Source organism: Mesorhizobium sp. M1423 (assembly GCF_040317575.1).
In the GTDB taxonomy this organism is placed as follows: domain Bacteria; phylum Pseudomonadota; class Alphaproteobacteria; order Rhizobiales; family Rhizobiaceae; genus Mesorhizobium.
Map to the genome: position 1 here is coordinate 164075 of NZ_JAMYKU010000003.1, position 56679 is coordinate 220753.

General features: G+C 63.2%; 54 protein-coding genes (2 of these 54 only partly in view). 18 read left to right on the top strand and 36 right to left on the bottom strand.

The genetic code is table 11. The features are described from left to right. On the bottom strand, positions 1-286 hold the 5' end (the start) of the coding sequence (locus NKG95_RS05625) for a heavy metal translocating P-type ATPase (protein ID WP_502913922.1). It extends 1871 nt beyond the left edge of the window; 286 of the gene's 2157 nt are visible here — the first part of the coding sequence; its start codon is at positions 284-286; its stop codon lies beyond the left edge, outside the window. A 108-nt stretch (positions 287-394) separates the two neighbouring features. On the opposite strand from NKG95_RS05625, the gene NKG95_RS05630 reads away from it, so the two are divergent. The 8 genes from NKG95_RS05630 (at position 395) to NKG95_RS05665 (ending at position 6032) form a co-directional block, all read left to right on the top strand. Beyond that, the gene (locus NKG95_RS05630; protein ID WP_353040238.1) at positions 395-820 is read left to right on the top strand and encodes a MerR family transcriptional regulator; all 426 of its coding nucleotides are present in this window, start codon (positions 395-397) and stop codon (positions 818-820) included. Between the two features lie 87 nt (positions 821-907). Next, the gene (locus tag NKG95_RS05635) at positions 908-1315 is read left to right on the top strand and encodes a hypothetical protein (protein ID WP_353021401.1); all 408 of its coding nucleotides are present in this window, start codon (positions 908-910) and stop codon (positions 1313-1315) included. A 131-nt stretch (positions 1316-1446) separates the two neighbouring features. Further along, the gene (locus NKG95_RS05640) at positions 1447-2883 is read left to right on the top strand and encodes a multicopper oxidase family protein (protein WP_353040156.1); all 1437 of its coding nucleotides are present in this window, start codon (positions 1447-1449) and stop codon (positions 2881-2883) included. A gap of 28 nt (positions 2884-2911) precedes the next feature. After that, positions 2912-3352 (top strand): DUF411 domain-containing protein, encoded by a 441-nt coding sequence (locus NKG95_RS05645; protein ID WP_353000834.1) that lies wholly within the window; start codon positions 2912-2914, stop codon positions 3350-3352. Positions 3353-3359: 7 nt separating this feature from the next. Next, positions 3360-3887: a TlpA family protein disulfide reductase gene (locus NKG95_RS05650; RefSeq protein ID WP_352856420.1), complete on the top strand. Its 528-nt coding sequence runs from the start codon at positions 3360-3362 to the stop codon at positions 3885-3887. 13 nt (positions 3888-3900) lie between these two features. Next, entirely contained in the window at positions 3901-4638 is a 738-nt protein-coding gene (locus tag NKG95_RS05655) for an SCO family protein (RefSeq protein WP_031194475.1), read from the top strand. A 51-nt stretch (positions 4639-4689) separates the two neighbouring features. After that, complete coding sequence (locus NKG95_RS05660; RefSeq protein ID WP_352484015.1) at positions 4690-5469, top strand: DsbA family protein; 780 nt, start codon at positions 4690-4692, stop codon at positions 5467-5469. After that, positions 5466-6032: a hypothetical protein gene (locus tag NKG95_RS05665; protein ID WP_353040157.1), complete on the top strand. Its 567-nt coding sequence runs from the start codon at positions 5466-5468 to the stop codon at positions 6030-6032. Before NKG95_RS05660 ends, NKG95_RS05665 begins: the two co-directional genes overlap by 4 nt. A 401-nt stretch (positions 6033-6433) precedes the next feature. Here the strand turns inward: NKG95_RS05665 and NKG95_RS05670 are convergent, their stop codons facing one another. The 3 genes from NKG95_RS05670 to NKG95_RS05680 are packed head-to-tail and all read right to left on the bottom strand — an operon-like array spanning position 6434 to position 9428. Next, a complete protein-coding gene (locus tag NKG95_RS05670; RefSeq protein WP_353040158.1) occupies positions 6434-7654 on the bottom strand; it encodes an NAD(P)/FAD-dependent oxidoreductase in 1221 nt (406 codons plus the stop codon). Further along, positions 7651-8364 (bottom strand): methyltransferase domain-containing protein, encoded by a 714-nt coding sequence (locus NKG95_RS05675; protein WP_023720635.1) that lies wholly within the window; start codon positions 8362-8364, stop codon positions 7651-7653. Before NKG95_RS05675 ends, NKG95_RS05670 begins: the two co-directional genes overlap by 4 nt. Next, positions 8361-9428 (bottom strand): type III polyketide synthase, encoded by a 1068-nt coding sequence (locus NKG95_RS05680; protein ID WP_353040159.1) that lies wholly within the window; start codon positions 9426-9428, stop codon positions 8361-8363. The genes NKG95_RS05675 and NKG95_RS05680 overlap by 4 nt, the downstream gene beginning before the upstream one ends. 263 nt (positions 9429-9691) lie before the next feature. Between NKG95_RS05680 and cueR the strand changes: the two genes are divergently transcribed. Together cueR and NKG95_RS05690 are read left to right on the top strand one after the other, a co-directional pair. After that, a complete protein-coding gene (gene cueR / locus NKG95_RS05685) occupies positions 9692-10090 on the top strand; it encodes a Cu(I)-responsive transcriptional regulator (protein WP_031194477.1) in 399 nt (132 codons plus the stop codon). After that, a complete protein-coding gene (locus NKG95_RS05690; protein ID WP_352855734.1) occupies positions 10087-10644 on the top strand; it encodes a cytochrome c in 558 nt (185 codons plus the stop codon). Before cueR ends, NKG95_RS05690 begins: the two co-directional genes overlap by 4 nt. A 5-nt stretch (positions 10645-10649) precedes the next feature. Here the strand turns inward: NKG95_RS05690 and atzF are convergent, their stop codons facing one another. Genes atzF through NKG95_RS05730 form a run of 8 tightly spaced genes read right to left on the bottom strand, consistent with a single transcriptional unit; the run spans position 10650 to position 18922 of the window. Continuing rightward, a complete protein-coding gene (gene atzF / locus NKG95_RS05695) occupies positions 10650-12458 on the bottom strand; it encodes an allophanate hydrolase (protein WP_023720639.1) in 1809 nt (602 codons plus the stop codon). Then, positions 12455-12805, bottom strand: coding sequence for a cupin domain-containing protein (locus NKG95_RS05700; RefSeq protein WP_023720640.1), 351 nt, complete (start codon positions 12803-12805; stop codon positions 12455-12457). The genes atzF and NKG95_RS05700 overlap by 4 nt, the downstream gene beginning before the upstream one ends. Then, complete coding sequence (locus NKG95_RS05705) at positions 12798-13466, bottom strand: cysteine hydrolase family protein (protein ID WP_023720641.1); 669 nt, start codon at positions 13464-13466, stop codon at positions 12798-12800. Before NKG95_RS05705 ends, NKG95_RS05700 begins: the two co-directional genes overlap by 8 nt. Continuing rightward, complete coding sequence (locus tag NKG95_RS05710; protein ID WP_023720642.1) at positions 13466-14998, bottom strand: ABC transporter ATP-binding protein; 1533 nt, start codon at positions 14996-14998, stop codon at positions 13466-13468. The genes NKG95_RS05705 and NKG95_RS05710 overlap by 1 nt, the downstream gene beginning before the upstream one ends. Positions 14999-15008: 10 nt before the next feature. After that, positions 15009-15710 carry a biuret amidohydrolase gene (biuH, locus tag NKG95_RS05715; protein WP_023720643.1) on the bottom strand — a complete coding sequence of 234 codons (702 nt, stop codon included), beginning with the start codon at positions 15708-15710 and terminating at the stop codon, positions 15009-15011. Between the two features lie 14 nt (positions 15711-15724). Next, a complete protein-coding gene (locus NKG95_RS05720; RefSeq protein WP_023720644.1) occupies positions 15725-16651 on the bottom strand; it encodes an ABC transporter permease in 927 nt (308 codons plus the stop codon). Then, positions 16651-17775, bottom strand: coding sequence for an ABC transporter permease (locus NKG95_RS05725; RefSeq protein ID WP_352639440.1), 1125 nt, complete (start codon positions 17773-17775; stop codon positions 16651-16653). Before NKG95_RS05725 ends, NKG95_RS05720 begins: the two co-directional genes overlap by 1 nt. 19 nt (positions 17776-17794) lie before the next feature. Further along, positions 17795-18922, bottom strand: coding sequence for a BMP family ABC transporter substrate-binding protein (locus NKG95_RS05730; RefSeq protein ID WP_353040160.1), 1128 nt, complete (start codon positions 18920-18922; stop codon positions 17795-17797). A gap of 322 nt (positions 18923-19244) precedes the next feature. Between NKG95_RS05730 and NKG95_RS05735 the strand changes: the two genes are divergently transcribed. Further along, complete coding sequence (locus tag NKG95_RS05735; protein ID WP_352494540.1) at positions 19245-19904, top strand: GntR family transcriptional regulator; 660 nt, start codon at positions 19245-19247, stop codon at positions 19902-19904. Between the two features lie 2 nt (positions 19905-19906). Here the strand turns inward: NKG95_RS05735 and doeB are convergent, their stop codons facing one another. The 10 genes from doeB to ehuR all read right to left on the bottom strand — a co-directional run bounded on the left by doeB (position 19907) and on the right by ehuR (position 29627). Further along, positions 19907-20908 carry a N(2)-acetyl-L-2,4-diaminobutanoate deacetylase DoeB gene (gene doeB, locus NKG95_RS05740; RefSeq protein WP_352494460.1) on the bottom strand — a complete coding sequence of 334 codons (1002 nt, stop codon included), beginning with the start codon at positions 20906-20908 and terminating at the stop codon, positions 19907-19909. A gap of 5 nt (positions 20909-20913) precedes the next feature. Continuing rightward, positions 20914-22092 (bottom strand): ectoine hydrolase DoeA, encoded by a 1179-nt coding sequence (gene doeA, locus NKG95_RS05745; protein WP_353040161.1) that lies wholly within the window; start codon positions 22090-22092, stop codon positions 20914-20916. Between the two features lie 38 nt (positions 22093-22130). Further along, positions 22131-23123, bottom strand: coding sequence for a cyclodeaminase (locus NKG95_RS05750; protein ID WP_353040162.1), 993 nt, complete (start codon positions 23121-23123; stop codon positions 22131-22133). Continuing rightward, positions 23120-24112 (bottom strand): hydroxyectoine utilization dehydratase EutB, encoded by a 993-nt coding sequence (gene eutB / locus NKG95_RS05755; protein WP_353040163.1) that lies wholly within the window; start codon positions 24110-24112, stop codon positions 23120-23122. Before eutB ends, NKG95_RS05750 begins: the two co-directional genes overlap by 4 nt. Before the next feature lie 10 nt (positions 24113-24122). After that, a complete protein-coding gene (gene eutA / locus NKG95_RS05760) occupies positions 24123-24896 on the bottom strand; it encodes an ectoine utilization protein EutA (protein ID WP_352484025.1) in 774 nt (257 codons plus the stop codon). Next, positions 24893-25552 (bottom strand): ectoine/hydroxyectoine ABC transporter permease subunit EhuD, encoded by a 660-nt coding sequence (gene ehuD, locus NKG95_RS05765; RefSeq protein WP_023720653.1) that lies wholly within the window; start codon positions 25550-25552, stop codon positions 24893-24895. Before ehuD ends, eutA begins: the two co-directional genes overlap by 4 nt. Before the next feature lie 16 nt (positions 25553-25568). Further along, positions 25569-26228: an ectoine/hydroxyectoine ABC transporter permease subunit EhuC gene (ehuC, locus tag NKG95_RS05770; protein ID WP_023720654.1), complete on the bottom strand. Its 660-nt coding sequence runs from the start codon at positions 26226-26228 to the stop codon at positions 25569-25571. Between the two features lie 188 nt (positions 26229-26416). Next, positions 26417-27268, bottom strand: coding sequence for an ectoine/hydroxyectoine ABC transporter substrate-binding protein EhuB (gene ehuB, locus NKG95_RS05775; RefSeq protein WP_353040164.1), 852 nt, complete (start codon positions 27266-27268; stop codon positions 26417-26419). 65 nt (positions 27269-27333) lie between these two features. Beyond that, the gene (ehuA, locus tag NKG95_RS05780) at positions 27334-28119 is read right to left on the bottom strand and encodes an ectoine/hydroxyectoine ABC transporter ATP-binding protein EhuA (RefSeq protein ID WP_023720656.1); all 786 of its coding nucleotides are present in this window, start codon (positions 28117-28119) and stop codon (positions 27334-27336) included. 122 nt (positions 28120-28241) lie between these two features. Continuing rightward, positions 28242-29627: a MocR-like ectoine utilization transcription factor EhuR gene (gene ehuR / locus NKG95_RS05785; protein WP_352856443.1), complete on the bottom strand. Its 1386-nt coding sequence runs from the start codon at positions 29625-29627 to the stop codon at positions 28242-28244. An 82-nt stretch (positions 29628-29709) separates the two neighbouring features. On the opposite strand from ehuR, the gene NKG95_RS05790 reads away from it, so the two are divergent. The 4 genes from NKG95_RS05790 (at position 29710) to NKG95_RS05805 (ending at position 34370) form a co-directional block, all read left to right on the top strand. Beyond that, entirely contained in the window at positions 29710-30201 is a 492-nt protein-coding gene (locus NKG95_RS05790) for an Lrp/AsnC family transcriptional regulator (RefSeq protein WP_352548887.1), read from the top strand. A 128-nt stretch (positions 30202-30329) separates the two neighbouring features. After that, positions 30330-31823, top strand: a complete 1494-nt coding sequence (locus NKG95_RS05795; RefSeq protein ID WP_353040165.1) for an NAD-dependent succinate-semialdehyde dehydrogenase — start codon at positions 30330-30332, stop codon at positions 31821-31823. A gap of 34 nt (positions 31824-31857) precedes the next feature. Beyond that, positions 31858-33237: an aspartate aminotransferase family protein gene (locus tag NKG95_RS05800; protein ID WP_353040166.1), complete on the top strand. Its 1380-nt coding sequence runs from the start codon at positions 31858-31860 to the stop codon at positions 33235-33237. Between the two features lie 32 nt (positions 33238-33269). Next, positions 33270-34370: an alcohol dehydrogenase family protein gene (locus NKG95_RS05805; RefSeq protein WP_353040167.1), complete on the top strand. Its 1101-nt coding sequence runs from the start codon at positions 33270-33272 to the stop codon at positions 34368-34370. Positions 34371-34375: 5 nt separating this feature from the next. Here NKG95_RS05805 and NKG95_RS05810 read toward each other — a convergent pair whose 3' ends face one another. Further along, positions 34376-35752 carry an aspartate aminotransferase family protein gene (locus tag NKG95_RS05810; protein WP_353021371.1) on the bottom strand — a complete coding sequence of 459 codons (1377 nt, stop codon included), beginning with the start codon at positions 35750-35752 and terminating at the stop codon, positions 34376-34378. A gap of 142 nt (positions 35753-35894) precedes the next feature. Here NKG95_RS05810 and NKG95_RS05815 point away from each other — a divergent pair, with 142 nt between their 5' ends. Both NKG95_RS05815 and ftsZ read left to right on the top strand, forming a co-directional pair. Next, positions 35895-37013: an NAD(P)/FAD-dependent oxidoreductase gene (locus NKG95_RS05815; protein ID WP_353040168.1), complete on the top strand. Its 1119-nt coding sequence runs from the start codon at positions 35895-35897 to the stop codon at positions 37011-37013. A 210-nt stretch (positions 37014-37223) separates the two neighbouring features. Further along, on the top strand, positions 37224-38231 hold the full coding sequence (gene ftsZ, locus NKG95_RS05820) for a cell division protein FtsZ (RefSeq protein WP_023720665.1): 1008 nt from the start codon (positions 37224-37226) through the stop codon (positions 38229-38231). A gap of 40 nt (positions 38232-38271) precedes the next feature. On the opposite strand, the gene NKG95_RS05825 is transcribed toward ftsZ, so the two are convergent. From NKG95_RS05825 to NKG95_RS05875, 11 genes are all read right to left on the bottom strand, one after another. Further along, positions 38272-39324: a phosphotransferase family protein gene (locus NKG95_RS05825; protein ID WP_502899448.1), complete on the bottom strand. Its 1053-nt coding sequence runs from the start codon at positions 39322-39324 to the stop codon at positions 38272-38274. After that, the gene (locus NKG95_RS05830; RefSeq protein ID WP_352494541.1) at positions 39296-40537 is read right to left on the bottom strand and encodes an acyl-CoA dehydrogenase family protein; all 1242 of its coding nucleotides are present in this window, start codon (positions 40535-40537) and stop codon (positions 39296-39298) included. Before NKG95_RS05830 ends, NKG95_RS05825 begins: the two co-directional genes overlap by 29 nt. 147 nt (positions 40538-40684) lie before the next feature. After that, positions 40685-41902: a cytochrome c gene (locus tag NKG95_RS05835; RefSeq protein ID WP_353040169.1), complete on the bottom strand. Its 1218-nt coding sequence runs from the start codon at positions 41900-41902 to the stop codon at positions 40685-40687. 67 nt (positions 41903-41969) lie between these two features. Then, a complete protein-coding gene (locus NKG95_RS05840) occupies positions 41970-42488 on the bottom strand; it encodes a (2Fe-2S)-binding protein (protein WP_352494542.1) in 519 nt (172 codons plus the stop codon). A gap of 23 nt (positions 42489-42511) precedes the next feature. Beyond that, positions 42512-45349 (bottom strand): xanthine dehydrogenase family protein molybdopterin-binding subunit, encoded by a 2838-nt coding sequence (locus tag NKG95_RS05845; protein ID WP_353040170.1) that lies wholly within the window; start codon positions 45347-45349, stop codon positions 42512-42514. 358 nt (positions 45350-45707) lie between these two features. Next, entirely contained in the window at positions 45708-46271 is a 564-nt protein-coding gene (locus NKG95_RS05850) for a hypothetical protein (protein ID WP_353040171.1), read from the bottom strand. A gap of 152 nt (positions 46272-46423) precedes the next feature. Further along, a complete protein-coding gene (locus NKG95_RS05855; RefSeq protein WP_353040172.1) occupies positions 46424-48565 on the bottom strand; it encodes a beta-galactosidase in 2142 nt (713 codons plus the stop codon). A gap of 18 nt (positions 48566-48583) precedes the next feature. Then, on the bottom strand, positions 48584-49723 hold the full coding sequence (locus NKG95_RS05860) for an ABC transporter ATP-binding protein (RefSeq protein WP_353040173.1): 1140 nt from the start codon (positions 49721-49723) through the stop codon (positions 48584-48586). Between the two features lie 61 nt (positions 49724-49784). Continuing rightward, on the bottom strand, positions 49785-50636 hold the full coding sequence (locus NKG95_RS05865) for a carbohydrate ABC transporter permease (RefSeq protein WP_352484037.1): 852 nt from the start codon (positions 50634-50636) through the stop codon (positions 49785-49787). Beyond that, a complete protein-coding gene (locus tag NKG95_RS05870) occupies positions 50636-51520 on the bottom strand; it encodes a carbohydrate ABC transporter permease (protein WP_023720671.1) in 885 nt (294 codons plus the stop codon). Before NKG95_RS05870 ends, NKG95_RS05865 begins: the two co-directional genes overlap by 1 nt. Before the next feature lie 70 nt (positions 51521-51590). Beyond that, positions 51591-52862 (bottom strand): ABC transporter substrate-binding protein, encoded by a 1272-nt coding sequence (locus NKG95_RS05875; protein ID WP_353040174.1) that lies wholly within the window; start codon positions 52860-52862, stop codon positions 51591-51593. A gap of 257 nt (positions 52863-53119) precedes the next feature. Here NKG95_RS05875 and NKG95_RS05880 point away from each other — a divergent pair, with 257 nt between their 5' ends. After that, on the top strand, positions 53120-54322 hold the full coding sequence (locus NKG95_RS05880; RefSeq protein ID WP_023720673.1) for an ROK family transcriptional regulator: 1203 nt from the start codon (positions 53120-53122) through the stop codon (positions 54320-54322). Between the two features lie 26 nt (positions 54323-54348). On the opposite strand, the gene NKG95_RS05885 is transcribed toward NKG95_RS05880, so the two are convergent. Further along, on the bottom strand, positions 54349-55719 hold the full coding sequence (locus NKG95_RS05885) for an alpha-glucosidase/alpha-galactosidase (RefSeq protein WP_352639423.1): 1371 nt from the start codon (positions 55717-55719) through the stop codon (positions 54349-54351). A gap of 20 nt (positions 55720-55739) precedes the next feature. Beyond that, on the bottom strand, positions 55740-56679 hold the 3' portion of the coding sequence (locus NKG95_RS05890) for an ABC transporter ATP-binding protein (protein WP_352639489.1). Its footprint extends 728 nt past the window's final position; only the last 940 of its 1668 coding nucleotides appear in the window; the start codon falls outside the window, past its right edge — the gene reads right to left on this strand; the stop codon is at positions 55740-55742.

Sequence of the window (56679 nt, forward strand, 5' to 3'; positions counted from 1 at the left end):
TCGGCGCATCATCGTTGCCGTGCAACCCCGCTAATTTCTTGTCGTGACTGTGCGTTCTGTGGTCATGGTCGGCCAATTGATCGGAGGCCGGCGCTCCAGACTTGGCGGTCAGCGGAGCAACAGCGTAACCGAGGCCGGTGACTTTCCTCTCGATCGCGTCAAGATTGCTTTCGGAAGTATGAAGGACCGTCAGAGTGCCCGCCGAAATGGACACGTTAACATCCTGCACACCAGGCATCCGCCGCACAGCCGTATCGATTTTGCTGGCACAGCTCGCGCAATCCATGCCTTCAACGCGGTAGCGGGTCTGTTGTTTGGTCGCAGCCAAGGTGAACCTCTTGCATCTTCGATCGCGACGCTACATCCTCTAGTGACTAGAGGAACAAGCGAAAAGATGCCAGCAGGTGTGACGATCGGTGAAGCAGCCCGACGCAGCGGCGTGAAGGTTCCAACCATCCGCTACTATGAGCAGATCGATTTGCTTCCAGCCCCTGCCCGCAGCGAAGCCAATCGCCGGCATTATGAAGCGGCAGATTTGCGCCGGCTCGCCTTCATCAGGCACGCGCGCGAGCTTGGGTTCGAGATCGAGGCCATCAGGACGCTGCTGGCGTTGCAGGATAATCCCCACCAGCCCTGTGGAACCGCCGACGCCATCGCCCAAGCCCGTCTGGCCGAGGTCGTCCAGCGAATACGCAGCCTTGCCGCGTTGAAGATCGAGCTGGAGCTGATGGTTGAGGGCTGCCGGCAAGGGAAAGTCTGCGAATGCCGTGTGATCGAGGTGCTGTCAGATCACGATCAATGTGAGCATCCTCATCATTGATTCGCCAGACCAGAGCTCGCACCAGCGCCGATGTCGCAGCATGCCGAGCTTGCAAAAGCCGCGCTTTGCGGTCAACCTGAGCGGATGATGGCACGTCTGTCACCAAAACACCTCCTGACTATGCTGCTCGCGGTCCTCGTGATCGCCGGGTTCAGCCTGTCCGCCGCTCAGGCTGCCGTCATGTCGGCCAGGATGGCGATCGACAGCCGCATGACCATGGCCGCAGATGCCGGCACCACCGACGCCGACATGGCCAAGATGGCCGATGCCAAGGGCGGCGACTGCAGCGCTTGCCTCAAGAGCTCGGCCGACAACGACAAACCGATGCAATGTGCGCCGACCTGCGTCGCACCGGTTCTGGCGGTGCTGCCGGAAGCTCTCCCCGTGACGGGACTGCTGCGGGTAGAGCTGCCGCCGGCGCTTCCCGCCGCGTTCCTGCACGGGCGAAGTCTGTTGCCCGAGCCATTCCCTCCAAGACCCAGCGCTCTCGTCTGACGCCGTTTCTGCCGTTTCCGCGGCTGATTGGCGGCGTTTGATCGTCCGGCTGCGCACAATGCGCAGCGGGCGCGGCAGCAATCCAATCGACGTCGCGACGTTCGCCGTCGGTTACCGCAGGGGTCACAAGGGTGAATTCCGTTTCAAGTCCGTTCATAACGCGCCGCAAATTCCTGTTTGCGGCAGCGAGCATTGCCGCCTCCGTGCCGATCCGCCCTGCACTGGCGCTGGCTACCGGCGAACACCGGATCAGGGTGGCGCCAGGCCAGGCACGGCTCACCGGCCCCGATGGTCCGCACACTCCGGTATGGGCCTATGATGGCACGGTCCCCGGCCCGACACTGCGCTTACGCCAGGGGCGGCCCGCTCGCATCATCGTCGAGAACGGACTGGGCGAGGACACCACGGTTCACTGGCACGGCATCCGGCTGCCGAACGCGATGGACGGCGTGCCGGGATTGACCCAACCGCCGATCAGGCCGGGCGAAAATTTCGTGTACGAGTTCACCCCGCCCGATGCCGGCACCTTCTGGTACCATCCGCATGCCGACAGCCTGGTTCAGCTTGGCCGTGGCCTTGCAGGCGCACTGATCGTCGAGGAAGCCGAACCGGTCGCGGTCGACCGCGAGCTTCTATGGCTGCTGCAGGACTGGCGGCTCACCAAGGATGGGCAAATCGCTGCCGGCTTCGGCAACATGATGGATGCAGCGATGTCGGGCCGCGTCGGCAATGTCGTCACCGTCAACGGTGCACCGCCGGCCGACCTGACCGTGAAGGCCGGCGAGCGCGTCAGGTTACGGCTGGCCAATGCGTCACTCGCTCGCATCATGGCTTTGCGTTTCGAAGGCCACCGTCCGGTCATCGTCGCCATCGACGGCCAGCCCTGCGACCCGCATGAGCCGGAGGGCGGACGCTTGGTGCTTGCGCCCGCCATGCGCATCGATGTCGTGCTCGACATGCAGGGCGACCCGGGCAAGCGCTACGCGGTGATCGATGAGTTCTACGACGGCCTTGCCTACTCCCTGACCGCGCTCGCCTATGACGCCGGAGCACCGCTGCGCGATCATCCTCTCGATGCGCCGCTTCGCTTGCCGGCCAATCCGCTGCCGGCCCCCGACCTGGCCAAGGCCGAACGGCATGAAATCGTCCTGCAGGGCGGCATGATGGGCGGAGGCAAGCTGGCCGGCGTCGGCGGCATGATGGGCATGGCGATGCCCGGCATGAACGGCGCCGCCGCCTGGGCAATCAACGGCATGTCGATGACCGGCGATGGCCATGCGGGCATGGCGCCGCAGTTCACGCTGGAACGCGGCGCCACCTGCCGTCTCACCATGCGCAACGAAACCGCCTGGTGGCACCCCATGCACGTTCACGGCTTCAGCCTGTCGGTGCTTTCGCGCAACGGCTCGCCGGTACCGCACCGGCAATGGCAGGACACGGTGCTGCTCGCCCCCAAGGACACGATCGAATGCGCCTTCGTTGCCGACAATCCCGGTGACTGGATGCTGCACTGCCATGTCGCCGATCACCAGATGGCCGGCCTGATGACAGTGTTCCGCGTGACCTGAAAGTTTTATCCAACCAAGGAGAACTGCAATGAAACTGACCTACCGCCTAGCCGCACTGTCCCTGTTGATCGCAACGCCGCTGCCTGCCTTCGCCGCAACGATCACCGCGGTCATGTACAAGAACCCGCAATGCAGCTGCTGCGAATCCTACGCCAACTATCTCGAGCACAACGGCTTCAAGGTCGACATCAAGCCGGTCAACAATCTCTCTCAGATCAGCAGCGATGCCGGCGTGCCGGCCGACCTCGAAGGCTGCCACACGCTGATGGTCGACGGCTATGTCGTCGATGGCCTGGTGCCGGTCGAGATCGTCAAGAAGCTTTTGACCGAACGCCCGGCCATCACCGGCATAACGCTGGCCGGCATGCCGACGGGCGCTCCAGGCATGGGTGGTGAGAAGCAAGGCCCCTTCGTCGTCTACGCCTTCACCAAGGACGGCAAGGCACCCACCGTCTACGCGACCGAGTGAGGCTATTGTGAGCAAACTGGCCATGGTCCTGATTGGCATGCTGCTGGCATTTTCGCTGCCGGTAGCAGCCGCCGAGCCGCCGCAGAACTTTGTCGTTCACGAGGCGCCCGCCCCCGTACCGGAAATCAGCTTCGAGGATGGCAATGGCAAGCCGAAAACGCTTGCGGATTTCCACGGCAAGGTCGTGCTGCTCAACATCTGGGCGACATGGTGCGCGCCCTGCCGCAAGGAGATGCCGACGCTCGATCGTCTGCAAGCCAAACTGGGCGGTCCGGATTTCGAGGTCGTCGCGCTGTCCATGGACCGTGCCGGTCCTGAGATTGTGAAGAAGTTCTTTGCCGAGATCGGCATCAAGCACCTCGCCCTCAACATCGATGCCTCGGGCAAGGCCATGTTCGCCATCGGCTCCGTCGGCCTTCCGGCAACCCTGCTGATCAATCGCGACGGCAAGGAGATCGGCCGGCTGATTGGGCCGGCCGAATGGGATGCGCCCGACATGGTCGACTTCATCGGCAGCCGCATCGCTGCCGAGTGAGAAAGGAACAGATATGTCCGGGTTGAAGGCTCACTGCCTTGCATCGGCTTTGAACGAGTGGAGGTGTTTGCTGCTGGGCGCCATTGCCATTGCGGCGCTGACCGTGGGGTTTTCGTATCGGGCGCAAGCCCACTCGCTCGACGAAATCGACACCATGCTTGAGGGCGACGAGAAATATTTCCAAACGATCGACAAGCCGGCGCCTGAATTCACGCTGCGCACCGCCGATGGGCGTGTCGTGCGAACGGCAGATCTGCGCGGCAAGGTGGTCGTCCTCCACTTCATCTACACATCGTGCCCGGATGTATGCCCCCTGCATGCCGAGAAGATCGCCGAGGTCCAGAAAATGGTGAACGGCACGCCGATGAGAGGCCAGGTCAGCTTTGTGACCATCACCACCGACCCCGCCAGGGACACGCCGGACGTGCTGCGCAGCTACGGGCAGACGCACGGGCTCGATCCCGTCAATTGGCTGTTCCTGACCACGACGGCGGATCAGCCGGAGGATGCGACCCGCAGACTGGCGGAGGCCTTCGGCCACAAGTTCACACTGACGGACGATGGTTATCAGATGCACGGCACCGTCACCCATGTGATCGACAAGGAGGGCCGCTGGCGGGCGAATTTCCATGGCCTGAATTTCGCTGCGGTCAATCTCGTCACCTTCGTCAATGCGCTCACCAACAATGTCGAGCGCCCGCACCATGAGCCGGAAACGGGATGGTGGGCGACGATCAAGGGCATGTTCTGAGGCACCATTCACATGCCGGCGGTCCGGCGAAACAGAGGGAAGGAGAACCCTGTGATCCACAAATCCAATTCATGGCGCGGAGCCATCGGCAAAATGGCCCGTGCCTTCGTCCTGGCCGGTGCGACGGCCTGGCTCGCGCTCGGTATCCACGGTCAGGCGATCGCCGCGGGCGAGATGTCCCAGGACCAGTTCGACCAGCGCATCCACGATTATATCCTCGCGCATCCCGAGGTCGTCATGGAGGCGCTGCAGAGCCTCGATGCCCGCCAGCGCGAGGCCGCGGCAAAAGAGGCGAAGGCTGCCCTGGCGGCCAAGGCCGACGATATCTTCCGGGACCCGGCGAGCCCGGTCGGCGGCAACGCCGAAGGCGACGTCATCATGGTCGAGTTCTTTGACTACAACTGCCCCTATTGCCGCCAGGTTGCGCCGATCCTGGCGCAAGCCGTGGCCGACGATCCGCAGCTCAAAATCGTCTACAAGGAATTCCCGATCCTCAGCACGGATTCCGTATTTGCTTCCAAGGCGGCTCTCGCCGCAATGCGCCAGGGCAAGTACATGGCATTCCACAAGGCCTTGTATGCGGTGAAGACGCGGGTGACCGAAGCGGTCGTGCTGAAGGTTGCTGCCGACGTCGGTCTCGATGTGGCTAAGCTGAAGACCGACATGCAGCGGCCCGATATCCAGGCGTCGATCGACCGGAATACGCAACTGGCACAGGCGCTGAAGATCAGTGGCACGCCAAGCTTCGTCGTTGGCGAGCAGATTTTCCCCGGCGCGACCGACCTCGCAACGATGAAGAAACTGATCGAGCAGGCGAGGAACAGCAAATGAGCCGGATATGCCATCCAACCCGACGGACGGTTGTTCTGGGCAGCGCCTTTGGCGTCGCTGCGGTCGTCGGCTTGCTCAAGGGGCCGGATTTGACGATCGCCGCGGAGGATTCCGATCTGGTGCGCCGTTTCAAATATCTCAGCCAGAACGGCAACAGCACGTGTTCGGCCAAGTTCACGGAGTCGATTGCGACCATGCCGGCGATGTCGCGGATCACGGGCTCGTGCTGCAGCCCTATGGAGACGAAGCGCTATGCCGAGCAGGTGAACGGTTTGGCCAGGTACCGCGAGATCGCGATGATCCCGAGCGATCCGTACGATATTCCGGCCGGCGTCGCACAGAAGATGATGCCCTACTACGATGTGAAACTCTCCGGCGACGAGCAGCGGGCCTATGACTATGCGATGGCTAATTCCAACGAGAAAGGCCCTTGCTGCTGCCAATGCTGGCGCTGGAAAGTGTATGGCGGATTGGCGAAGTTCCTGATCCGCGAGCACGGTTTCACCAGCAAGCAGGTCGTCGACGTCTGGGATCTCTCGGACGGCTGCGGCGGAGGTATGTGAGACGGCAAGGACAGGACACTTCCGGTTGGCGGGACAAGGCGACAGGCGGCCGATCGGTTTCCTCGTCGTCTTGACCGAATTCCACGGCGGCTAATTGCCTTCGCAGTCGCCGATGCTTACCGACGAAGGCGGGCCTTCACTGACCGTAAAGGTGATTGCAATGATGAATGGTCCAATGGGTACGTGGATGATGGGCGGCATGGCGCTCGTCTGGGTCCTGGTGTTCGTCGCCCTCTTGCTCGCGATTGCAGCCCTGGTCAAATACCTGCGAACCTGAAGCCCGTAGACACCTTCAGGCATACGGCTATGCGATGGCAATTCCGGGGAGAAGGGGCCAGCCAGCTGCCAGCTGTAGCGGTAGCATATTAGACGACCGGGACGACACGACCCCGCACCACTCGTCAGGCAAAGCCTGGAACCGGCTTGGTCTTGCCGCTCAGTTGCGCGCCCAATGTCAGTGCCTGCGGGAAATTCCGGACGATCGCCGCCATCAAGGTGGCGCTGCCGGGGCGGAGGGCAATTCCGGCGAGGGCCGCGGCAGCGTAGACCCGTGTCGAAAACAGTCTTTTCCAGGCCGCCTCATAGCGTCTGGCAGCGGCCTCGCGTCCCGCTCGGCCACTTGGCGCGGATGCGAGTTCGCAAGCCAGCAGCCAGCCGGACTGCAGCGCCATCGAGATGCCCTCGGCGATAACAGGATGAGACTCTCCGGCTGCATTGCCGACGCGGAAGATGTCCTCTTCGTAGCACGAGCGAATTCCCGGCCGGATCGGACCTGCGGCAAGCCACGGACCGTCGAGGCGCGCCGGTTTCAGGGCGTCTCTCACGCCCCGGCATGAGTCCACGAGATGGCGGGAGACCGCATCGGCGGCCGGCACATAGCTCCGGCGTTTGGGGCCATGTTGCTTGCGTAACCGCGCGAGCATATCGCGGCGAATGCAGCACGAGATCGACAAGCGGCCATGGTCGGCCGAGACCATGCCGCCATATCCGCCGGGAAAAGCCAGCAGCGGCATCAGATCCGGCGCCAGCGACGACCCGATGAAATGCGCCTTGAAGCCGAGCAGGTCCGACGGCCGGTTGGCCTTTGCGAGCTGGCTGGGCAATGGTCCCGGCTCCCACGAGCCGTGCGCGGCGACAATCACCGGCGCGCGCAACATCGCCGTTTCGTCCCCGGCTTGAATTCGTACCCTTTGCATCTCGCCGTCCCGGTCGATGGCGACGGCGCGGCAGGGCTGGAAGATTTCGACACCCGCCGATCGCGCCGTCTGCAAAAGCAGAGAGTCGAGAATGTCCCGGCCGAGTGCCCGGCCGAAGCCGTCTTTTGCAGGAGGCCCAGCTCCTGCACGTGGCATTGCCGCCTCGACGCAGGTTTCGCCGGAAAACAAACCGACGCGGCGGATTTCGGGGCCGGCATCGGTACGCCAGGCATCGCCGATCTCCAGCTGGTCGAGAAGCGCAAGATTGCTTGCCGAGATGTATTCGCCGCAGACCTTGCGGCGCGGAAATGCGGTCTTTTCCACAATTGCCACGGCCCATCCGCGCCGGGCCAGCGTGAGCGCAACGGACGTCCCCGCCGGGCCGGCACCGATGACGATCGCGTCATGAGTCGACAATCGCGTCATGAGTCGCTGCCGGCACTGGCGCCGACGAAGATGTGGGAGAAGAGGCCGGCGCGCCGCTCCTCGACCGGTTTGCCGTTGGCCGCAAGCCAGAGACCGGAAAGCTCGCTGCCGCGAAAGCCGGCACGCACGCTTTGCGCCGCATCGTTTCGTGTGACGTCATTGGCGCCGATTGCCGGGAGAAGACGGGTCGCGGCCAGCGCCAGTTTCGCCCGCAACGGCTCAGTCGCCAGCAGCAACGGGGCTTTCGGCCTGATCAGCGAAAACAGACGCACGAGCTGCGCATCGTCGAGATGATGCAGGAACAGATTGACCGTGACGGCGTCGAACCGTGCGCCCTCGATCTTTCCTGCCCAGTCGAAGACATCGGCGGTGATCCCTTCAGCCTTCCATCCCAGCCTGTCAAAATCGCCGCGCAATTGCGCGGTGACGAGGCTGACGCGGTCGAGCATCATCAGTTCGACCCCAGGCCAATGCCTGGCCATGCGCCGCGCCACCGCCAGCATGAAGGAGCCATCGCCGGCGCCGATCTCCAGAATGCGGCGTGGCGGCTTTGGCACAAACCTCCTGAGCAACGACGTCATGATCGGCACCTGAAACATCAGCATATTGATGCGCCGAAGGTCGCGGCGCGCGGTCAGCGCTCGCGGATCGTCGGCCGCAAGGCCGTCAAGGATTTCCGGCGCAAGCTGCCGATGCTCCAGGCCGCTCATGACACCGTTCGAAAGAGCATGGTTTCGGCCGTCAGCCCGGGTCCGAACGACATGCCGCAGCCGAGCAGGCCGGCAGGCGCCTTCAGCATCTCTTTCATCACGAACATGACGGTCGCCGACGACATGTTCCCGTATTGGCGCAACACCGCGCGCGATGGTTCCAGCGCGGTGGGCTCCAGTTCCAGAGCCCTTTCGACGGCATCGAACACCGAACGCCCACCCGGGTGCACGGCCCAAAGGTCGATCGCCTCGGTCGGCCGGCCACCGAGGATGGCGGCCTGGTTGCTCCGCAACGCTTCATGAATCGCTGCCGGCACTTGGCCGGAAAGAACCATTTCGAATCCGTGGTCGCGAATATTCCAGCGCATCAGATCCCGCCGCTCCCTCGCCACCAGACAGTGAAAGCTATCGAGCTCGATGCCGAGCGGCTCGGAAGTGATGAGCGCAGCCGCACAGCCGTCTCCCCAGAGGCAGAACGACAGCAGTTTTTCCAGTTCGGTGGTTTGACGCAGGTGCATCGTGCAGAGCTCGATATTGACCAGCAGGACCTTGGCCTGCGGGTCGGAGCGGACGATGTGACGCGCCAGCTTGAGGCCGTTGATCGCCGCGTAGCAACCCATGAAACCGATCATCGTGCGTTCGACCTCGTTCGGCAGCCCGCAACGCGCAACCAGCTCGAGATCGATGCCCGGCGCCGAAAAACCGGTGCAGGTAGTGACGATAAGATGGGTGATGCGGGAAGCGTCGCCGCCAAGTTGCAATCCGTCGATGCCCTTTTGCGCCAGAACAGGTGCGGCATCGTCGAACATCGCCATTCTCATGGCCGTTCCGGGAAACGCGCCCCGAATGAAGGTCCCGGCCAGGTCGGCGGATGGTCCTTCGGGATCGGACGCCGGCGCAAAGCAGGAATAGCGGTGCTCGATGCCGGCAAGATCGGCCATGCGTTCGAAGATCCTCCGGCGATCGGCCGCGAGCATCGAGGCCGCGAAACGCAGGTAGAATTGATGAACCTCGTGCTCCGGCACCGCTGTCGCGATCCGGTTGATATAGGCCTTGACGGGCATGTTCTATCTCCTCGGCGTCTGCACGGCGTAACGTGCCGCCGGAGGGTCCTTGCTGATCGGTACCTGGTGCCGGGCGCCGAGTTTGAGCGCTGTTCGATAAACGTTTCCGAAAACTGATTTCTTCCCGAAGGTTCAGTATGCGCTGTTGGCAGGCAAACGGTTGGAGCCGGCGGGCGGTTGCGTCGGGCATCCAAAATCGCCACATCATGTTGACCTTCCATCTACTGGAAGGTCTATTTCCTCCGATAAAGGAGATTTCCGATATGAACATCGGCGTCGCATCCGAAAAATCCGGCCTACCGGCCAAGACGATCCGCTACTACGAGGACATCGGGCTCTTGCACCCGGCCCGGACAGACAATGGCTATCGCGATTACTCGACGGCCGATATTCACCGGCTGCGCTTCCTGCAGCGCTCGCGAAGCCTGGGGTTTTCGGTCGACGAATGCCGCCAGTTGCTCTCGCTGTACCAAGACAGGGAACGTGACAGCGCTGACGTGAAGGCGATCGCGAAAGCCAAGTTGGTGGAGATCGACAGGAAGATCGCCGAACTGGTCGGATTGCGCGGCTTGCTTCACCATCTGGTCAGTCACTGCCACGGCGACGAGCGGCCGGAGTGCCCGATCATCGACGAGTTGGCGGGACAAGGCGTGGCCCAGTGAGGCTCGCAGCCGCTCTAACAGTGCTGTCGCTTGCCTGCGTCTCTGTCGTGCTCGCTGCCGCCCATTCGAGCCGTGATGCGGTCATCGAGGCTCGCCAGGCCTCGATGAAGGAAATGGCTGCGGCGGCAAAGGCGATCGCCGGGATGTTCGACGGCAAGCGGGCGTATGACGCCGCGGCTTTCAAAGCGGCGGCCGAGGCCATCCGCGCCCGCACCGGCCCTTCCCTCATTGCCGAATTCCCCAGCGCGACATTGGGTGCGCCTTCAGGCGCCAAGCTGGATATCGACCCTGCCCGCGCGGAGTTCGAAGGGCTGGCTCGCCACATCGGGACGCTGGCCAGCGCCCTGGCCTCCGACGCCGAGCGGGTGCCGCCGCGCATTACCGACGACATGAGAATGGGTTCCGGCCCGGCGATGGGCGGTGGCAGCCTGCTTGGCAAGCGACCGGGGACGGCGGAAGCCGATCCCGCCAAATTGCCGGCGGAGCACCTCCTGCATCTCATCTTGCAGGATTGCTCGAGCTGCCACTCGAAGTTCCGGCAAAAGGTCGAGTGATGGCGTCAGCTCCGCAGCTGCTGATCCGCCATGAAATTGCGCCAGCCGCCGAAATGCGAAATCTCTTCTGCATCGGTAAGGCCGGCACTTTCAACGAGGAAGCCTTTCGGCGAAGTTCCGTCGTCGAGCAGAAGCGTCCCGATGCCGAGCGGCGGCGGGATCGCCGCGACGAAGCGACCGAAGGCTTGCGGCGACAGCCGCCAGACTTCGACCTCGATGGCTGTGCCCTTGCCATTGCAGGTGCGCTCGAGCCCCGGTCTCGACACCGACTGGCCGGCGAGTGCGTAAAGCCGGTAGAGCGGCGCCGTTCTCGCAGCCCGGGCGAAAATCGCGCCGAGCTGCTGCAACTGGCCGTTCAGCGCCATCCCCGATAGATGCGCGCCGACCACGGCCAGCTCGATCGTGCCTTCATCCACGTCCACGCGGATATCGCCACGCGGCGGCAGCGGCCAGCCGGTAGCGCCCAGCGCAAGGCCGCTTGCCGCATGGACATCGCGCGCAAGCGACGCCGTCAGATGGTCCTTGCCCGCCGCGGCAAGCAAGGTGACGCTCATCGGCAAACCGTCGCTGCGGGTTCCGGTCGGCACGGCGATGCCGCACATGTCGAGCAGATTGACGAAGTTGGTGTAGGTGCCGAGCCGGCTGTTGGTGACGATAGGGTCAGCCAACACCGCTTCGACTGTGTAATGCGTCGGCGCGGTCGGCACACAGAAAAGATCGACCGAGGCGATAACCGGCGCAAGCTTGGCCTTGTAGGCCTGCAAGGCATAGAGCCCGTTGAAGGCGTCCGCTGCGGAAAGTTTTCGCGCACCGCCGATGATCTGCCGCGTCACCGGATGCATGGCCGCCTCGTTGGCATCCATGAAGTCCCTGATCGCGGTGTAACGCTCGGCCACCCAGGCGCCCTCGTAAAGCAGATTGGCGGTGGCGTAGAAATCGCCGAACGGGATTTCGACCAGCCTGCAGCCCAGCGTCTCCAGCGAGGCAAGAGCGGCCTCGAAGCCCGCCTGCATCGCCTGGTCGCCGAAGAACGTCCGATCGGCCTTGGCCGGCACGCCAACCGTCAGCACCGGTGGGCGCGCGGCAAGCGGTTGGATGCCGAGGTCACGTGAATAGGGATCGGCGTCGTCCTTCGCCGCCGCGACCTCGAACACGCTGTAGGCGTCGTCGACGTTGAGTGCGAAGACGGAGACGCAGTCGAGCGTGCGGCAGGCCGGCACGACGCCGGCGGCCGACAGCGCGCCGACGCTCGGCTTCAGCCCGACGATGTTGTTGAGGCCGGCGGGTATGCGGCCCGAACCGGCGGTGTCGGTACCGAGCGCGAACGAGACGATGCCACGCGCCGTCGCCACGGCCGAGCCGCATGAGGAGCCGCCCGGCACCAGTGTCGGGTCGATCGCATTCCTCGGGATCGGATAGGGCGTGCGCACGCCGACCAGGCCGGTAGCGAACTGGTCGAGATTGGTCTTGCCGACGACCAGCGCGCCGGCGGCCTTGAGCCGCGCGACGACGGTGGCGTCGTTCGCCGGCAAGTAGGCATATTCCGCGCAGGCCGCCGTGGTCGGCATGCCGGCAACATCGATGTTGTCCTTGACCGCGAACGGAACGCCCCACAGTGGCTTTGCCAACGGATCGAACGGGCCGAGCTTTTCCGCCTCGGCAAGCATCTCCGCCCTGCTCGCCAGATGGATGAAGATGCCCGGGTCATCGGCCGCCGCGAGCCGCGCATGGACCGTATCGATCATATCGCCAATACTGAGGCCGGCCTGATAGGCGGCGTGCAGGCTCGCTATGTCGAAGCGGATGTCGCTCATTCGGCCTCGCCCTGAATGACGACCGGCAGGTTCCACTGGATGAGTACGACGCAGCCGTCTTTTGTCCACACCGAATGCTCGGTTCCAACCGGGTTCAGGATCACACTGCCCGCTGCATAATCGCCGTTCTCGTCGCTCTGCGAGCCTTCCAGCACGATGATCGTTTCCAGCCCGGCGTGGCGGTGACGCGGCACGCCGGCGCCCGCCCGGTAGTTGAGAATCGCGACCGACGGTTCCGTCGATCCCCCCTTGAGCAGCCAATGCACCGTGATGCCTTCGCGAAAAGGCTCGAATGGCAGATCACGCCAGCCCCCTTGGATGAGGGCCTGGTATGCAATGTTAGGCATTGGAAATTCCCTCGAGCACCTGGTCCGTTGTCGCCGTCCAGCCGACGATCGCGCCCTGCGCCCTGATCATGGCAAGGGCTGCCGTCTTGAACTCCGGAAAATAGCTCTCCGTCGCATCCTCCGCCAGCAGGCATTCATAGCCGCGGTCGTTGGCCTCGCGCATCGTCGTCTGCACGCAGACCTCCGTCGTCACCCCGGCAAAGACCAGTTGCTGTGCGCCGAGCCGCTTGAGGTCATCGCCGAAGCTGGTGGCATAGAACGCGCCCTTGCCGGGTTTTTCGATGACGATCTCGCCAGGCAATGGTGCAAGTTCATCGAGGATCGCCGTTCCCGGTTCGCCGACGATCAGCACGCGACCCATGGGACCGATATCGCCGATGCGGATCGACGGATTGCCGCGATTGCGCTTGGCCGGGGGCAGATCCGAAAAATCTGCCTTGTGGCACTCCATCGTGTGGATCACCGGCAGGCCAGCGGCGCGAAACCCTTCGAGCAGCCTTTTCACCGTCGGCACGATCGCCGTGATCCGGCTGACGTCGTTGCCGAGGCTGGCGCCGAAGCCGCCGGGCTCGGCGAAATCGCGCTGCATGTCGATGACGACCAGCGCCATCGCCTCAGGCTTGAAGGCAAACGGGAACGGCAGCGCCTCGATCTCAGCCATCAATGATGTCCCGCCATGTGCTCGCCGATCGTCTGCACGCTCGCCTGCGCGATCGGCGTCTCGTAGACCAGCGCGCCATCCGACATGACGAAGATGCGGTCCGAGAGCTCAAGCAGCTCGTCGAGGTCCTCCGACATCAAAAGCACTGCAGCACCGGCATTGCGCGCCTTCATGATGCGGGCGCGTATTTCGGCGACGGCGGAGAAGTCGAGGCCGAAGCAGGGGTTCGACACGATGAGCAAATCGACCTCGCCGGTCAGTTCCCGCGCCAGCACCGCGCGCTGCACATTGCCGCCCGACAATGATGAAATCGGCGAAGCGAGCGAGGCCGTCTTGACCTTGAACTGTTCGACAAGACGGGCCGCGTAGTCCCTGATCGCGCTCATCCTGATCCAGTTGACCGGCTTGCCGGCCTCGTTGAGGTCGAAGGTCCGGAAGGCCATGTTTTCGGCCACCGTCATCCGCGGTGCGCAGGCATTGCGCAATGGCTCCTCCGGAATGAAGCGGACATTGAGCGTGCGCGCCTCGCTGCGGCTGGCACCATAGGGCGAGCCTTTCACCAGAACGTCGCCCGCATTGCGTGCCCGCTGTCCGGCAAGGACTTCGAGAAACTCCTTCTGGCCGTTGCCGGAGATGCCGGCGATGCCGACGATCTCGCCGGACTTCACGTCGAGCTCGCCGATGTCGATGCTTTTCAAGCCGGTGCGGTCAGGCGCCTTCAGCGACTTTACCGTCAGCACCTGCCTGGCGCCGGCCGGCACCGGAGCGCGACTGTCGAGTGCTGCAATCGGTTGGTCGCCGATCATCATCGCCGCCATTTGCTTGTGCGAAAGTTCGGAGACCTTTCCGGTTCCGGTCAGCCTGCCCTTGCGCAACACGGTGATGTCGTCGGCAAAGGCCGTCACCTCGTGGAATTTGTGCGAGATCATCAGCACGGTGAGGTCGCCTGTCCTGGTCATGTCGCGCACCAGGCCAAGCACTTCCTGTGCCTCGCCAGGGGTGAGCACCGAAGTCGGCTCGTCGAGCACCAGGAAACTGCGGCCGAGATAGAGCTGCTTGACGATTTCGAGCTTCTGCTTCTCGCCGGCTGCAAGTTCCGCCACCTTGACGTCGAGCGGCAGCTTGAACGGCATCCGCTGCATGAATTGCGCAAGTGCGGCGCGCTCCTTGCGCCAGTCGATGACGCCCGGCACTTTCTCGCGGGAAATGACCAGGTTTTCCGCACCGGTCAGCGACGGGACGAGGGTAAAATGCTGATAGACCATGCCTAGCCCGAGCGCCGAGGCATCCTTCGGGCTGGCTATCGCGACCTCGCGGGCATCGACCAGCATGTCGCCGGCGGTCGGGCGGTAAAAACCCATCATGCATTTGACCAGCGTCGACTTGCCGGCACCGTTTTCGCCGAGCAGCGCATGGAATGATCCCGCTGGCACCTTGATCGAGACATCGTCCAGCGCGGTGAAGGCGCCGAAGCGCATGGTCATGCCGATAGTCTCGACGCCGACGGCTTTCTTGACGATGGTTCCGCTCAAGATCGCCCCCTCACGGCAGCTGCGCGACGAAGGACGCCGAGCTCGACACCGCGCCGAACACGCCGCCCTGCATCTTGATCATCTTGATCGCGGCGAGATGGTTGCCGTAGTCGGTCGCGCCGCAGCAGTCCTCAAGCATCACGCATTCGAAGCCGCGATCATTGGCCTCGCGCATGGTCGTGTGGACGCAGACATCGGTGGTGATGCCGGTCAGCACGATGTTTTCGATGCCGCGCTGGTGCAGGATCAGCTCCAGATCGGTGGCGCAGAACGAGCCCTTGCCCGGCTTGTCGATGATCGGTTCGCCCGCCGCCGGATAGAGGTCGGGGATGATATCCCAGCCTGGTTCGCCGCGCACCAGGATGCGCCCGCAAGGTCCGGGGTCGCCAATGCCGGCATTGATGCGGCGTGAGCGCCAGCGCTTGTTGGCCGGCAGGTCGGCGAGATCGGGCCGGTGGCCCTCGCGCGTGTGGATGATGGTGTAGCCCTGGGCCCGCATGGCTGCAAGCACCGACTTGATCGGCTCGATCGGCGCCCGCACCAGCGAAAGATCGTAGCCCATATGATCGACATAGCCGCCCGGCCCGCAGAAATCGGTCTGCATATCGATGATGATCAGAGCCGTATTGTCCGACCGCAGCTCGCCATTGTAGGGCCATGGATAAGGGTCGGCGTCGATGTAGCGCTGGGTGATCTCGGCTCTGGCGTTCATCGGGAAAACTCCAGTCATTTGGTGATCGACAACTCGCCCGGCGCGCCGGCAAGCGAGCGGCTCGGCGACGAGGTGGCGATCATGATGATGAGCGTGAGGATGTAAGGTGCGGCGTAGAAGAGATAGTAGCCCTGCGTTACCCCGACCGATTGCAACGCCGGGCCTAGCGCCCCGGCGCCGCCGAACAACAGTGCCGCGGCAAAGCAGCCGAGCGGGTTCCAGCGTGCGAAGATGACCAGCGCCACCGCCATCAGCCCCTGCCCCGACGAGATGCGTTCGGTCCAGCTGCCGGGGTAATAGAGCGACAGATAGGCGCCGCCGATGCCGGCGAGCGCGCCGCCGACGCCTGTCGCAAGCAGGCGCACGGTGTTGGGATTGAGGCCCATGGCGCGCGCCGCATCGGAGCTGTCGCCGACGACGCGTACGATCAGGCCGGCGCGGGTGTTACGGAAGGCCCACCACAGGAACAGCGCAAGTGCGGCCCCGATCAGGAACAGCACGTTGACGTTGAGCGCCGCCTGCACCTGCGGAATATTCGACCAGCCACCGAAGGCGATGGCCGGCAGGTCTGGCGCCGAGGGCTGGATGAACGGCTTGCCGAAGAAGAAGGCGAGACCCGAGCCGAACAGCATCAGCGCGATGCCGATGGCGATGTCGTTAACCCCGCGGAATTTGCAGATCCAGCCATGGAACAGCCCGAAGCAAAGACCGGCACCGGCGGCAGCCAGCACGCCGAGCCATGGCGAGCCGGTCACCACTGCTACCGCATAGGCGGTCATTGCGCCGAAGACCAGCGTGCCTTCGAGGCCGAGATTGATGCGGCCGGAGCGCTCGGTGATGGCTTCGCCGAGCGACACGAAGATGAACGGCGTCGAGACGCGGATGGCGCCGCCGAGAATGGCGAGCGGCACGCCCCACAGGCCGATCTCGGTCGCGTCCATCAGGAGCCCCTCTTCCACAGATCGGGATTGAAAACCTTGAAGCGGCCGTAAAAGGTTTCGCTGAACAGGATGACCACGAAGAGCATGCCTTGCAGCACCAGCACGGTGGCGTCGGGCAGGTCCATGCGGCGCTGGATCAGCCCGCCGGAAGCGCCGATGCCGCCGAGCAGGAAAGCGACCGGGATGATGGCGAGCGGATTGTGGCGGGCGAGGAAGGCGACGAGGATGCCGGTATAGCCGTAGCCGGCGGCGAGCGAGGCGTTGGCGCTGCCTTGCACGGCGCCGACTTCCAGCATGCCGGCCAGCCCGGCAAAGCCGCCGGCGAGCCCGGTAAAGCCGACGATCAGCGGGCCGACGGCAAGCCCTTGCACCTGGGCCGCCCTGACATTGCCGCCGGCAATGCGGGCGGCAAACCCCCAGCGCGTCTTTTCGATCAACAGCCAGGACAGGACGCAGGCGACGATGCCGACGACAAGGCCCCAGTGCACGTCCATGCCTGGAATGTTGCCGATGCGGTAGGCATCCGCCAGCGGCTCGGTCGAGGGTTTGTTGAGCGAGGCCGGATCGCGCAGCGGCCCTTCGACCAGATGGTTCATCAGCGCGATGGCGATATAGGCCATCAGCAGGCTGGATATGGTTTCGTTGACGGCGCGGTAGTGGCGGAGTGCGCCGACGGCACCGATCCAGATGCCGCCAGCGACCATGCCCGCCACGCCCATCAGCAGGATGACCACAAAAGCCGGCGCGCCATTCGCCGCGACGCCGATGGCGGCGGCGGCAACGCCGCCCAGCACAATCGCGCCTTCGCCGCCGATGACGACGAGGCCGAGCCGAGCCGGCAGCGCCACGCAGAGCGCTGCCAGCAGAAGCGGTGCTGCCCGCGACAGCGAGTTCTGGATCGAGAACCACGAGCCGAAGCCGCCGCGCCACATCGTCTCGTAGAGCTGGACCGGCGACTTGCCGACCAGCGCGATGAATAGGCTGAACAGCACCATGCCGACGATCAGCGCCGCGAGCGGGATGACGAAGGCTTCGGCGCGCCGTGCCACCCATTCGAGTGCCGCCCGATAATTCCTGGCGCCAAACAGCGCCGGTGCGCCCGCAGTGCTGACCGTGTCTGCCATGGCCCGTCTCCGATCCGGTTCAGGCGGTCGAACCGACGACGCCCTCGACGAGGTAGTCCATGCTTTCGAGCTCGAGCGCGGTCTCGACGAAGGCCTGGCCCTCGGTCGCGACGACGACGCCCTTGTTGCTCTTCAGCGGACCCTTGATGACGGAAAATCCGCCTTTCATCATTTCGGCCAGCGTGCCGTCGAACTGCTTGCGGGCGGCATCGCCGACGGCGGGGCCGAGCGGGCTCATCTTGACGAAGCCGTCTGCCAGGCCACCGCGTGTGAAATTGGGCAGCGGCGTGCCGGCCACCAGATCGTCGACGAACATCTTGTAGACCTTGGCCCAGTTCCATTCCGCGCCGGTCAGGTATTTCTCCGGCGCCAGCGGGCTCTGGTTGGCATGATAGCCGCAGACGAAGGCGCCACGTCCGGCCGCCGTCTCGACCACCACCTTGGGGCTGTCGACATGACAGGTGATGACGTCGGCGCCCTGGTCGACCAGCGCATTGGTGGCCTCCGCCTCCTTGACCGCCAGCGACCACTCGCCGGTGAAGATCACCTGGCAGGTGATGGTCGGGTCGACCGAGCGCGCGCCGAGCAGGAAGGAATTGATGTTGAGCAGCACCTGCGGGATCGGCTTTGCCGCGACGAAGCCGAGCTTCTTGGTTTTGCTGGTGTGGCCGGCGACGACGCCGTTCAGATACTGGCCCATGCCGATATAGCCGAAATAGGAACCGGCATTCATCGGATGCTTGTCCTTGTTCCACATGCCGCCGCAATGGCGGAACTGCACGTCGGGGAATTTCGCGCACATGGCCAGCATATGCGGATCGAAATAGCCGAACGAGGTCGGGAAGATCAGCGACGCACCGTCGAGATTGATCATCGATTCCATCGTCTTCTGCACGTCGACCGTCTCCGGCACGTTCTCCTCTTCGACGACGGAAATGCCTTCGATCCCCTTCAGCGTGGCGGCGCCTTCGGCATGCGCCTGGTTGTAGCCGTAATCGTCCTTTGGCCCGACATAGATGAAGCCGACGATTGCGGTCGCGGCGAAGGCCCTGCTGATCGGAAACGATGCGGACGCAAGACCGAGCGCCGCTCCGGCGGCGGAAGTCTTGAGCAGGTCGCGGCGGCTAAGCATGAATCGCTCGGTCATGTGAATGCTCCCTCTATGGGGCCTTTGGGGCCGGTTAACACCTCAATGAAAGAAGTGTATGCAATCAGCGTGCCAGTTTCAGAAATGGGATTTATTCAGCAATATCAACGAGTGTGCCGATGTAGCCTGCACAAAGCCGGAGCAATTGCATACACTTTTTGCCTCTAAAACGGCCAATTTGACATGAAGGCTAAAACATAGGCATACAGAGCTGCGGAGGAATCGAAGCCGGTGCGTGGCTTATGGCTGCGCGAAGAGACTGGACGGAGGAGACGTGTCGGCAAAGCGCAATTTGATCAGGTCGGGCACGACCGTCGATCAGATGGTGAGGGCGATCAGCGACCGGATCGTTACCGGTTTCCTGCGTCCCGGCGAAAAACTCGACGAAGCCTCGCTCGCCGCCCGCTTCGACGTCTCACGCACGCCTATCAGGGAAGCGCTCAGCCGGCTCAGCGCCATGGGACTGGTCGAAAGGCGGCCGAACCGCGGCGCCACCGTCGCCGTGATGACGCAGGAGCACCTCGCCTCGATGTTCGAGAGCATGGCCGAGCTTGAAGCGATCTGCGCGCGCTTCTCGGCCGAGCGCATGACGGCCGGCGAGCGCCGCACGCTGGAGGCCGAGCACCGGGCCTCAGCACGCTTCGTGCAGCTCGGTGCCGAAGAAGAGTATGAGATTTTCAACACCGAATTCCACACCCGGCTCTATCGCGGCGCGCACAGCAAGCACATTTATGAGTTGACCGTCATGACCCGCGGCCGGCTGGCGCCGTTCAGGCGCGCGCAATTCATGCTGCCCGGCCGGCTGGCCCAGTCCTGGCAAGAGCATGACGCCATCGTTACCGCAATCATGCGCGGCGACAGTACGGCCGCCGGAACAGCCGCCAAGGACCATGTCTCGATCGTCAGCGAGGCGAGCGCCGTCTTTGCCATCGGCGACCGCCCTAAAGGCAAGGCCGAGCCGTTTCCGACATCGGCCTCCTAGCCTCAATCGACCAGCACGGCCACCACGGCAGCACAGTCGCCGGCCTTGACCAATCCGGGGAAATGCCGCGCCGCCAACAGACCGGACATCTTGGCCCGGATCTCCTGCGGAGCGCCGCCGGTGCGGCCGATCGAATGGATGCGCGCCAGCACCTGGTTTTCTGCCACCGGCTCGCCGAGATCGATCATGGTTTCGATCATCCCGTCGTCCTCGGCGAACGAGAAGCAATCTCCCGATGGCATGTCGAGCCAGCGGGTCGGCTGCATCTCGACCGCGCCGGCGACGATGCCGGCATGGCGCAGCACATTGAGCACGCCGCGACGCGCGATCCGCACCGTTTCCGCGCGCGAAGTTCCGCCGCCGCCGAGCTCGGTGGTGATGAACAGCTTGCCCATCTCTTCGGCGGCAGTGTCGAACATGCCGACCGCGTCGATCTCCAGCATCTTCATCGACCAGGGTGCCGAGAAAGCTTCAACCGCAGCGAACCCCTTCTCTTCCAGCACCTTGTCGGGCCGGATATGGGCGGCGCAGAACGGCACGAAGTCGAGCGTCTTGCCGCCGGAATGGAAATCGAGCGCGATGTCGGTGCGCGGCAGAAGTTCGCGCTGGAAATAATCGGCGATCTTCTCGGTCACCGTACCGTCGGGCCGGCCGGGAAAGCTGCGGTTGAGATTGCCCTTGTCGATCGGCGAGGTGCGCGTGCCGGCGCGGAACGCCGGATAATTCATCGCCGGCACGATGATGACCGTGCCGCTGACCTGCCTCGGATCGAGCGTGCGGGCGAGATCGTAAAGCGCCAGCGGCCCCTCATATTCGTCGCCATGATTACCGCCGGTGAGCAATGCACTCGGCCCGTTGCCGTTGCGGATGACGCAGATCGGGATCATCACCGATCCCCAGGCGGAATCGTCACGGCTGTAAGGCAGGCGCAAGAAACCGTGCTGCACGCCGTCGCGCTCGAAATCGACGCTCGGCGTGATCGGTGATGGGCGAAGGCTGGACATCGGGCTCAATTCTTCACCACCAGCTTGCGCGGCACATTGGCCAGGCACGCGACCCCGGTTTCGGTGATCAGGATGGATTCGGTGATCTCCAGCCCCATCGTCTCCAGCCACAGGCCGGTCATGAAATGGAAGGTCATGCCGGGCTTGAGCTCGGTGCGGTCGCCTGGGCGCAGGCTCATCGTGCGTTCGCCCCAGTCCGGCGGATAGGAAAGCCCGATCGGATAGCCGGTACGGTTGTCCTTGACGATGCCGTATCTCTTCAGGACCGCGAAGAAGGCGTTGGCGATGTCCTCGCAGGTGTTGCCGGGCTTGGCCGCGGCAAGTCCCGCCTCCATGCCTTCCAGCGTCGCCTTCTCGGCATCGAGGAATTCCTGCGTCGGTTTGCCGAGGAAGACGGTGCGCGACAGCGGACAATGGTAGCGGTTGTAGCAGCCGGCGATCTCGAAGAAAGTGCCCTCGCCCGATTTCATCGGCCTGTCGTCCCAGGTCAGATGCGGTGCCGATGCATCAGTGCCTGACGGCAGCAGCGGCACGATCGCCGGATAGTCGCCGCCAATGCCGTCGACGCCGCGCGTGCCGGCATCATAGATCTCGGCGACCAGGTCGCATTTGCGCATGCCGACTTCGATCTTGTCGACGATGCGCTGGTGCATCGCTTCGACGATGCGGGCGGCTTTGCGCATGTAGTCGATTTCGGTCGGGCTCTTCACTGCGCGCTGCCAGTTGACCAGTGCCGTGGCATCGACGAAGCGGGCGTTGGGCAAGTGCCTCTGCAGCGATGCGAAGGCAGCGGCCGAGAACCAGTAATTGTCCATCTCGACACCGATGCTGAGCTTGCCCCAGCCGCGATCGGCGAGCACGCTGGACAGAAAATCCATCGGATGGCGCTCGGTCGACTGCACATAGTTGTCGGCATAGCCGACGATGTTGTCGTGCGCGAGATAGGCGGTGCGCTTGGCGCCGTTGGCGTCCTGGCCGCGCCCGTACCACACCGGCTCGCCCGACGGTGGCACGACGACCGCCTGGTGTACGTAGAACGACCAGCCGTCATAGCCGGTCAGCCAGGCCATGTTGGACGGATCGCTGACAACAAGCAGATCGACGCCCTTGGCCGCCATCGCCTTCCGCGTCTTGGCGAGGCGCTCCGCATATTCGCCGCGCGAGAATTTCAAATTAGGCTGCATTGTTCTTGGTCCTCGTTTGTTGGGCCTTGCGGCCGGTATCAGCTTTCGAAAATCGTTCCGGTCTTGGCTGCATGCGCGCGGTCGCGGGCGAGCGTGGCGATCGCCGTGTCCTGCACGCCGGTGCCGGTCAGATCGGCAATGGTGATGTCGCTGTCCGAACGCCGGCCATGCCTTTCGCCGGCGATGATGTGGCCAAGCTCGGTGATCTCGGCATTGGCCGCCATCACGCCCGCCGCGATGGCATGGTGCAGTTCGCCCAGGCGCCGCGTCTGTTTCGCACTGTCGGCGACGTAGAGGTCGGCCATGCGCAGGATCGCCGGCGCGATCTCGTTCTTGTGCTCCGCGTCCGAGCCCATCGCGGTGATGTGCTGGCCGGCGGAGACGAAGCCGGCCTTGATCAGCGGCTCGGTCGACGGCGTCGTGGTGACGATGATGTCGGCATCGGCCGCAGCCTTTGCCGCGTCCGGCTCGGCGTGAACGGCGATGCCCAGTCTTTCGGACAATGCGTTCGCCACAGCTTCGGCCTTGGCGGCATCCCTTGCCCAGATGCGGGCCTCGGTAATCGGCCGCACCAGCATCAGCGCCTCGAGTTGCAGTCCGGCCTGAACACCGGCGCCGAAGATTGCGGCAACGGAGGAGTCCGGACGCGACAGATGTTTGGCGGCGACCGCGCCGGCCGCCGCCGTGCGGATGTCGGTGAGATAGCCATTGTCGAGCAGCAGCGCCTCGACCAGCCCGGTCTTCGCCGACAGCAGCACCATCATGCCGTTGACGCTAGGCAGGCCGAGCTTCGGATTATCGAAAAAGCCGGGGCTGATCTTGATCGCAAAACCGTCGATGCCCGGCACATAGGCGGTCTTGACATCGACCTCGCCGCGATGCTCGGGAATGTCGAGCCGCAGGATCGGCGGCATCGCCACCGGCAAGGTGGCGAGCGCGCGAAACGCGTTCTCGACACAGGCGACGGCATCGAGATCGAGCTTCACGATCTTGCGCAATTCAGCTTCGGTGAGGATCGTCATCCGGCTCATGCTGCGCTCTCCGCAATTGCTTCGCCGCAAATGATCTTGCGGTGCAGTGTCATGTCGATGTTGCGGCCGGACAGCACGAGCACCGTCGGGCCGTTCGCCCCGACCTTGCCGGCAAGCACAGCCGCAATGCCGACCGCGCCGGCGCCTTCGACGATCTCGCGCTCCTGCTCATAAGCATGGCGGATGCCGGCGGCGATCTCGTCCTCGCTGAGCAGGATCACATCATCGAGCAGATCACGGCACATGGCGAAGGTCAGCCGGTTGTCGAGCCCAATGCCGCCGCCGAGCGAGTCGGCCAGCGTCGGCAGTTCCTCGACCGACACCGGATGCCCGGCGTCGAGGCTTGCCTTCATCGCCGCACCGCGCGCCATCGAAACGCCGATGACCCTCGTTGCCGGGCTGACGCCCTTGACGGCAGCGGCAACGCCAGCCGCCAGCCCACCGCCGGAAAGCGGCACCAACACCAGCGCGGCGTCCGCAACTTGTTCCATGATCTCCAGCCCAAGTGTTCCTTGCCCGGCAAGGACCGCAGGATGATCGAAAGGCGGCAGCATGATCAGCCCCTCTTCCGCGACCAGCCGTTCGACCTCCCGCTGCGCATCGTCCTGGCTGTTGCCGACGATGCGGATCTCGGCGCCGAGCCGACGGATTTCCTCGAGCTTGTTCTCAGGCACCAGCCGCGACATGCAGATCGTCGCGTGGATGCCTTGCAGTCGAGCGGCATAGGCAAGCGCCCGGCCATGGTTGCCGGTCGAGGCCGCGACGACGCCGCGCGCGCTCTCCTCTTCTGTCAACGAGGCGATAGCGTTCGAGGCACCGCGCAACTTGAAGGCGCCGGTGGTCTGCCGATGTTCGAGCTTGAGATAAACAGGAGCGTCCAAGTGTTGGGAAAGACTCGGGGAAGTGACGGTCGGCGTGCGCTCGACCTTGCCTGCGATGCGCTCGCGTGCGGCGCGGATGTCGGAGAGGCTTATCCTGGACGTGGTCATGGCTCTGCAATCAGTTCAACGGCAGCGTCATCAGGCGGCCGAATTCGGGGCGTGGCTCGTCGTCGCCGCAAAGCCGCAGGCAATTCCAGGCTGTCGCCTGGTTGCTGGTGACGACGGGACGGCCGATGGCTTCTTCCATACCGACAACTGCCAGCGCCGACCGCAGCGCCGTGCAGGACACGAACAGCGCGTCGGCCTGCGGGGCCGTCGCCTCGCGGGCCAGATCGACCAAGGATTTCGGCGCAATCCGCGCCATCTCGCGGTCATCCTCGAAGCCGAGGCAAGTGAAGCTGGCGATCTCGAAACCGTGTGCCGCGAAATAGGCCGCCATTGGCCGGCTCGTCTCGACCGTATAGGGGGTGAGGATGCTGATTGTCCTGGCGCCCAGCGCCTTCAGGCCGCGCACTCCGGCCATCGGCGGCGTCACCACCGGCGCGCCGGGTTTCGCGGCCTTCACCGCCGCCTCGATTTCGGCATCGCCGATCACGACGGAGGCCGAGGTGCAGGAATAGCAGATCGCATCGAGCGGTTCGTCAGGAAGGATCAGGGCCGCGCCCGCCGTCAGTGACGGCTGCATCTTGCGCAAATTCTCCGGCGTCGTCGGGTTGGCGTAGGGAATACGCGCGACATAGACGCCGATACGATCGCTTGCCACCATGCGGTGAAAATCCGGTTCGCTCGTATGGTCGGTGGCAAGGATAATCAGGCCGACCCGCTTTTCCAGCGGACGTGCATCGAGCGCTGGACGGGCCGAGCGCAGGCGGATATCGGGTGCAGCGCTCATCGTTCGATCCGCCCATAACGGTGTTCCAGCCAGCGCAGCAGCACCACCGAGAACAGGCTGATGGCGAGGAAGAAGGCGCCGACCAAGGTGATCGGTTCGATATACCGATAATAGGTATTGGCGACGCTCTTGGCCTGGTTCATCAGTTCCAGCACGGTGATCGCCGACAGCAGCGGCGTCTCTTTGAACATGGCGATGAAATAATTGGCAAGCGCCGGGATCATCGGCGGGATCGCCTGCGGCATGATGATGTGCGTCCAGGTCTGCGTGGCGTTCAGATTGCAGGCCTTGGCCGCTTCCCATTGGCCGCGCGGCACATTATCGATGCCGGCGCGGTAGACCTCGGCTGTGTAGGTGCCGTAATGCAGCCCGAGACCGATGACGCCCGCCACCAGCGGCGGCAACAGGACGCCGAAATCCGGCAGCACGTAGAAGATGAAATAGAGCTGCACCAATAGCGGCGTGCCGCGGATGAACTCGGCAAGGAAGCCGATCGTGCGCGACAGAGCCCTGTTCGGCGAACGGCGCGCCAACGCGATGCCCAGCCCAACGATGGCCGCCAGCACCGAGCCGAGCAGCGTCGCCAGAATGGTGATCTTCACCCCCTGGATCAGCGTCGGCAGGATCTGCCGGACAAAATCCCAATCCCATTCCATTACAGAGCCCGATCCATCAGACGCGCACCCCGTCGAGGCCGCGCGCCATGCGGCGTTCCAGCGACCGCACGCCCCATGAGATGAGTAGCGCCAGCACGAAATAGATGACGAGAATGGTGCTGAACGGCACCAGCGTGTTGCCGGTCTGCGAGCGCACCACCTGCGCCTGGAAGGTCAGGTCGGCAAGCGAGATCAGCGAGACGACGGCGGTGGCCTTGAGCAATTCAATGGCGTTGTTGCCGAAGGTCGGCAGCATCACCAGCAGTGCCTGTGGCAGGATGATATGGCGCATGGCTTGCCAGCGGCCGAGATTGAGCGCGGTGCAGGCCTCGTATTGTTCGCGGCCGATCGACTTGATGGCGCCGCGCACCACTTCCGCCGCATAGGCCCCGACATTCAGGCCCAGCGCCAGCACGCCGGCCTGCAGCGGCGTCAGCGAGATGCCGGCGAAAGGCAGCACGAAATAGGCCCAGAACAGCTGCACGAAGATCGAGGTGCCGCGGAAGAACTCGATATAGGCGGTGGCCAGCGCGCGTAGCACAAAAAACCGCGACAGCCGCCCCAGCCCGGCAAGAAAGGCCATGATCAAGGCCAGCACCGACCCCATCAGCGTCAGCTCGATGGTGACAAGCGCTCCTTGCAAAATCAGGCCGAAATAGCCGGACCATTGGGTCATTGGTCGAAAGGGCTCCGCATTGAATATTTGGCGAGGCGATCACTTCAGCGTCCTTCTCCCCGTTCACGGGGAGAAGATGCCGGCAGGCAGATGAGGGGCAGAGCCAATCTGTCAAAAGCTGGGCGTCGCCCCTCATCCGGCCCTTCGGGCCACCTTCTCCCCGTCAACGGGGAGAAGGAAGAACGCGCCTACTTCGCCGAGCAGAGCTTGTCGCGGCTCGTCGACATCGCCGCCGCCGCCGAGAAGCCGTAGGGTTCGATGATCTTGGCGAACTCGCCGGACTTCTTCAGTTTCGCCAGCTCGACATCATAGGCATCACGTAGCGCTTCGTCGCCCTTTTTGAAGGCCGCACCATCGCAATAGACCGGCGCACCGACCACCGGCGCGATGACTTCGAGGTTCGGATCATTGGCTTTCTTGACCAGGTCGTTGATCGACAGCACCGGCAGCGAATAGGCATCGATGCGGCCGTCCTGCAGCATCTTCAGGCCGCTCTGGCCGTCCGGCACAACGATGACGCGCTCGCGCGGCACGCCGGCGGTGAGCGCCAGCTTCTCCTCGGTACCGCCGCCCGGCGCGCCGATCGTCGCGCTGGTGTCCTTGGCGACATCCTCATAGCTCTTGAAGCCCTTCGGGTTTCCCTTCTTCACCAGCATCGCCTCGGCGTCGCACAGCACCGGCTCCGAATAGACGACCGCCGCGCAGCGCTCCGGTTTCATGAACAGGCCGGCGGTGACGACGTCGAAGCGGCCGGCCTGCAGGCCGGGGATCATCGCGCCATATTCCGAAATCGAGGCAACGATATCGTTGACGCCAAGGCGCTTGAAGATTTCACGGGCAACGTCGGGCGCCGCACCCGAAACCTTGCCGTCGGCAGCGACCGCCGTATAGGGCGGCTCGTTGGCGATGGCGACGCGGGCAAAGCCTTGCGCCTTGAGCTGCTCGAGCTTGCTGTCATCGGCCGAGCCGGCCGTCGAGGCGGCCAGCACCGCCGTCAGCGCAATACCGGCGACGCCGGCCAAAATGGCAAATTTCTTCATTGTTCCCAACTCCTTGTTTGTCTGTCTTCTTGGCTTGCTTGAGGCGTCGCCGCCTCGCATGGCAGTCAGACCCGATGTCCGGCCGCAATGATCTTCTTCAGGAAACCTTGCGTACGCTCCTGTTTGGGATGGCGGAAAATCTCGTCGGGCTTGCCTTCCTCGACTATTCTGCCGCGATCGAAGAACAGCACCCGGTCGGCGAAGTCATGGGCGAAACCCATCTCGTGGGTGACCAGCAGCATGGTCATGTCGGTCTCGGCGGCGAGCTTGCGCATGACGTTGAGCACCTCGTCGACGAGTTCCGGGTCGAGCGCCGAGGTGACCTCGTCGAACAGCATGATCTTCGGCGACAGCGCCAGCGCCCGGGCAATCGCGACGCGCTGCTTCTGTCCGCCGGAAAGCTGCGCCGGCATCGCTTTGGCCTTGTCGACCATGCCGACCATGTCGAGCAGCTCCATCGCCCGCTTTTCGGCGGCGGCCCGCGGCATGGCTTTGGTCAGCATCGGTGCCAGCGTCACATTGTCGATGACGCATTTGTGCGGAAACAGATTGAACAGTTGGAAGACCATGCCGATCTTCTGGCGCATCTTTGCCAAATGCCGTTCATCCGCCGTCAGCAGCCGGCCGTTACGCTCCATGTGGTACAGCTGCTCGCCGTCGACCTGAATATGGCCGCTGTCGATACGCTCTAGCGTCATCAGTATGCGCAGGATCGTCGTTTTTCCCGAACCCGACGGGCCGATCAGCGCCAGCTTCTCGCCGGGCATGACCTGCATCGAGAGGCCATCCAGCACCTTGAAGGTGCCGAAGCTTTTCGAAATGCCGTCGATCTTGATGATGGGCGCCGACAATGAATTTCCCGTGATGGAGAAGCTGTGCCTTTAACGATGCGGATCGCGGCAAATCATGTCAATCAAGAAAATAATATCATGACAATATTTCGGACTCCGCACAATTCCCCGCCAATTGTTGCCTAGATCGCAAGCAGGAGATGCTCGGGATCGCCGAGCAGAAGCTTGGTGACAACGCCGAGACCGGCACGCAGTTCCCCCTCCGTGGTCGAGCCCAGCGAAATCCGCACGGCTGGATGCCAAGGCATCTGCGAAATGCGAAACGACGTGCCGGGCGCGATCGCCACGCCCTGCAGGCGGGCCTGGGAAACAAAGCCTTCCTCGCCGCGATCATCGGGCAGTTGCAGCCAGACATGCAGCCCGTCGCGATGAGCCCGATAGTCCACTCCGGCGAGCGCCTCGGCGGCGATGTCCAGACGCCGCCGCAAAGCCATCCGCTGCCACCGAACGAGTTCCATCGCGGTGCCGTCGGTCACCCATTTGGTGGCGATCTCGGCCACCAGCGGCGTCGCCATCCAGTTCGAGACGAGGTGGCGGTTGGCAACCGCGGCGACATAACGATCGGGTGCCGCGAGATAGCCGATGCGCAGGCCCGGCACCACGATCTTGGTGAAGGAGGTGACGTAGAGCGTGCGCTCGGGTGCAAACGCCGCGACCGGCGGCGGCCGGTCCTCGACCAGCGGGCCGAGGACGTCGTTTTCGATAATGGCGATGTCATGCCTGCGCGCAACGGCGGCAATCTGTTCGCGCCGGGCGGCGTCCATCAGCGTCGCCGTAGGGTTGATCACCGAGGGCTGCACGAACACCGCGCGGATGTCCGACAGCCGGCAGGCCTCGTCCAGCGCTTCCGGGATCAGCCCATTGTCGTCGATCGGCAAACCCTCGAGGTTGAAACCGAGATAACGCGCCAGCGGGATCAGTGTGTGATGGCCGATCGCCTCGGTGGCGACGGTCGAACCGGGCGGCGCCACGCTCATCAGCGCCACTGTCATCCCTGCGGTGGCGCCGTTGGTCAGGCTGATGTTCTGCGGCGACGCGTCGAGGCCGCAGAAGCGTAGCCACTCGACACCCACCGCGCGGTGGCGCGGGAACACCATGTTCGGCCTGAACGACAGCGCCGAGCTCGACGGCAGGTTTTCGGCGAGCCAGCCCAGCGCCTGCTTCAGCCGCTCCAGATGCATCGGTTCGCAGACCGGCTTCAGGATAGAGAGGTCGATGACCTCACCCAGCCGCTCCGGCAAATAGGGCGGCTCCGGCTCGCGGCGCTGCGTCTGCACGAAGCTGCCGCGGCCGACCTCGCCGGACACCAGCCCGCGGCGGATCAGCTCCTCATAGGCGCGGCTGACCGTCTGCACGGAAAGTTGGAGATCGTCGGCCAACTGCCGGTGTGTCGGCAACCGAGCGCCATTGGCCAGGCGCCCGTCATGGATGGCCCGCGCGAACTGGTCGGCGAGCGATTGGTAGGCCGGCCGCCGGATAAGAGCGGGATCTGGTCGCCATAATGTCATGACTTATTAGAGATCGAAATCAGTGCAATTGACAATCGAAATAATGCGCCGTCATGGTGTCCGGCACTGGAAGCGGACGATCATGGCTGCAGCGAAACTCGATCCGATCGACCTGAAAATCCTCGAGGCCATCCAGCGCGACGGCCGCATCACCAAGCTGGCGCTGGCCGAGAAGGTCGGCCTGTCGCCGACGCCGTGCTGGATGCGGCTGCGCAAGCTGGAAAAGGCCGGCATCGTCTCCGGCTATCACGCCAGGATCGCCATGCGTGCCATCGCGCCGGTCGCCACCGTGCTGATGGAGGTGACGCTGGCCAGCCACCGCCAGGCCGATTTCGACCGTTTCGAGCGCGTCATCCGCGACATCCCCGAGATCGTCGCCTGCTGGTCTGTCGGTGGCGGCGTCGATTACCTGCTGAAGGTGATGGCGCGCGACATCGACGCCTATCAGCGGCTGGTTGACACTCTGCTCGAACGCGAGATCGGCATAGACCGCTATTTCACCTACATCGTCACCAAGACGGTGAAGGAGGAGAGTGTGCTGCCAGTGGCCGATCTGCTGCCCGCATCTTCCTGATACAGGAGAGATCGTCTGCCCGGGCGATGCAATAGAGACAATCTCTCTACGTGGCAGGCACCGAAACAGCCTCTCTGTTTGCGCGGCAGAGATAGTCTTGCGGCATCACCCGAACCGGGAGCCCGATGATGTCCGCACATTTTGCCCGCTCGCAGCGCCATGAAGCGCTTGATCGCCTCGCCGACCGACGGCTGCTGCGTGAACTCGCCTATGTCGATGGCCACTGGACGGCAAGCGAGACCGCGGAGAGTTTCGAGGTGACCGATCCGGCCACCGGATCCACCGTCGCTTTCGTTGCCGCGCTCGATGCCCGGCAGACCACATTGGCGATCGATGCGGCATCGCGCGCCTTTCCTGCCTGGCGCACATTGCTGCCGCAGGAACGGTCCAAAATACTGCGAAAGTGGTTCGATCTGATCATCGCTGCCAAAAATGACCTGGCTCTGCTGATGACGCTCGAACAAGGCAAGCCGCTGAAAGAATCGCTCGGCGAGATCGACTACGCCGCCTCTTTTGTCGAATGGTATGCCGAGGAGGCCAAACGCCTCAACGCCGAAAGCGTCACCAGCCATTTGCCAAACGCCGAGATGATGGTGCGGCGCGAGCCGCTCGGCGTCGTCGGCGTGGTCACGCCGTGGAATTTTCCAGCGGCCATGCTGACCCGCAAGGCGGCTGCCGCTCTTGCCGCCGGCTGTACCATCGCCGCGCACCCTTCCTCGGAAACGCCGCTGTCCGCACTGGCGCTGGCCGAGCTTGGCGAACGTGCCGGCCTGCCGGCTGGCGTGTTCAACGTCCTCACCGGCAAGGCTTCGACCATCGTTGGGCGGATGTGCGAAGACCCGCGCGTTCGCGCCATGAGCTTCACCGGCTCGACCGAGGTCGGCAGGTTGATCGCCGCGCAGAGTGCGCCGACGATGAAGCGTCTGGTGATGGAACTCGGCGGTCATGCGCCGCTGATCGTCTTCGCCGACGCCGATCTCGACAAGGCTGTGGCCATCGCCGTCGACGCCAAATTCGCCACCTCCGGCCAGGACTGCCTCGCCGCCAACCGCATCTATGTCCAGCGTCCGCTATACGATCGGTTCTGCGCTGCTTTCGCCAAACGCGTCGAGGCATTGCGGGCCGGCAATGGCCTCGCTGACGACACCGAAATCGGACCCTTGATGCACGAACGCGCTGTCAAGAAGGTCGAGGAGCAGGTCGCCGATGCGCTCGCCAAAGGCGCGCGTTGCCTGACCGGCGGCAAGCGCCATCCGGCTGGGCCGTTGTTCTACCAGCCGACCCTGCTCGCCGATGTTGGAGACGACGCTTTGATCATGCGCGAGGAGACCTTCGGTCCGGTTGCCGCCGTGACGCCCTTCGACAGCGAAGACGAAGTCGTCGCCCGCGCCAACGCCACCGAATACGGCCTCGTCGCCTATGTCGTCACTGAAAACGGTGGCCGCCAATTGCGCATGGGCCGCGCGCTCGACTATGGCATGGTCGCCATCAACCGGGTCAACATCACCGGCGCGCCGATCCCGTTCGGCGGCGTCAAGCAGTCCGGCATCGGCCGCGAGGGCTCGCGTCACGGGCTCGAAGCCTTTACCGATCTCAAATATCTCTGCCTCGACGAGGCGTAAGCCGCGCCCGACACTTTCCCTTTAGGAGTTAAAAATGCTCGACCAGTCAAACGAACTCGCCGCCTGGGATCGCGATCACTTCTTCCATCCCTCGACCCATATGGGCACCCACGCGCGTGGCGAGAGCCCGACGCGTGTGATCGCCGGCGGCGAAGGCGTCACCATCTGGGACAATAACGGTAAGAAGAGCATCGATGCCTTCGCCGGGCTCTACTGCGTCAATGTCGGCTATGGCCGCCAGAAGATCGCCGACGCCATCGCCGCACAGGCCAAGAACCTCGCCTATTATCATGCTTATGTCGGCCACGGCACCGAGGCATCGATCACGCTTTCCAAGATGATCATCGACCGCGCGCCGCAAGGCATGTCGAGGGTCTATTTCGGGCTCTCCGGTTCCGACGCCAACGAAACCAACATCAAGCTGATCTGGTACTACAACAACGTGCTCGGCCGGCCCGAGAAGAAGAAGATCATCTCGCGCTGGCGCGGTTATCACGGCTCCGGCATCATGACCGGATCGCTGACCGGCCTCGACCTTTTCCACAACGCCTTCGACCTGCCGCGTGCGCCGGTCCTGCACACGGAGGCGCCCTACTATTTCCGCCGCGCCGACCGCTCGCTGAGCGAGGAGCAGTTTTCGCAATACTGCGCTGACAAGCTCGAGGAGATGATCCTCGCCGAAGGGCCGGAAACGGTCGCCGCCTTCATCGGTGAGCCGATTCTCGGCACCGGCGGCATCGTGCCGCCGCCGGCCGGCTACTGGGAGAAGATCCAGGCGGTGCTGAAGAAGTACGACGTGCTGCTGGTTGCCGACGAGGTCGTCACCGGCTTCGGCCGGCTGGGCACCATGTTCGGCTCCGACCATTACGGCATCAAGCCCGACCTGATTACCATCGCCAAAGGCCTGACCTCGGCCTATGCGCCGCTCTCCGGAGTCATCGTCTCCGACAAGGTCTGGCAGGTGCTGGTGCAGGGTTCCGACAAGCTCGGCTCGCTCGGCCATGGCTGGACCTATTCGGCGCATCCGATCTGCGTCGCCGCCGGCGTCGCCAACCTGGAACTGATCGACGAGATGGACCTGGTACGGAACGCCGGCGAGACCGGCGCCTATTTCCGCGCCGAGCTGACGAAAGCCGTCGGTGGCCACAAAAACGTCGGCGAGGTGCGCGGCGACGGCATGCTGGCGGCAATCGAGTTCGTCGCCGACAAGAACGATCGCGTGTTCTTCGATGCCTCGCAGAAGATCGGTCCGCAGATCGCGACCGCGCTTGCGGCAAGCGGCGTCATCGGCCGCGCCATGCCGCAGGGCGACATTCTCGGTTTTGCGCCGCCGCTCTGCCTGACGCGGGAAGAGGCAGACATCGTCGTCTCCAAGACGGCCGATGCGGTGAAGAGCGTGTTTGCCAACATCTGAAGAACCGACATGCCAACATCTGAAGAACCGACATGAATGCCATGACCAAGACCATCCCCGCCACCATGGCCGCCGTGCAGTTGATCGGGCACGGCGGACCGGAAAAGCTCGTCTACCGCACCGACGTCAAAGTACCCTCGCCCGCCCCGGGTGAGGTGCTGGTCAAGGTCACCGCTTGCGGTATGAACAACACCGATGTCTGGGTGCGACAGGGCGCGTATGGCACTGAGGAGGATGCCGCCGCTGTGTCGACCTGGCGTCGACAGGGCAATACGCTGACCTTCCCGCGCATCCAGGGCACCGACACGGTCGGCAACATCGTTGCCGTCGGCGACGGCGTGTCGCGGGCCCGCATCGGCGAGCGGGTGATGGTCGATTTCTCTATCTACAATCGCGACGACGATTCACTCGCCGACATCGACTATATGGGCCATGGCCGCGACGGCGGCTATGCCGAATACCAGACAGTGCCTGCCGAGAACGCCCATGTCGTCGACACCGATCTTAGCGATGTCGAGCTCGCCACTTTCTGCTGCGCCTATCTCACCGGCGAGCAGATGCTGGAACGCGCCGCGTTGAAAGCCGGCGAGCGTGTGCTGGTCACCGGCGCCTCGGGCGGCGTCGGCTCCGGCATCGTGCAGCTGGCGCGGGCGCGCGGCGCCATTCCCTATGCAATTGCCGGCAAGGGCAAGGAACAGGCCGTGCGTGACATCGGCGCCGAGGCGGTGATCACCCGTGGCGTTGCCGATCTGCCGGCCGCCGTCAGCGCGGCGACCGGGGGCCAGCCGATCGACGTCGTCGCCGATCTGGTCGGCGGCGCGATCTTCAACGACCTCCTGCGCATCTTGAGGCCGGAAGGCCGCTACACCACGGCTGGTGCAATTGCCGGCCCCGTCGTGCAGCTAGATCTGCGCACCATGTATCTGAAACAGCTGCAACTGCATGGCTCGAGCCAGGGCACACGGGCGGATTTCCGCCGCATCGTGCGCTACATCGAGGAGAAGAAGATCCGGCCGCTGGTCGGCGGCGTCTACAAGCTGTCCGATTTCCATCGCGCCCAAGCCGATTTCATCGCCAAGGATTTCGTTGGCAAGCTGGTCGTCGTGCCGGATGCGGTCGGCATCGCTAAATAGCGCGATCAGCTTGGCGATCGGACCTGCTTGACGGCAGCCTCGAGCGATCTTTCAAACGCGTCGATCACCTGGTCGACCTGCGGCTCGGTGATGATCAGCGGCGGGCAGAAAGCCAGCGCATCGCCCATATTGCGCGAGATGACGCCGTTCTGCTGCATGAAGCCGTTGACGAGCCCGCCCAGTTCACCGGTCTTCCCCCACGGCGCCTTGTTCGCCTTGTCGCCGACGAGTTCGACCGCCGCGATCAGGCCGATGCCGCGCACCTCGCCGACAAGCGGGTGCGAAGCGAGCGTGCGCAGCCGCTTCTGCATATGCGCGCCGACCGCACGCGCATTGCCGACAAGGTCGCGCTCCTCGATCAGCTTCAGGTTCTCGAGCGCGACCGCTGCCGCAACAGGATGGCCGCCGCCGGTGAAGCCGTGGCCGAAGGTGCCGATACGATTGCTTTCGTCGGCAATCGGCTGGAACACCTTGTCGTTGATCAGCAAGGCCGAGATCGGCAGATAGGACGAAGAGATCTGCTTCGACAGCACCATGATGTCGGGCCTGATGCCGAAGGTCTGCGAGCCGAACATCTCACCTGTCCTGCCGAAGCCGCAGATCACCTCGTCGGCGACCAGCAGGATGTCGTATCTCGACAGCACCGCCTGGATCTTTTCCCAGTAGCCGGAAGGCGGAACAATGACGCCGCCAGCACCCATGATCGGTTCGCCGAAGAAGGCGGCGATGGTTTCCGGTCCTTCGGCCAGGATCAGCTTTTCCAGCTCGTCGGCGAGCCGGCTCGAAAACTGCTCTTCGTTTTCACCCGGCAGCGCCTCGCGCCAATGGTGCGGTGTCGAGGTATGCAGCACATTGGCGATCGGCAGATCGAACGAGATGTGGTTGTTGGGCAGTCCGGTCAGGCTCGCCGAGGCAATGGTGACGCCGTGATAGCCCTTCTTGCGGCTGACGATCTTCTTGCGCGCCGGCTGGCCGAGCGCATTCGACCGGTACCAGATCATCTTCATGGCCGTATCGTTGGCCTCGGAGCCGGAATTGGTGAAATACGCCTTGCTCATCGGCACCGGCGCCATCTGCACCAGTCTCTCGGCAAGATCGATCAGCGGTGAATGCGATTTGGAGCCGAAGTCGTGATAGTAAGGCAGCTTCGACATTTGCCGTACCGCCGCATCGACCAGCCGCCTCTCCGAAAAACCGACCGCGACGCTCCAAAGCCCGGCCATCGCCTCGATATAGCGGTTGCCGGCGAGGTCCTCGACATAGATGCCGTCGCCCTTCTCGATGACGAGCGGCCCTGCCTCCTGATGCTTGCGGGCGTTGGTGTAGCCATGCATGTGAAAGCTTATGTCGCGGGCTTCGGGGGAGTTCGGTCGTGCGTCCATGATGGCTCCTGTGCGGGTCCGCATCGGCAGGCCCCGTGCATTATGCGGTTTGATGCATCTTTCTCGAACGATATAGTGTCAAGCGCTTTCGACAGGGCCAGCGGATGGATGGACGCATGCAGAACTTCGGCTTGACCTGATCGTGGACCAAATCGACTGCATTGTCGCCGGCGCCGGCGTCGTTGGCCTGGCGATCGCGCGAGAGATGGCGAAGCGCGGCATCGACACGCTGGTGCTGGAAGCCGAGAGCGCCATCGGCACCGGAACAAGTTCGCGCAATTCCGAGGTCATCCACGCCGGCCTCCACTATCCAGTTGGATCGCTGAAAGCCCGGTTCTGCGTGGCGGGCCGGGAAAAGCTCTATCGCTACTGCGACGAGCGTGCGATCCCGCATTTGCGCTGCGGCAAGCTCATCGTCGCCACAAATGCCGAACAGGAGCCGGTGCTCGCCTCGATCCGGGCCAATGCGCGCGCTTGCGGCGCCGGCGACCTGGCGCCCTTGAGCGAAGCCGAGGCACATGCGCTGGAGCCCAGCCTCAAGTGCACGGCGGCGCTGCTGTCGCCGGCCACCGGGATCGTCGACAGCCATGCCCTGATGCTTGCCTTGCTGGCTGATGCCGAGGAGCACGGGGCGGCACTCAGCCTCAACACCCGCGTCGCCGCCGGCCGCATCGAAGCGGGCCGCGTCGTGCTCGACACGGTGGACGCTACCGGCGGCGAGCGCTTCGAGATTGCCACCACACGCTTCGTCAATGCGGCCGGGCTTAGCGCCGCAGCGCTTGCCCGCTCGCTTGAAGGGCTAGATCAGCAGTTCGTGCCAAAGCTCCATTACGCCAAAGGCAATTATTTTTCGGTGGCCGGCCGGGCGCCCTTCTCGCGGCTGATCTATCCAGTACCCGAACCAGGCGGACTCGGTGTTCATCTGACGCTCGATCTCGACGGCGTCACCCGCTTCGGGCCGGACGTCGAATGGACTGATCAACTCGACTATCGCGTCGATCCAGCTCGTGGCGAGCGCTTCTACAGCGAGATCCGCAAATACTGGCCGGACCTGGCCGATGGCAGCCTGCAGCCCGCCTATAGCGGCATCCGGCCAAAACTGTCCGGTCCCGGTGAGGCCAATGCCGACTTCGTCATCCAGGACGTGGCGGTGCATGGCGTGGACAGCCTGCTCAACCTGTTCGGCATCGAAAGCCCCGGCCTGACCTCCTGCCTGGCGATTGCCGATCATGTCGCGCAGCGCCTCGCGCCGAAGTTGTAGCGTGCGGCGCCCGCGCCACGATCTGAGGCGCATTGCGTGAACTTTCAGGCGCAAGTCGCCTAAGAGGCACATCGCGCACTTGCAGCCCGCTCCGCGCTCTGATTCCCTGCATTCTGGGCTGTTCTGATTCGCACTGCCCGGTTCAAAGTTTTCGCAGTGCGCCCGGGACAAGCTTCCAGCGACCACTCGGCGTATCCAGGGAGAACGGCAATGAACACCGCGACGAGGCCGGTAATCTCGGAGATGAGGCCTAAGATCACCGTCGTCGGGGTCGGCGGCGGCGGCGGCAACGCCGTCAACAACATGATCGCCGAAGGCCTGCAGGGCGCGGAATTCATCGTCGCCAACACCGATGCCCAGGCCCTTGCCATGTCGAAGGCAACGAGGCTGATCCAGTTGGGCGCTCATATCACCGAAGGTCTGGGCGCCGGGTCCCTGCCCGAGGTCGGCCGTGCCGCGGCCGTGGAATCCATCGACGAGATCATGGATCACCTTGCTGGAACGCATATGTGCTTCGTGACCGCCGGCATGGGAGGTGGAACCGGAACAGGTGCCGCGCCTGTTATAGCGCAGGCAGCGCGGGCAGCTGGAATACTGACCGTCGCCGTCGTCACCAAGCCATTCGTCTTCGAAGGCAGGCGCCGCATGCACGCTGCCGATGACGGCATCGAGCGCCTGCGCGAAAGCGCCGATACCGTCATCGTCATCCCCAACCAGAACCTGTTCAGGATCGCCGACGCCAGAACCACGTTCGCCGACGCATTCGCCATGGCCGACCGGGTTCTCTATGCAGGTGTCGGCTGCATCACCGATCTGATCGTCAAGGAAGGGCTGATCAATCTCGACTTCGCCGATGTGAAGTCGGTGATGCGCGACATGGGCCGCGCCATGATGGGAACCGGCGAGGCCGCCGGAGAAGGCCGTGCCAAGAAGGCGGCGGAAGCGGCAATCGCCAACCCGCTGCTCGACGAAGCTTCGATGATGGGCGCCAAGGGCGTCCTTGTCTCGATATCGGGCGGCATGGACATGACGCTGTTCGAGGTCGATGAAGCGGCTACCCGCATCCGCGAGGAGGTCGACAACGATGCCGACATCATCGTCGGCGCCATCTTCGACAAGGCACTCGCCGGAAAATTCAGGGTGTCGGTCGTCGCCACCGGCTTGCGGCGTGGCCTGGAGATTCCACTGCTGGCGGAACCGGAAGTTCGAATGAACTGAACGCGTATCGCGGCTCGCTCAGCCGATTGCCAGCCTCTCCTCACCAGGGCCGCGCGCCGTCGATGACTTCCATGGCGCGTGCAGCGAAATGGCCGGCCAGCGGTGCCACATCCGCCGCATCGGCCGCAACCGCGCTGCCGGCCAGCACGCGGTCGGCGATGCCGACGAAGATCACCGCAAAGCGGAACATGGCAAACACCAGATGGAACCGTTGCAGCGGCGCCGTCGGCACGGCGTGGGCGAAGTAATGATCGAGGAATTCGCGTTGTGTCGGAATCCCGAGCGCGGCCTGATCGAGGCCGAGGATGCCGCCATATTCGTCAGGCGAGGAATGCCAGGGCATCGAGCAGAAGCCGAGATCGGCAAGCGGATTGCCAAGCGTCGATAACTCCCAGTCGAGTATGCCGATCACTTCGGGCCGCTCGGGATGGAAGATGAGATTGCCGAAACGGAAGTCGCCATGCGCGATCGAGACGTGGCCGTCATCTGGCGGAAGATGTCGCGGCAGCCATTCGGCGACGGCTTCGAGCGCGGTGATGCGCTCGCTCGGCGATTCCCGCAACTGTCTGGTCCAGCGCGCGATCTGTCGCTCAAAATAGTTCCCGGGACGGCCATAATCGCCGAGCCCGACTTCTTCCGGCCGGACTGCGTGCAGCTTTGCCAGCGCCTCGGCCATGCCGAAATAGATGCCGCGCCGCTCGTCCGGCGCCAGTCCCGGCAACGCACCATCGTGGAACACCCGGCCGTCGAGCCGCTGCATCAGATAGAACGGCGTGCCAAGCGGCTCGTCGCCGTCGTGAAAGAGCACCGGCCGCGGCACCGGCACCTCTGTCTCCGCGAGCGCTTCGATCACCCTGTATTCGCGATCGACGGCATGAGCGCCGCGCAGGATCGGTCCCGGAGGTTTCTTGCGCAGCACCATGCGGCGGCCGCCATAGTCGACGAAATAGGTCGGATTGGATTGGCCGCCGACGATCCGCTCAAGCGACATCTGGCCATCGCCAAAATGCGCTCTCAGAAAATCCTCCAGGCGCGTTGGATCGAAATCCGTCCTCATTGCCGGCTCAGCCGTTCCCGCTGCGACCTGTGTCATCTTGCGTGCCGGCTTCGACATGCCAGCGCCAGAAGCCTGTACCTTCCTCGTTGAGGAAGCGATTGAGCACCATCTTGTGAACCTCGTCGGCGCCGTCGACCAGGCGAGCCTGGCGGGCATAGCGGTAGATCCATTCGAGCACGGTGTCTTTCGAATAGCCGCGGGCGCCGTTGATCTGGATCGCCACGTCGGCGGCGTCATGCAGCACATTGGCGACCTGGATCTTGGCCATGGAAACCTCCTTGCGGGCAAAGCCACCGCGATCGAGCTCCCAGGCCGCCTTCATCACCAGCAAGCGACCGATCTCGATGCGCATGGCAAGGTCGCCGAGCAACAGCTGGATACTCTCGCGGTCGGCCAAAAGCTGCCCGAAGCCGCTACGCTCGGCGGCATAAGCGCGCGCGATTTCGACGCAGCGCTTGGAAAGGCCGAGCCAGCGCATGCAATGGGTGAGCCGCGCTGGACCGAGCCGGACCTGGGTAACCCTGAGGCCGCTGCCTTCGCCGGCAAGCACGTCCTCGACCGGGATTTCAAGCCCGTCGAATTCCAGCTCGCAATGGCCGCCATGTTCTTCCGGTCCCATGATCTCGATGCGCCGCAGGATCCGCCAGCCCGGCTGGTCCTTGTGGAACAGCAAGGCCGAAAGGCCGTGACGCGGATCGTCCGAGGTGCGTGCGACAAGGATGAAATGGCTCGCCTCTTGCGCCCCGGTGATAAACCATTTGCGGCCGCTGACGACATATCTGTCGCCGCGCCGCTCGGCTCTGGTCATGATCATCGACGGGTCCGACCCGCCGCCCGGATGCGGTTCCGTCATTGCGAAAGCCGAGCGCACCTTGCCATCGACGATCGGCTTCAGCCATCTCTGTTTCTGCTCCGGCGTCCCCAACCGTTCCAGCACCATCATGTTGCCGTCGTCGGGAGCCGCGGAATTGAACACGACCGGACCGAAGATCGAGCGGTTCATCGCCTCATAGCAGACAGCTATATCCACCTTGGAAAGGCCCGCCCCGCCAGTCTCGGGTTTCAACTGCAGGCACCACAGGCCAGCCGCCTTCGCCTTTGGCCGCAGCGTTTCGAGCAGCGGCAGCGCGATGTTGCCATGGCCGTCATAGGAAGCCTTGTCTGCCTCGAGCGGCAGGATTTCGCGCTCGACGAAATCGGCGATCCGGCTGCGGAAGGCCTCGGTGCGGACGGGGATGTCGAAATTCATGGCGCTCACAACGATGAAACGAGATGCCGCCATCGATCTCGATGGTCGAAACGGTAGTGTAGCTGCCGGCATCGAATGTGAGCAACGGCAATGGCGATACCAGCCTGTGAGCTGCCGATACCGGTCGACTTCCAGGATCAGGCTTACTCAGTTTCGTTTTGCCACGTCCGCGACGCTTTGCGGCGTAATGTCGGGACTGGTCCCGCCCCACTTGACGCGCAAGTAATTGCCGAGATCCACGACTTCCTGGTCGGTCAGCAGTTCACGGAAGCCCGGCATGTCCTGCCGCGCTTCGCCGTTCGGATAGATGCGAGCCGGAAGGCCGTCCAGCACGATTACCAGCAAATTGTGGGCGCTCGGCAGGCGCAGCGACACATTGGTGGTCACTGCCGGCGCGACATGCGGCGTGCCTTCGCCGTTCAGGCCATGACAGCCGGAACAGGCCTCGACATAGACGCGTCGGCCGGCGGCAGCCTCGGTCGCGGCAGACGGCTTGCCGGGTTCGGGTGCGGACGCCGCCTCGCCGATCAGATAGGTCGCCATCGCCTTGGCGTCCGCCTCGTCCAGATGCCGTGTCGAATTGTGCACCACGTCGAACATGCCGAAGCTCATCACCCCCTCCGGCCCAAGCCCGGCGCGCATGTAAGCGGCGAGACCGTCGCGGTCGAAGCCGAACCGCGCCAGGCTGGCCGTGGTGATGTCCGGTGCGTCGACATTGTCGATCCGCGCGCCCTGGAGATATCGGCTCGGGATCGTGGCCATGGTGAAATCGCGTGGCGTGTGGCATTCGCCGCAATGGCCGAGTGCATCAACCAGATAGCGTCCGCGATGCCAGTCCTGCGATTTGGCCGCGTCCTCGGCAACCGTTCGGGAGGGAAGATTAATCAGGTTCCAGAAGGTCATGAACCGGCGGACATAGGGGAACGGAAAGCTGCCCGCCCGATTCGCCTGCCGGATCGGCTCGCGTGTCATCAGGAAGGCGTAGATCGCATCGACATCTGCCTCCGTGAGCCGCCGATAGGACGTATAGGGCATGGCCGGATAAAGATGCCGGCCATGCGCCCCGACGCCGTCGCGGACGGCGCGATGGAAGTCGGCCCGGGTCCAGGCGCCGATGCCGGTCTCTTTGTCCGGCGAAATGTTGGAGGCGTAGAGCGTGCCGAAGGGCATGGCAAAGGCGAGACCGCCGGCGAAGGGCGCGCCGCCCGGCGCCGTATGACAGGCGGCGCAATCGGCCGCCTGGGCAAGATACCGGCCCTGCGGAGCCAATTTTTGCATCTCCTCGGCTGACAACGGCCTATCGACCACCGCGCTGACGGCGCTCTTTTCGAACAGGCCGAGGAAGACCGCCAGCGCTGCGATCACAGTGACCGCCAGACCGAGAATTAGAAAGCGCGGCAGGCGGAATCCAGAGGCGCCTCATCATCGCGCCTCAGCCCTGTACCAGCCCGGGCGTGCTCAGGATCACGTCACGAACGGCCTCGTAATAGCGGACATAACCGGTGCAACGGCAGATATGCGGCGCAAGCGCCTGCTCGATCGTCTGTTCGACGTCGGCACGCCGGACGGGCGCCGTCTTCAGATGCTCGATCAACACGGTCGCGGCGGTGACGAAGCCCGGCGTGCAATAGCCGCACTGGAAGGAAAAATGCTCGATGAAGGCCTGCTGGACCGGAGAGAGGCGCACGACATTGCCGTTCGCGTCGCGTTCGGCATGTGCCTCGATGGTGCGGACAGATTTGCCCTCGAAGAAATGCGCTCCGGTGATGCAGCTCCGGATTTCCCGGGAGCTTCCATCCGGCCCATCGAGGATGATCGCGCAGGCATGGCAGATGCCCTGGCCACAGCCGAGCCGCGATCCCGTAAGGTTCAGATATTCGTGCAGGAAGTCGATCATCATCAGATCGTCCGGCACATCGACCGGGCCGACCGTCCGATTGTTGACGGTCATGGAGAGTGGTCGCGTGGCGAGGGTCACGACAGGGCCTCCAGGATTTTCTCGGATGTGATCGGCGTCTGATAGAAGCGCCTGCCGATGGCATGGTTCACGGCATTGGCGATCGCCGGAACGATCGCGATCATCACTACCTCGGCCATTCCCTTCGGCGGATCGGTTTCAGAAAGCGGCGGCAGCACCTCCGACGTCTGCGTCCAGACCGCGACATCTGTTGCATGCGGCAAGCGATAACGGTTCCAGTTCCAGGTGCCGTCGCCGGGGCCGTCCTCATAGAGTGGCAACTCCTCGAGCAAGGCGTGCCCGACTCCCATCGCCAGACCGCCCTGGATCTGACCGGAGACGAGTTCCGGCACGACCTGAGTGCCGCATTCGAGGATCGAATGATGTGACAGGAGCTTCACCTCGCCTGAGGCGGTGTCGACGGCGATCTCGGCGATCGTCGCCATCCCGGTGTAATAGGTGACGGCAGCATTCAGGCGCTGCACCGGCGGGTAGAACACCTCACGCCGGTCAAGGAAATGGAAGCCATCCGAGGTCATCAGGGCCTTCAATTCAGCCGGCGCGCCTTGGCCATAGCACGCCGACAGTGCATCGGCTGGCAACCGGACCGTGCCGACATTCGGCACGTCGAACACCGCCTCCGCCCATTGCCAGCGGTTGAAGACATGGACGCTGACGCCCGTGACCAGGCCAAGCTTGTGCGCCGCTGCCGCGAGTTGCTCCAGTCCGAGCGGCTCCATTCCACCGGCCGTCAGCCTGCCATCGACCAGCCGCGCATCCCCGATATCGATCGCGAGCGGCCGCGCCTGCCCGCCACCCGGCCCGCTCGACCAGAGCGCGACTGCCGCCGGCCAGAGCGACAGGCGCAGCAGTGCGCGCGCCGCCGTCCGCGTTGCGTGGCCGACGAAATAGGCGCTGTTGGAAGCGCTCATCGGTGAAACAAAGGAGGGCGTCCAGCGCGGATTCTGCGCCAGCGCATCCTCCTTGTCCTGTGGCGTTGTATAGGGCTCCTCGGTCGAAACGAGCGGCATTTCCGGCCAGTCGACGACGCCGAAGGCGCATTCGTCCGGCACCCGGCCGATGATGTCGGCGACCATGACCGCATGCGAGGTGGTCAGGCCCGTGCCGATATCGTTGCCGTTCTGCCGCATCGCCAACCGACCGGACGGATCCAGCGACAGCGTGGTCACCGCTGCGTCGGCTCCGGTCCCGTAATCCTTCTGCACCTGCGCGAAACCGACGCCATAGTGATTGCCGGGATTAGCGGTGTCGAACTCAGTTTTCTTCGCGGCGCGATCCTTCCAGAGCGGATGGGCACGGGCCCGCTCCAGGATCTCTTCCGTCCTCAGCGCCCCGCCGGGAATGGCACCCTGCGAGTTCTTCATGCCGGTCTTGAACGCATTCTTGAGGCGAAGCTCGATCGGATCGATGCCGAGCAGTTCGGCCGCCTCGTCGACCATCATCTCGGTCGCCGCCATGGTCTGCAGCGTGCCGTATCCACGCGTCGAGCCGGCGTCAACGGCGCGCGAGGCGCGGACCTCGACCGAGAAATCGCTCTTCGGTAGGTAATAGATACTCTGCGAAGCGCTGGCGCCGACGTTGCCGACGTCGGGCGAGAAATTGCGCCGCCCACCAGCATCCGTACGATAGCTCCCCTTCATGATGCGGAAGGCGTGCGTGGAGCGATCGACGACAAGCGTGTTCTCCATCCAGAAGGCGTGGCGCTTCAGCCCCATCTGGAACTGCTCGAACCGGTCGTTGGCAAGGCGCACCGGCCGCCCGTCGCCATAGAGGCCTGCCAGGACGGCGTAATAGGGAAAGATCGAGTGGTCCTTGGTGCCGTATCCGACGGTATAGCCGATCGAGAGATCGAACGCCTTGAGTGCGAACCGCGATGTGGACAGCATCGCCAGGGTCGAGGTCGCGACCTCATAGGGCGATTGGGTTGCGATGATTGCATGTAGCGTCAAGCTGGCCGGCTCGAACCAGACATTGCCGTTGTCGGCCTCCATCGCCGAGGCGTCGACCGATTGCGAGAAATAGCTTCGCTTCAGGATCAATGCGTCGTCGCCGGTGGCCGCGATTTCGCGCTCGATCTCGCCCGCCGCCCACATGGCACGCGCCGCGGCATCACCGCTCTGATCCGGCTTCGGCCAGACGACCTGATCTCCGTCGAAGTCGCCGTAGATCGTCGTGCCTTCGAGCGGGGCATAAATGTCGGGATCGCCCGACGTCGCGCCGCCGATGCGCACGAAACGGCCGGCGCCGTAATGCGGCGGCGTGTCGTAGCCGCTGGTCGCCCGCCAGCGCACGACGCCGTCTGCGAAACGGACCAGCCGCTTCGCGGCGTCGAACCGCGCGAAATCCTTGTAGATCAAGAGCGCAACGGGCTGGCCGAGCAGGCGCGGCGTGCGCCCCTTCGGCACCAGGAACATGTCGCCATAAAAGCCAGGGGCCGTTGTTTCCGGCGGCACAAGGCCATCGCGCACAAGGTCTTCGCCGAGGACAAGTCGGTCGGGTTTGAGATCCTCGCCGAGCAATGAGAGGTCCAGTCCGTCGAACGGAGCGTCGGCCCGGGTTCCGCGGATCAGGAAGGCGTGGCTCTGTTCCTGCGGCCAGCCCGCCACGTCGCGGGCGCGAAAATCGCGGGTGAAGGTTTTATCGCCGGTGACCTTGGCCACGGCATCCATCCGAAAGCGCGGCCGACCATCCGGTCCGATCCAGTTCAGCGAACCGTCCGACGGATTGGCAATGAGCGCCGCCGATGCAGGCCGACCCAGAAAACCGACCTTGACCGAAATTCCCGCGCCGGCAGCCGCCGCGATGAACTGGCGCCGCGAAACCGTGCCGTTCATACCGCCTCCCCGACTGGCCAAGTGCCGGACCGGACAGTTGGTCGGCTCGCCTCCCATGTATAGTTCGCGAGTCGGGGCCGTTCCGCAATGGCGGTATTCGCCGAAAAGCAGAACAGTCTTGCCATGTCATGAAAATCGTTGGAACGTTTTATGACGATCCTGCCAGTTGTAAGGCGCAAGAGCTCTATTTAGGATGTGAATATCCTGTGCGACATTACCCTTTTGCTCCAGCGTCAACAGCTGTTCGCCGTTCCATCATTCTTTGCGTGACTTTAGGGCCATTCGCCGGCATCGTTTCGGTCCGGCTGGTTTCACAATCCGGGTAGAGGCGCATCGGCAAACGCCGTGCTCGTCGCAGCTACGGAGTTTGACCAGGCCACTTCTTTGGATTGAAGGTGGGAGAACGCACTGGCCCAGGCCCGAAGTAACGCGGCCATTTAGGCGCGGGCTTGTCCTCGGCAGCGGGAACCGAACCGGTTGACGGCAAGGGGGCAATCTCGAAAGATATGGCTTTCCCGGTCTGTGGGTTCAGCCCGCAGGAAAAGCTGAAGGCTTGCCAGTCGTCGCCCGTTCGGGCCTGGCCGCTGCCCGTCAGCCGACGGTTGCTCACGAGCTGCAGCGTGCTGGGATCGTCGGTCCCCAGAAACACCCGATCGACACCCTTGATGCGACGCTTTAGCGCTTTCATGGCAGCTGGGCGGCAGATGAACTCGGCTACTTTCTTCGCATCCGTCCAACCTTTGGCGAGCGCACGCTCCTCAGGATGTTTGAGCTTTGCTATCTCCGCCGTAACGACCGAAGCCTGCGCTGGCGAAAGCCTGGCAGCCGCGGCCGGAACGGACGAACCGAGCAACAGCCAGGACACGATTCCAAGCGCCAGGGAGAAACGCAAATTCCGAGTAGTTTTCGGCATCTCGTCCACAGAATTTCTCCTCCACTGTCAACAGTCTACCAAATCTCCCAGTAGAACATTACCAAAAAATCAACGCTCTCACCATTTTCGATATTCTGTGGACTGGAAACTGACCTCCCTATTCTTCTATCTTGAACCTGCTGGCGGCATATCGTATCGCATCAGATCAATTCGATGATAGCACAGCCATAGCCGTCCAGGGTCAGCACTCCGGAGACAGGCCTTTTGCCGTCGAGCAGGTTGCTGCCGGCGGGAACGCCGGTTACCGCAACCGGCGTGTCCTTGATGTTTTGCATGAACAGAAGCTGGCGTTCATCATTCTCGCGCATCGTCACCTCGACGCCGTCCGGCAGATCCGGAACCAGAGGCTCCACGTTCGCGTCGGCGAAAGTGCGGGTTGCGAGCTGAGCCGTCAGTTCCGGAGTCAGGTAGGTGCCGACATAGAGCACACGGCCCTTGCCGACGGCGCGGGAAGTGATTGCAGGCGCTCCCACCGCGTAGCGGTTCGACCAAACCCCGATAATTTCGACTTCCGGTTCGACTGCGAGGTTCTCATAGAAATAACCGGCATCGAACTCGTGGTTGCCGAAGGTATAACGACGGATGCGGCGGCTGGATTCGGCCGGTCTGTCGGGGGGAATGACGAGCCCGCCGGAGCGCGACATGGTGTTGAACAGGCCATTGGCCCCAGGTGCCGCCAGCCGCCCGAAATCCTCGACGCGAACACCGGTCAGCTTCGACAGCGACCGGCCCGGCGCTGTCTCGCGGATGACGTGGTTGTTTTCGTCGCGGGTTCCCGTGCGCGCGCCAACGATGACGGTACCGCCATTTTCGGCAAAGACTTGCAGCCGCTCGGTCCAGCTGTCCTTCCAGATCACCCAATGCGGCACGTAGAACACCTTGAGCTTCGACAGATCGTCTTCCGGGTGGATGAAGCCGCAGGCGATGCCGCGGTCATAGCAATACTGATGCAGCAAGGTTGCGTCGTCCTGCGGGCTTGGCAAGCCGATCGGGAAGGTTTTGTGGGCTTCCTGATTGTCGAAGTCCGAGCCGGCGATGCCGACATCCATCCGCACATGGGTGCCTAGGATCTTGTCTTTAAGCGCCATCATCTCGGTGGCGAACTGCCTCGCTTCGTCATAGCGGCGGCGAGCGACATCATCGTGATCGATGATGCCCATCCAGTATATCTCGGCGCCGAAATGCGCGGGACGCCAGCGGAAGAACATGATGCCATCGGCGCCACGCGCAACCGACGACATCGCCATGCGTCGCATTTCGCCCGGCTCCGGCGTCAGCGTGCAGAAGCCCGGCTGGGCGCCAAAACCCGACTGTTGTTCCGGCACTATGTAGTTGCCGGAAAATCCCCTGCAGATGTCGAGATGCAGTGCCTGGATCTTGGCGTGGTTGCCGAGGCGAAAGAACTCGTCATAGAGGAACGGGTAGATATCGTAGCCGACAAAGTCGAGATCGGTGGAGAACTGGCCTCGAAAATCGATATCGCGCAATCCGCCGAGATTGTGGAAGATGAACCAACCGGCATTCGTGGCTCTCAGGATCTCGACCTGGTCGTGCTGGAACCGTGCTGTCGAAAACGCGAGAAAACGGTGGTAGTCCTGGAGGTGACCGGGACCGGGAAAGGACGGGGAAAAATCCAGCGGGAAGACAATTTCGCTGAAATCGCCGTAAGCCGTCGCCCAGAAATCGCCACCCCAGGCGAAGTTCAGCCTGTCTATCGTCTTGTAGGTTTCCTGGAGATAAGCCTGGAATTCCTTCAATGCCGACGGCGAATAGGATTCCGGCATGCTGGTGTTGAGTTCGTTGTCGGTCTGCCAGCCTATGACATTTGCATTGTCGCGGTAGTGGTCCGCCATCGCCCTGGTAATCTTGCGGCTATAGTCGCGAAACACCGGGCTGCTGGTGTCGGCATACTGGCGCGAGCCGTGGCCCATCGACCGGCCATTTCCATCAAGCCGCAGGATTTCCGGATGCTTTGCGGTCAGCCAGCGCGGCGGGGTGGCGGTCGGCGTGCACAGGATCGTGTTGACGCCGCGACGCGCGAGGCCCTCGATTGCCCGGTCGAACAGGTCGAAATCGAAGGTGCCTTCACGCGGTTCGAAAATGTGCCAGGCGAATTCGCCGAGGCGGGCGACGTTGAAGCCGGCCTCGGCCATGCGCCTGGCGTCATTGTCCCAGTAACTCTCGTCCACATGCTCGGGGTAATGCGGCGCGCCGACCAGAAAGCGGTCGGTCTGGATCGTCCGCCAGACCGACAGGGCGCGGCCGTTTGAAGTCTTGTTCACGAAGGATACTCCTGCAGGTCAGTCGGTGATGGTGGGTTTACGGGCACTGATGGTCCGCTCATCGACAGAGGAAAAGAGATAGACGTCACGCGGCTCGACCTTTAAGCCGACGGTCGCGTCGGCAGAGACAGCGCTCGCATGGCCGATCTGGACGGTGACGTTGCCGCTGCCGCTTTCAGAACTGACGCATTGCAGCGGGCCGGCGTCGGCATAGAGGATGGTCTCGCGGCCGAGATGCTCGACCAGCCGCACCCGTCCTGCAAAACTCGCTGTCCCTTCCGCGGCCAGGCTGATGCTCTCCGGCCGAATCCCCATTGTCACCCTATCGCCGACCTGTACGGATGCCGCTTCCGTCAGTTCGACAGCCAAAGGAGAAAGACCGGCGGTCGACAGCGTGGCGGCGCCGCCGGAGACAGCGGCGACGGTCACTTCGAAAAAATTCATTCGGGGTGCGCCGAGGAAGCCCGCGACGAAGAGATTGGCCGGATTGCGGTAGAGTTCGAGCGGAGCGCCCACCTGCTCGACCGAGCCGCGATTGAGCACGACGATACGGCTCGCCATTGTCATCGCCTCGGTCTGGTCGTGCGTGACATAGACCATGGTGGCGCCGAGCCTGGCGTGCAGATCGGAAAGCTCGACGCGCATCTGCGTGCGCAGCGCTGCGTCAAGGTTGGATAGCGGTTCGTCGAACAGGAACACGTCGGGCGAGCGGGTTATGGCACGGCCAATCGCCACACGCTGACGCTGGCCGCCGGAAAGCTGTTTCGGCCGCTTGTCGAGCTGGTCGGTAATGCGAAGGATCTTGGCGGCTCGCAGCACGGCGGAATCGATCTCGGCCTTGGGGCGATGCGCCATGCGCAGGCCGAAACCCATGTTCTCGGCGACGGTCATATGCGGGTAAAGCGCATAAGACTGAAAAACCATGGCAATGCCGCGCTCACCCGGCTCGGTGGTGGTGACATCACGGTTGTTGATGAGAATTTCACCGGTCGAAACGGTTTCAAGCCCGGCAATGATCTTCAACAGCGTTGACTTGCCACAACCGGACGGCCCGACGGTGACAATGAACTCGCCCTGTTCGACGCTGAGATCAATGCCGCGCAGTGCATGATAGGTGCCATAATTCTTTTGTATCTGCCGGAGTTCAAGACTGGTCATGGAGCCCTGCTTGCAAAATCGGTTTCGAATCGGATGGGCGACGCCTTGAAGCCATGGTCGTTCATCCCTTGACCGCTCCCATGGTGAGGCCGGTGATGAAGTGCTTCTGCATAAGGAAGAACATGGCGACTGGTGGCAAAGCCACGACGATGGTTCCAGCCGAGATCAAGTTCCAGGCCGAGACCCATTCGCCGCGCAGATTGGCAAGGCCGGCGGTGACCGGTTTTACGGTATCGCTGATGGTGAGCACGACCGCCCAGAAATAATCGTTCCAGATGAAGGTGAAGAGCAGGATGGCAAGCGCCGCGAGAGCCGGCCGTACCAGTGGGACGACGACGTGTACCAATGTCTGAAACGGTGTCGCGCCCTCGGCCCTGGCTGCCTGAAACAGCTCTCCCGGCAAGGCGGCGATGAAGTTGCGCATGAACAGTGTTGCAAACCCGGTCTGGAAGGCGATGTGGAAGATGATCAGGGCCGACATCGTGTCGTAGAGGTTGAGCCGCACCATGAGATCGCGGACCGGGATCATCATGATCTGGTGCGGCAGGAAGTTTCCGCCGACGAACAGGGCGAAGACGAGCATGTTGCCGCGAAATCGGTAACGGGCGAGCACGAACCCGGCGAGCGTGCTCAAGATGAGAACGCCGATCACCGAGGGGATGGTGATCGTCAGGCTGTTGAGGAAGTAGCGGGCCATCGGCGTCTGGGTGAAGACTGCCGTGTAGTTGTCGACCAGGCCGAATTGGGTCGGCCAGCCCCACAGATTGCCGCCCATGACATCCTGCGTAGAGCGGAACGAGGTAAGAATGATGGCAAAGAGCGGCGCCAGCCAGACAATCAGGATGCCGACCACCAGCACGACATAGAGGCGACGCTGCCAAATAGCAGTTTCGGGAATCGGGCGGGGAAACATCAGCCGCCCCTTTCATCGGCGCGGATCATCCGCGTCAGGTACCAGGCGATGAAGACCGCCATGATCACGAACAGCACCGAGGCAATGGCCGCGCCATAGCCGAAGCGGTAGGAAAAGATGGACTGCTCGAACATCTGATAGGCAAGCACCTCGGACGAACCGAAGGGGCCGCCGCTGGTCATCACCGAGACCATGTCGAAGGAACGCAGTGCGCCGACGACGGTGACAGCGATGGCGATAAAGGTGACCTGTGTCAGCTGCGGCAACACGATGTGGCGCAGCATGTTCCAGCCCCTGGCGCCGTCGACCCGCCCGGCGCCGATCAGGTCCTCGCTGAGATTGTTGAGGCCGGCGAGATAGAGCACCATGCAGAAGGCGATCTGCGGCCACAACGCTGCGATCACGACGGCGAAGGTGACGAAGTTTTCATCCGACAGCACTGCCGGGGCGGTCGCGCCGAAGGTGCGGAAGATCAGGGCGAGAAGTCCGAATTCCGGCGTATAGACCCAGGTGAAGACAACGCCGACGGCAACCGAAGCCAGCACCAGCGGAATGAAGAACAGCGACTTGAGCAGGCGCATGCCGCGGATTTTCTGGCTGACGAGCAGCGCGATGGCGAGGCCGAGCGGCGGCGCCAGCATGAACATCACCAGCCAGATCAGATTGTTCTTCAGCGAAACATAGAACTGCGGGTCGGCGAACAATTCGCGGTAGTTGCCAAGGCCGATCCAGACCATCGGGCTGAAGCCGTCCCATTCGTGCAGGCTGATCCATAGGCTCTCGACCGCAGAGGCCAGAATGACGACGGAAAACAGCACAGCAGCGGGCAGGATCAGAAGTGTCGGTGTCAGCCACCAGCGATGGCGGCGCCAAAGCTTCGTCATTTTGGGAGACCTCATTCACCGGAACGCATCGGGGAGCGGGCAAGACCCCGCTCCCCTCGGCTGGGAGGCGCTAGATCTTGAAGATCCGGCGACGGGTTCCCTCGAGTCGCTGAAGAATGGCATCCCGGCGCTCCGGCTTGGCCATGAATTCCTGGAAACCGACCAGACCCGCCTGGGCCATGTCGGGATCGGTGTCGCGGTCGTAATATTGCGACGTGCCGGCCACCGTCTTGAGGCTTTCCACAGCCGCGTTGACCAGCGGGTCCTTGCTGGCTGGAAGGTCGTTGCGCGGCGGAACGTTGCCGCCAGGTTCCAGATAGGGGCCGAAATTTTCCGGCTGGTAAAAGAAGGCGAGGAACTCGCGGGCACCCGCCTTGTTCTTGGCGTTGGCCGGGATGTGGACCGAATTGACCGAGAATTCTTCGTAGCGGTCGAGGGCGGCGTCAATCTTCGGGAAAGGCGCGAATGTCAGCTGCTCGAGATCCTGCTCAGGGAAAGTAGCCTTCACGAAGGCACCGAGGTTCATCATGCCGGCCTTCTTCTGGGCGAGGAAGGCGCCGGCCTCCTGCCAGCCGAACGAGGTTTGATCCGGCGTGAAGAAACCCTGCCTGATCAGCTCCTCCCAGTGGTCGAAAATAGGCTTCAGCGCCGGGTCGGTATAGGCCATCTTGCCGTTCATCAAGGCGAAGTGCTTGTCGAGACCATTGATGCGCAGGTTCATCTGATCGAACCATCCGGCCGCCGGCCAGAGTTCCTTGGTGCCGATGCTGACGGGGATTAGGCCGGCGGCCTTGGATTTCTGGCCGTAAGCGAGGAATTCGTCCCAGGTCGCCGGTACCGTAAGTCCGTGCTCGGCAAAGACGTCCTTGCGATAGAACATGCCCCACATCGTGCCGCCGGTCGGCAGTCCATACTGCTTGCCGTCGACCGTGACGGCACCGGTCGTAGCACCCAGCACGTCCTTGTATTTTTCCTTCTCGAACAGATCCGAAATGTCGTCGAACAGGCCGCGGTTGACGAAGGCACGCATGCGGTTTCCGGAGAACCAGAAGCAGACATCCGGCGCGCCGGCCACAAGGTAGTTGCGGATCGCGGTCTTGTGGGCCTCGTGATCCATGTTGTTGATCACAACTTTGGTGCCTGACTGCTTCTCGAAATCGGCCGCGATGCGCCGCAAAATCTGCAGGGCATCGGCATTGTTTTCATCTGAAATGATGGTGACTTCGCTCGACTGGCTGAGTGCCGGCATTGGAAAGCCCGTGAGCACCGCGGCGGAAACGCCACCGGCTCCCTTAAGGAAATTGCGCCGCGTCGACGGCTTTTCGATCCACTTGAACGTCATTGTCACTCCTCCCTTGGTGTTAATTCTGCCCGGCATCGCGGCCGACGCGGTCGTCCCCCTCACCGGCGCTGTGCGAACCCGACAACGCATCTCCCGGGCAAGACAACATGCTTGCCCGCTCCTTCAGAGCGCGGTGGCTGCCGGTATGAACCGGATTATTTTCGTTAACCCCGGTTCGGGTGTTGAACAGTTGGGCAAACTTACGCATATGTTTGATCGAGAGGCAATAATTAATTTACAAAATTAAGGAATAATCCGTGAAGCTCAAGGGTGACCCGAGCACGACCCGGGCGATGAACCGGAGACTGATCCTCAATCTCTTGCGGCAGGAGGGTCCGCGCAGCCGGGCCGACATAGCGTCCGTTACCGGCCTCAGTCCGGCGGCCGTCACCTTCGTCGTGGCGGACCTCATCGAGGATGGCCTGCTGATCGAGGGCAAGACAGTCGTGGGCTCGGCCGGGCGCCGCCCTATCCCGGTGGATATCAACTACGCAAACGGCCTCGCCATAGGTTTCAAGCTGATGGTCGGGTCGGTCGAATGCGTGGTCACCGATCTTGCGACCAATCCGCTGGGTTCCATGCGCGTCAAGCTCTCGGACAGCGATCCCGACCGTATTACAAAGGCGTTGGCCAAGGCGGTGCCGGAGCTGATTGCGATTGTCGATCGGCCCGGCGCCAAGCTTGCCGGGATCGGCGTTTCAATGCCTGGCGTTATAGACAACCAGAAGGCCGTGTGTATCCGCAGCAATCGCTATAACTGGGACAACGTTCCCCTTGGCCCGATGCTGGCCGAACGGGTGGACGTCCCCGTGTGGCTTGAGGACGACACCAATGCCTACGCCATTGCCCAGCAACTCTTCGGCCTCGGACGCCAGCACCGCAATATGGCGGTGCTGGCGATCGGCGTCGGGATCGGCTGTGCGCTCGTCTTCGAAGGCAAACTCTATCGCGGTGCGAACGGTGCTGCCGGCAAATTCGGTCACACCTCCTATGAGGAGAACGGCCGCCTTTGCGAGTGCGGAAAACGCGGCTGCCTGATGGCCTATTACGCCGAGCCGGCGATCCTGCGCACATGGCGCGAAGCCACCGGGCACGACGAAGCGGATTGCAAAGCGACCCTTATGGAAGCCTTGGCAGACCGCGAACCGCGAGCCGTCGCCATTCTCGAAGAAGCCGGACGTGGCATCGGCCGGCATCTCGCCAATCTTGTCAACATCACCGACCCGGAGGTCATTGTTGTCGGCGGTGAAGCGGTATCGTTTGGCGACGCGCTGTTTGGCCCGATGCGGGTGATGCTCGGGCAAAACACCTTTCGACAAGCACCGCCAATGCTGCTGGACTGGGAGGACAATTCCTGGGCAAGAGGGGCGGCTGCACTGGTGACGCAGAAGCTCTTCGATTTCGAGACATCGGCCGGCAACGCCGCGCCGCTTTCAAAGCGGGCTTTATGGTCGGCATAGGCGAGTGAAATAGACAGCCCTGCGCCTCAGGCCGCCCGAACGCTGCGCGCTCCGCGCGCCCAGGCCGGCAGCCAATCGCCATGCGCAACCAGCAAATCATCGACCAGCGACCATATCTGGTCGAGGTCGAGCTCAGCCGCCGTGTGCGGGTCCATCATCGCCGCGTGATAGATGTGCTCGCGGTTCTCGGTCATCAGCGCCTGGACCGTCAGCTCCTGGACGTTGATATTGGTGCGGATTAGCGCAGTAAGCTGCACCGGCAGGTCGCCGATGAAGGTGGGTTGAATGCCGGAGGCGTCGACGAGGCACGGCACCTCGGCCGCGCAATTATATGGCAATGACGTGATGCAGCCATTGTTGCGGACATTGCCGTAGATCACCGACGGCTCGCCGGTCCAGACCGAATTCATGATCGAGGACGCATATTCCTTCGACTGCTCCACTTCGATCTTGTCAGCCGAGCGATAGGCTTCCGCTTGCCCCTTCCAGCGTTCGATCTGCTCGATGCAGCGCTTCGGATACTCGTCGAGCGGGATACCGAATTTCTCGATCAGATCTTCGCGCCCGTCCTTGATGAAATAGGGCGTGTATTCCGCGAAATGTTCGGAGCTTTCAGTGACGAAGTAACCGAGGCGCTTCAGCATCTCGTAGCGCACCTTGTTCGGGCAGCGCGGGTTCCACCCCGGCTTCGGCGCCCGCCCTTCGCTATAGGCGCGCAGCAGATCCGGATAGAGGTTGCGATAGGAGCCGTCCGGCTGGCGATGCTCGAACTTCAGGTAGAAGGCCATGTGATTGATGCCGGCCGAGCGATAGCGAATCTCCTCGTAGGGAATGTCGAGATCATGCGCCAGCTCCATTGCCGTGCCTTGCACCGAATGGCAGAGGCCGACCTGCTTGATGTCGGGGTATTTCTCCGCGATCGCCCAGGTGTTGATCGCCATCGGGTTGACATATTGCAGCATGATAGCCTGCGGGCAGACCGCGAGCATGTCTTCGCAGATCTTCCACAGATGCGGCACGGTTCTCAAGCCTCGCATGATGCCGCCGACGCCGAGCGTATCGGCGATGGTCTGGCGCAGCCCGTATTTCTTCGGAACTTCGAAGTCGGTGACCGTGCAGGGCTCGTAGCCGCCGATCTGGAAGGCGACGACGACGAAATCGGCGCCCGCCAGCGCCTTGCGCTGGTCCGAATAGGTTTCGGCTTTGGCCTTTACGCCAAGCGTCGAGATCAACTTGCCAACGACGATTGCACTTTCTTCAAGTCTTTGCGGATTGATGTCCATCAGTGCGATCGTCGCGCCGGATAAAGCCGGACGCTGCAATATGTCACCAACGATGTTCCTCATGAACACCGTCGAGCCAGCTCCGATGAAAGCGACCTTGGGATTTCTTGCCACAATAACCTCCGGCATAACAATCAGGCTACCTCGAAAGCGGCTTTGACCAGCCGTTCGGTGTAAGCGGTTTTGGGATGGGACAGGACTTCGTCGACAGGCCCCTCTTCGACGATCCGGCCGTGCTGCATGACGATGACGCGATGGCACAGCGCCCGCACGACTTTGAGATCGTGCGAGATGAAGATGTAGCTCAGGCCCCGTTCGCGCTGCAGCTTGCGCAGCAGTTCGATGATCTGCGCCTGGACCGAGAGATCCAGCGCCGATGTCGGCTCGTCGAGTACGATGAATTCCGGTTCGAGCGCGACGGCGCGGGCAATCGCAATACGCTGGCGCTGGCCGCCGGAAAACTCGTGCGGGAAGCGCGACAGGATATCGCCCGGCATGCCGGCGCTGATCAGTGCCTCGCGCACCCGCTCGATCCGATCGTTCCTCGTGGCGCCGATGCGGTTGACGACAAGCCCTTCCTCGATGATCTGGCCGATCGTCATGCGCGGGTTGAGCGACGAGAACGGGTCCTGGAAGACGACCTGCATGCGCGACCGCAGCGGCCGCATCTGCGCCCGCGAACAGCCATGGATCGGCTGGCCATCGAAATAGATCTCGCCGCTGTCCGTGGTGTTGAGCCTGAGCAACGCCTCGCCGAACGTGGTCTTGCCCGATCCGGATTCGCCGACGAGGCCCAGCGTCTCGTGCCGCCGGAGGGTCAGGCTGAGGCTGTCGACGGCGACAAGTTCGCGCAGATCCGGCTTCATGAACGTGCCGTGCCGCAGCATGAAGGAGACGCGCACACCCTTGGCCTCAAGAATGACGTCGGCGCCTTCCGGCAACGGATTTGCCTGGCCGCGCGGCTCGGAGGCAAGCAGGTGGCATGTGTAGGGATGCTGCGGATTGGCGAACAGCTTCTCCGTCACATTGTGCTCGCGCATCTCCCCATGCTGCATGACGTAGACATAGTCGGAG

What these genes read in the sequence shown, in the direction of transcription:
- NKG95_RS05630 (WP_353040238.1), top strand. Translation starts at nt 395, where the DNA reads ATGCCAGCAGGTGTGACGATCGGTGAAGCAGCCCGACGCAGCGGCGTG.
- NKG95_RS05635 (WP_353021401.1), top strand. Translation starts at nt 908, where the DNA reads ATGGCACGTCTGTCACCAAAACACCTCCTGACTATGCTGCTCGCGGTC.
- NKG95_RS05645 (WP_353000834.1), top strand. Translation starts at nt 2,912, where the DNA reads ATGAAACTGACCTACCGCCTAGCCGCACTGTCCCTGTTGATCGCAACG.
- NKG95_RS05655 (WP_031194475.1), top strand. Translation starts at nt 3,901, where the DNA reads ATGTCCGGGTTGAAGGCTCACTGCCTTGCATCGGCTTTGAACGAGTGG.
- NKG95_RS05665 (WP_353040157.1), top strand. Translation starts at nt 5,466, where the DNA reads ATGAGCCGGATATGCCATCCAACCCGACGGACGGTTGTTCTGGGCAGC.
- NKG95_RS05670 (WP_353040158.1), bottom strand. Translation starts at nt 7,654, where the DNA reads ATGACGCGATTGTCGACTCATGACGCGATCGTCATCGGTGCCGGCCCG.
- NKG95_RS05675 (WP_023720635.1), bottom strand. Translation starts at nt 8,364, where the DNA reads ATGAGCGGCCTGGAGCATCGGCAGCTTGCGCCGGAAATCCTTGACGGC.
- NKG95_RS05680 (WP_353040159.1), bottom strand. Translation starts at nt 9,428, where the DNA reads ATGCCCGTCAAGGCCTATATCAACCGGATCGCGACAGCGGTGCCGGAG.
- cueR (WP_031194477.1), top strand. Translation starts at nt 9,692, where the DNA reads ATGAACATCGGCGTCGCATCCGAAAAATCCGGCCTACCGGCCAAGACG.
- atzF (WP_023720639.1), bottom strand. Translation starts at nt 12,458, where the DNA reads ATGAGCGACATCCGCTTCGACATAGCGAGCCTGCACGCCGCCTATCAG.
- NKG95_RS05700 (WP_023720640.1), bottom strand. Translation starts at nt 12,805, where the DNA reads ATGCCTAACATTGCATACCAGGCCCTCATCCAAGGGGGCTGGCGTGAT.
- NKG95_RS05705 (WP_023720641.1), bottom strand. Translation starts at nt 13,466, where the DNA reads ATGGCTGAGATCGAGGCGCTGCCGTTCCCGTTTGCCTTCAAGCCTGAG.
- biuH (WP_023720643.1), bottom strand. Translation starts at nt 15,710, where the DNA reads ATGAACGCCAGAGCCGAGATCACCCAGCGCTACATCGACGCCGACCCT.
- NKG95_RS05720 (WP_023720644.1), bottom strand. Translation starts at nt 16,651, where the DNA reads ATGGACGCGACCGAGATCGGCCTGTGGGGCGTGCCGCTCGCCATTCTC.
- NKG95_RS05725 (WP_352639440.1), bottom strand. Translation starts at nt 17,775, where the DNA reads ATGGCAGACACGGTCAGCACTGCGGGCGCACCGGCGCTGTTTGGCGCC.
- NKG95_RS05730 (WP_353040160.1), bottom strand. Translation starts at nt 18,922, where the DNA reads ATGACCGAGCGATTCATGCTTAGCCGCCGCGACCTGCTCAAGACTTCC.
- NKG95_RS05735 (WP_352494540.1), top strand. Translation starts at nt 19,245, where the DNA reads ATGGTGAGGGCGATCAGCGACCGGATCGTTACCGGTTTCCTGCGTCCC.
- doeB (WP_352494460.1), bottom strand. Translation starts at nt 20,908, where the DNA reads ATGTCCAGCCTTCGCCCATCACCGATCACGCCGAGCGTCGATTTCGAG.
- doeA (WP_353040161.1), bottom strand. Translation starts at nt 22,092, where the DNA reads ATGCAGCCTAATTTGAAATTCTCGCGCGGCGAATATGCGGAGCGCCTC.
- NKG95_RS05750 (WP_353040162.1), bottom strand. Translation starts at nt 23,123, where the DNA reads ATGAGCCGGATGACGATCCTCACCGAAGCTGAATTGCGCAAGATCGTG.
- eutB (WP_353040163.1), bottom strand. Translation starts at nt 24,112, where the DNA reads ATGACCACGTCCAGGATAAGCCTCTCCGACATCCGCGCCGCACGCGAG.
- eutA (WP_352484025.1), bottom strand. Translation starts at nt 24,896, where the DNA reads ATGAGCGCTGCACCCGATATCCGCCTGCGCTCGGCCCGTCCAGCGCTC.
- ehuD (WP_023720653.1), bottom strand. Translation starts at nt 25,552, where the DNA reads ATGGAATGGGATTGGGATTTTGTCCGGCAGATCCTGCCGACGCTGATC.
- ehuC (WP_023720654.1), bottom strand. Translation starts at nt 26,228, where the DNA reads ATGACCCAATGGTCCGGCTATTTCGGCCTGATTTTGCAAGGAGCGCTT.
- ehuB (WP_353040164.1), bottom strand. Translation starts at nt 27,268, where the DNA reads ATGAAGAAATTTGCCATTTTGGCCGGCGTCGCCGGTATTGCGCTGACG.
- ehuR (WP_352856443.1), bottom strand. Translation starts at nt 29,627, where the DNA reads ATGACATTATGGCGACCAGATCCCGCTCTTATCCGGCGGCCGGCCTAC.
- NKG95_RS05790 (WP_352548887.1), top strand. Translation starts at nt 29,710, where the DNA reads ATGGCTGCAGCGAAACTCGATCCGATCGACCTGAAAATCCTCGAGGCC.
- NKG95_RS05795 (WP_353040165.1), top strand. Translation starts at nt 30,330, where the DNA reads ATGTCCGCACATTTTGCCCGCTCGCAGCGCCATGAAGCGCTTGATCGC.
- NKG95_RS05800 (WP_353040166.1), top strand. Translation starts at nt 31,858, where the DNA reads ATGCTCGACCAGTCAAACGAACTCGCCGCCTGGGATCGCGATCACTTC.
- NKG95_RS05805 (WP_353040167.1), top strand. Translation starts at nt 33,270, where the DNA reads ATGAATGCCATGACCAAGACCATCCCCGCCACCATGGCCGCCGTGCAG.
- NKG95_RS05810 (WP_353021371.1), bottom strand. Translation starts at nt 35,752, where the DNA reads ATGGACGCACGACCGAACTCCCCCGAAGCCCGCGACATAAGCTTTCAC.
- ftsZ (WP_023720665.1), top strand. Translation starts at nt 37,224, where the DNA reads ATGAACACCGCGACGAGGCCGGTAATCTCGGAGATGAGGCCTAAGATC.
- NKG95_RS05825 (WP_502899448.1), bottom strand. Translation starts at nt 39,324, where the DNA reads ATGACACAGGTCGCAGCGGGAACGGCTGAGCCGGCAATGAGGACGGAT.
- NKG95_RS05830 (WP_352494541.1), bottom strand. Translation starts at nt 40,537, where the DNA reads ATGAATTTCGACATCCCCGTCCGCACCGAGGCCTTCCGCAGCCGGATC.
- NKG95_RS05840 (WP_352494542.1), bottom strand. Translation starts at nt 42,488, where the DNA reads ATGACCGTCAACAATCGGACGGTCGGCCCGGTCGATGTGCCGGACGAT.
- NKG95_RS05845 (WP_353040170.1), bottom strand. Translation starts at nt 45,349, where the DNA reads ATGAACGGCACGGTTTCGCGGCGCCAGTTCATCGCGGCGGCTGCCGGC.
- NKG95_RS05860 (WP_353040173.1), bottom strand. Translation starts at nt 49,723, where the DNA reads ATGACCAGTCTTGAACTCCGGCAGATACAAAAGAATTATGGCACCTAT.
- NKG95_RS05865 (WP_352484037.1), bottom strand. Translation starts at nt 50,636, where the DNA reads ATGTTTCCCCGCCCGATTCCCGAAACTGCTATTTGGCAGCGTCGCCTC.
- NKG95_RS05870 (WP_023720671.1), bottom strand. Translation starts at nt 51,520, where the DNA reads ATGACGAAGCTTTGGCGCCGCCATCGCTGGTGGCTGACACCGACACTT.
- NKG95_RS05875 (WP_353040174.1), bottom strand. Translation starts at nt 52,862, where the DNA reads ATGACGTTCAAGTGGATCGAAAAGCCGTCGACGCGGCGCAATTTCCTT.